This window comes from Brucella daejeonensis (genome assembly GCF_014199265.1).
Taxonomy (GTDB): Bacteria; Pseudomonadota; Alphaproteobacteria; order Rhizobiales; family Rhizobiaceae; genus Brucella; species Brucella daejeonensis.
The window spans coordinates 1-44,956 of the sequence record NZ_JACIJG010000026.1 but is presented as its reverse complement, the minus strand read 5'-3'; the positions used below and the strand labels follow the sequence as shown (position 1 = coordinate 44,956).

Below are 44,956 nucleotides of genomic sequence, written 5' to 3'. Positions count from 1 at the left end.
CATCGGCCACCTCGTCACAACCATCGAACCAGCCGAATGTTCAAACTACTTCGAAAGCGCCGGATACGCTTCCGTCAAAACCTGAAAGGCTCTAGAAGAGGTAGACTTGTGAACAAAGCCGTCGCGGTACTCGCTGTCGCTGGACTACTCGCGTTCGGCCTCTTGTGGTCAAACAGCCAACTGCGACTCGAAAGATTCGAGGCTGCGATCTTTCGCGCCCTGCAGGAACAGCACCCCTCGCTGACAAGGGTAGATGCGCGACTGCTGCGCGACGGTCCCACGTTCACCGGTGTCGCCGTGCCGAAATACTATCTCTGGGCTCGCCTCTTCTCAAAAGACACGGAGTTCGATGCGGTCGCTGTCCGCATTGCTGACGACACTGGTGGGGTTGAAGTCCTACAAGTCGTATCACGCGGTGAGATACGTCGCGACTCGGCCACGTTGCACAATATCTTCCCAGCGGTTTTAGTTCCAATAATCGTCGAGCTCGCGAACGACACAGATCGTTTACCGTAGTTCAGAGAAAGTCGGAGCTTACGGGTGAGAAATACGCCAGTGTCAGGATCGACCCCCATAACATTGCTGAAAGCTGCGACACGGCTGTTCCGAAACCCGAAGTCAGCGAGGGACCAAGGAACGGCACCGCAACAAGCATAGCCACTGTGGCGCACAAGCCGAACCATCGTCCCCATTTTCTGAAGAAGAACAGGGCCACAGGCGGGACAACGATTGCCAAAAGCGCTATCGCGGAAAGTGTCACGAAAACGGCGGGACTGAACACCAAAGGCTGCACAACCTCCCTGGCATATGCCGCAGACAGTTCTTCCGAAACCTGTGCAGGAAAATACTGTGCGTCAACCGCTACGGCGGCAAGCGACGCGATATAAAAGAGGATCAGAAGGCGGAAACGCGTTTTCGTCATATCATCAGTCATGTAGCGGTCAGCCATCCAAAGAATGCTCCGATGGCCAACAACACGACTATAAGCGCGATCGCGCGTTCCGGTCCGACGGTTGTCGCTATCGCCGCCTCGAACAGGCTCTGGACTGTCAAGTATGCGGAAAAAGCGCCTATCACCAATCCGAACCAACGAATTGTCACCCATACCGAGTTCCCTTGGGGCGGAATGTCCCCACCAAGGAAGAAAATCCCCAGTCCTGCTAATGCCATGGCTCCAAGAGATGCGGACGTTGTGATGGCGGATCTAGTTTCCGAAGCACGTTCCTCAGCAGATCGACGAGGGAAAATGTTAAATTTCATTGTTGTCCCTATTATTGGTTTTCCTCTGAGCCATGCTCTATTTGCGTGTTCCATCCAGATAGGGGAAATATTTGACTGCAAAGAAGATGAAATATGGAGCGAATACGCCATACGAATAAATCATCCACGACCAATAGAGCTTAGGACTTATCAGTTGGTCTGGACCCGGTCCCTTGAACGTTACGCGGTACATTCCGCCAATCTCTTCCTTAGCGATGGGAATGCCGCCGATCTGTTTTGTTAGGAAAAACATCGTGAGAAACATTGCAAAAAACAGGATGATTTCCCAGCCTCGTGGTTTGAACAGGATTCGTACCCAACCTCGGAGTTTTCCCGGATATTTAGTGTTTGTCATCCCACAAACCGCTTCCGTTATGGGCCGCTCGAGTCACCTGTGCCGAAGCATGTTCATAGCGATATCGGGGTATTCGGCGTTCGCGTGGCGCAACGATCCGATTACTAAAATGTCGCAGAGCAAATCCATGCCGTGGATCATTGGGCTTTGCTCGAGGGCGAGTCTTTGAGAGCGGCAATCAACTTGGTGATGTGACGTTCTCGAATATCTGCGCTCCTGGCTTCTTGGATCGTTCTGACGTGCTTTTGCCGAAGTCCGAAAGGCAGCCGGTCGAAAGACGCTCTGGCTTGCGGATAATTATTGAGCGCCTGCGCAAGTTCGGCGGGCTCGACGACTTCACGCGGCTCCTCGTCGATCTCGACATCGATCTCGACGATATCGCCTTCGCTGATCCTGGCGGCGGCGCGGTTGGCGGCACTTATCCCGATAAGATGCTGCCCGCGCATTGCGGCCACTCTGCTGCGCCAGGTATGGCCGTTGATCGTGATCGTCACGGGCGGCCGGCCCGCAGGCCCGAGCGCCTGCATGACGTCGTCAGGCACCTCGACGCCTGTCGCATTGCCGGAAGGAATGAGTTGGGCCCGGAATTTCATCTAACTATCCCTGCAACGTTAATCCAATCGTACCAGTACGCCTTCCAACGAGGCGAGGAAACGTGGCGTCTAGAGACTCAAGCGCATTATCGTCGGCATGATAGAACATGATTTCGCGCCGTGAGGCAATAGCGGGCATAGTCCATGTTGCAGCGGGCTCGCCGAATGTCGCCGCCCTCAATTGCACGTTCGAACGACGGTCGTAATTCAAGCCACGCCGCCATCGGCGACCAAGATCGATCGATGCGGTCCCGCAATTCAGGTGCAGCTTCTATAGCCTTTCATCGCCAAGTGCTCATGTTTCTCTGCCCCCCTTATTAGAGAGGCGCATTTCATCTTTTCAGAAGCGCTACTTCAAGATGAAATCACGAGTTAGAGACCCGATCATAAACCCGGCCGTAGCGAATTGTGCCGCACCCGGCACCGGCCCTCCTGCGATGGCCCCAACCCCGGACCAGAAGGAAACCTCTCCACCAATATGTTGAGCCGTTTCAATCACCTGGGACGCTCCACCGGAGACTGCGGTCAGTTCAGCACCGTCCAGTTCTCGAATAAATCTGTTCATCTATCATATCCTTCTGTTCATTCTCACTTTTAACCGATCGTTTTCACTGGACGATCAGTGCCAAGACAGCGGGCGAGTATGTGTTTCCCGGCCGGGACTGCGATGCGGCATTCGGAAGTTTCCCAATCACTGGAAGAAAATCTTCGCCAACGCCCTGCTCGCCGATGTTACGCCGCACGTCCTGCGCCATGGCTTCGCGCGTATGGAGAACGATCGGCATCACGGAAGAGCCTTATAATCGCCATGGATGCCCATGATCTAAGCTTTAGATTTCGGCCTACTCAGATCCTCGTCACGATCTGTCTCGTCGCCACTCCAATCAACTCAAGACAAATCCTCGCAGCTCTTATTATTGCAGATATACAAACATCGTTCCGCCGGCAGTGGGATACCAGCACACGGATAGATCGGGACCGAAATCGCAACCTGTGCCGTTGGCATTGTTAAAACCTGATCCACCTTCGGTGCTGCTCCAGCCACTGTTGACATTGCTGAAATCGGCTTTGCCACCACCAACCAGTTCAAGCTCGTTGAAAGTCAATTCGCGGGCTGTTTCGATTTTCGTGATATTCCTGTTCATCGCGTGTTCTCCAATTTTTAAAGGGTGAACTCACTCACCCCTTTGGGAAATTTATAGGAGAAGCAATCAAGCGTCATTAGTACAAGTATACTATGTCTGGTTGACGACTAGAACATCTGTACTATCGACACCGGCGCTGCATTCAATATCATTGGGGCGAATTTCGACTTCTCGCCAACGGCATGACAATTTCATGTGCTGGCAGAATTAAACAGAGCCGATTTTGACCATAGCTGTCACCCACATTCGTCAACCGATGTTGCGGTGAGATTGCGGCGAATCGGACCCGACGAGTATCATTCCAGATGCCATATGTGGCATTTCCGCTTGTCTCAGCTGCAGACCCGGCAAGATCAGGCTCATTGACTGGGTCGAGGATCGGCGTGGACAAGCAACCCCTGTTCAGAGCGGAAGCACAGCAAGCCCGGGCTATGGCATGGCTCGGTTCGCCGCGCCTTCCGTCCAGCCTATCCCTGCGCCTGATCGCCGGCATTTCGGCAATCATAGTAGTTTTGATCTGTTCCTTCCTGACATTCGGCGAATACACCCGTCGCGTTCGCGTTCAGGGCGTCATCTTGCCCACCGAAGGGTTGACCCGCATCACCGCTCCCGCAATGGGGTGGATTCGTGACATGCGCATCAAGGAAGGTTCGGCCGTCCGCCAAGGGGACATCCTTTATACGCTCAGCCTGGACAGTACGACCTCGAACGGTGGCACACAGCTTGCGGTTATAGATCTTCTGAAGGAGCGCAAGGCCGAGATGCAAGCCGACCTCGCGCGCCAGCTCGATATCGATGCAGGAAACAAGCACAGCCTGATCGAGCAGGAAAAACATCTGGCCGAAGAACTGGCCCAGGCGGACGTGCAGATCCGCACCGCCGCAGCAAACCAAGATACTTTCGGGCAATGGGTCGACAGGCAACGAGCGAATCTGGAGCGCGGCATCGGAACCCGTCAGCAATTGGAAGCGCGGCAGCAAAGTTATATGAACCAGGAGAGCCAGCTCGAAGCGCTGAGGCGCGAGCGCATCCAGATCGCCGCCAGGCTGTCCGACATACGCGACAAGCTGGCGACCTTCGATCTGCAATCAGCTTCCGACCGTGGTGCGTTGCTCCAGCAGATCATCGATGTCGAACGCCAGATTTCCGAGGGTGAAGCGAAGCGCGAGATAACGGTGACAGCGCCGCGTGCCGGTCGCGTGACAGGGATCGTTACTCAGGCTGGACAGACTGCCGTCGCAGGCACACCGCTGCTCACCATCCTGCCGGACGAAACCCCACTTGCCGCACAACTTCTGGCGCCCAGCAGCGCGATTGGTTTTGTGCGCGAGGGCGACCGGGTGCTTCTGCGCTACGAGGCGTTCCCCTATCAGCGCTTTGGCCAGTTTCCCGGCACGGTCACGCTCATCTCTCGCGCGACCTTGCGGCCTGAGGAGGTAGAGCAATTGCTGACCAGCGGTCTTGACGATCAGCAGGTGAGGTCTGTCTACCGCATCACCGTCCGCCCCGACCAGGATCATGTTATTGCCTATGGCGAGAGCGAGCCACTGCAGGTCGGCATGCAACTCGAGGCGCATATCCTTGCTGACACGCGCCCGCTTTATCAATGGGTCCTCGACCCGCTTTACAGCCTGCGCGGACGGATGGTTGCGAGCGGCAACGGGAATACGCCATGACGCGATTACAAGACCATGCCGACCTGCTACGCGGATTGGCGGACCGCTTTCGGGCCAGGACGCCGGTTCTGATCCAGACCGAGGCGGCAGAATGCGGGTTGGCCTGTCTCGGCATGATCGCCGGCCATTATGGCCATAAAGTCGATCTGGCTGCGATGCGTCGTCGGTCTGCCGTTTCCCTCAAGGGAATGACGCTGCGTGATCTCGTCAATGTCGGCAGCGACATGAACCTTGCGACACGCGCACTGCGGCTCGAACTGGACGAGCTTCGTAATCTGCGCCTGCCATGTGTCCTGCACTGGAACCACAATCATTTCGTCGTACTGACGCAGGTCGGGCACTACAGCGTAACGATCCATGACCCGGCGATCGGACGGCGCGTCCTGCCTCTCGATCAAGTGTCGCAAAGCTTCACCGGGGTCGCACTGGAAGCTTGGCCCAGCGAAGCGTTTGAGCCGCGCAACGAGCGGGAGGCAATCAGCCTCCTCGACCTCGTCCGCCGCACCGCGGGCATCGGGCGGGCCGCCATCCAGATCCTGATGATCTCCATCCTGCTGGAGATCATCACCATCGCGATGCCGATCGGCTTCCAGCTCGTCATCGACGAGGTGGTCGTCGCCGCCGATTTCGACCTTCTATCCCTGATCGCGCTGGGTTTGGGGCTGCTGCTGGTCATGCAAGTGCTGGCAACGCTCGCACGCTCCTGGGCAACGATGCTGTTCGGTGGCCACCTCGTTCTGCAATGGAAGGTCAGTCTGTTTGACCAGCTTATGAGGCTGCCACTGGAGTTTTTCGAGAAGCGCCATGTCGGCGACGTCGTTTCGCGCTTCGGTTCGCTCGATACCATCCAGCGGACGGTGACGACCAAAGCCATCACGGCACTCCTCGACGGTGTGATGTCCGTTGCCTTGCTTGCGATGATGTACATCTACGGCGGCTGGCTCGTCTTCATCGCAGCCGCAACCGTCCTGATCTACATCGCGCTTCGGCTGGCAACCTACCTGCCTTACTGGTCCATGTCGGAAGAGGCCATTCTCTTCGAGGCGCAGGAGAACTCGCATTTCATCGAGAGTGTACGCGGCATGGCGAGCCTTAAGGCGCTCAACCTCGAGCAGCGCCGGCGTAGCGTGTGGATCAACCATCTGACCGACCGTGTCGGCGCCCGGCTTCGCATCGAAAAATTCAACATTCTTTTCGGCGCCGCCGGGCAGACCCTTTTCGGCATCGACCGTATCGTGATGATCTATCTTGGCGCGCGCGCAATCCTGGAGGGTAACCTCTCTGTCGGAATGCTCATCGCCTTCTTGAGCTACAAGGATCAGTTCGCGTCGCGCGTCAACAGCTTCATCGACACGGCAATGGAATTGCGGATGCTGTCGCTGCATGGCGAGCGTATCGCCGATATCGGCTTGGCCGAGCCGGAGCATGGCGCGCTGCAAAAGCCTTCCAGTCTCACCCTCAGTGCCCGCAACGGTGCCAGTTCGATTTCGGTGCGCAGTCTTCGGTTCCGCTATGCCGACGGGGAACCGGACATCTTCAGCAATCTGGATTTCGATGTCCGGGCAGGGGAGTGCGTGGGCATCGCAGGGCCTTCGGGCGCTGGCAAGTCGACGCTGCTCAAGATCATGGCCGGTCTCGTCAGCCCCACAGAGGGTCAGGTCGCGGTAGACGGGATTCCTCTACCAGCGATGGGGCTACATGCCTTCCGTGACCGTGTCGGCTGCGTGCTTCAGGACGATCGTTTGTTTGCTGGCTCGATAGCCGAGAACATAAGCGGCTTCGAGCCGGACGCCGACCCGGCCTGGCTGCTGACCTGCGCCCGCATGGCCGCCATCGACGAAGAAATCCTTGCCATGCCCATGGGATTCGAAACCCTCGTCGGCGACATGGGAAATTCGCTTTCAGGAGGCCAGCGCCAGCGGATCGTACTGGCGCGAGCGCTGTATCGCCGTCCCGGCATCCTGCTGCTCGACGAAGCGACCAGCAGCCTTGATCCGGATAATGAAGCGCGTATCAACAAAGCAATCCGGCAGTTGCCGATGACCCGTGTGATCGTCGCTCACAGGCCCTCAAGTCTCGCTGTTGCCGGCCGGCTGATCCGCCTGGGGGCGCCGCAGCCCGTACGTCTGCGGCAGACGGGCGAAACCCAGGATGCCGGATGATGATGGCCTCTCCCATCCTACATACGGCCTATGTCGAGTGCGATAATTCAGGAATTATGCTGATGCAGCCCCTTTTGTCCCGGCAACCCGGTGAAAGCAGATGCGGTTGATGAAATAGGATCGGATCATTCTGGCAGACGATCATCCGAACTTCCGCGACAGGCTGCGCGGGCTCGCCCATCGCCTTGCCAGGAGCGACGATCGAGGAGGTCGGCTCGTTCGGCGAGCTTCTCTCGATGACGCGCTCAGGGCCCTTGTCCTCCACGATCATCGCCGACCTGATCTTCGCGGGGGAAAGCGTCGAGCCGAAGCTGGGCGCATTGCGGCAGGAATTCGAACGCACCTCCATCATCGTGGTCTCGATGGCGCGAGGGCGCCGGCACGACCGAGCAGATCATGGCGCAGGGGTTGACGAGTTTCATCAGCACGAGCGTGCCGCCCAGTGCGCTGTCGGCTATCGCATCCGTAAGGGACGGGCAAAACGTCATTCGGCTAGAAGCGCCCGACAACCCCACGACGGCGCCCGCCGTTGCCAATATTTTGCTGACGCCGCGACCCGGGCCCGGTCGGGCGTGACCAACGGGCTGCGCGTACTTCTGGTCAAAGACGACCGGGATGTCCTGAGCGCCACCGCATTGTTGCTACAGAAATGGGGGCCGGGTTCAGGCGGAACCAGTACCGCCACGAAGCGCGGCGAATGGGACGTGCTCATCACGGATTTCGACCTCGGCGAGCACCAAACCGGATCGGATTGAATTGCGGCGGTAGCCGTACGCACCCGCGCACCCGTGCTGGCCGGCTAGAACAGCTTCACCAAAATCGGGCACAAATTCCGGCGCCGGGGTCGGACGTTTGGAAACGGAAGCGCGTCGGGCCGGAATTGCCGCGACGCGCTTCAATTTGTGACGGAACTGACCGGGTCGGTCTTCCTTCGATCATACAGGTCCTGGCTTTATTTGCACGAGGACGTGTTTCTCTTCCTGAGTTCCTCCACGATCTCCTGATACTCTTGCTCGGAGACGGTGATCCCGCCAATGTTTTCGAAGGGGTCGCAACCGCCGCCCACAATGGCCAACTCGCTCGAATCGAGCTCGCGGATCGTAGCACGGTTGCCGGCATGAATTGTATTCGCCATCTGTATCTCCTTCTGGTCCAGTTGAAATGGTCGCCTGTCTGGCAAGGAATCAAGATCGACTGACATCGCGTATTGAAACCCGCCTATCTGTCTAAAACACCGGCCCAGATGGAACCAGTAGTACAGACGCACTACCCCCGTTCGGCCAATAGTGCATTTGCCCTAGTAGACCGCGCGACTTCGAAAAGTAATGATGTTGTGTGGCCGATGGGCAAAAATATTTGACGAGGTACCTGATGCGAAAAGTTGCTCCAATGGACCTGGAGAAGGTTACAGGCGGCGTTGCGCAAACGCCGGATCGCTGGACCGGTGAAGACGGCAAGGGCGGATGCCTGACCAACGAGCCCGGCAAAGCTCTAGCGGCGGGCAGCCAAGCCCGTTTTTGAGGAGGCAAGGATGAGAAAGCTTCTTTGTGAAGAACGCGATGCGGTAGCCGGCGGCATCTCACTGGGTGGTGGTTTCGGCTACGGTCCGGTGCCCGGCTTCGGCAGCGACGATGTCCCCAACGGCCTGACTTATGGGAAGTCCTTCGATTCGGGATGGAGCCTGAGTGCCGGCTTCGCCAAGGACGGCACTCGCGGCATCGAAATCCGCTACGACTGGAAGTAATCCGGGCAGCAAACGTTCAGGGGTAAAAGCCCTGTCGGAATTCTTGAACCGAAAGGAGATTGTTCATGAGGGAACTGCAATTCACCGAGCAAAAGGCCGTCGCAGGCGGTGTCACAGCGGGGCCGAATGGTGAAACCTGCACCGAGCGGCACGGTAACGAGAAGAAGAAGTAGCAGGCTAGCCGACATACCGCGGCGGGAAATAGTCGTCGGTATGCAAATTCGAGCCGATGCCCAATCGAACAGGACCAAGGTATCGCGGATTCTCGCGTGATGCCCTGGTTCGTCGTTGTTGAGCGATCGGACATGATCGGGGCCGGGCGACGATATCCGAAGGAAGACGGATACCCACCGTCCGGTGGAACGACGGTCCTGCAATCGGGCCTTCGAGAGTATCGGTTTCAAAGGAGGATCTCATGCGACTGTTGCGAGCTTCGGCTGTGGGGCTGATGGGTTTGATTCTGTCGTCCTGCGTCTCGGAAGGCAGCTACAATCAGGCGCAGGAAGCGATGCGCGGAAGTCCGGCTCTGAAACGTGACGGCATCGCCCGGTGTTACAAGGGAACCTCACGGGCCTCGGCCGCGAGTAAGGCGCACATGGCGAAAGTGATGAACGTCAGTTCACGCAGCAATGTCGCCCGCATTTATTGCACTCGGGCCTTCAACGGGATCGCCAGCGGCCGGATCACATATACCGATTTCCGGACGCGCAGCCCAAAGTTTATCCGAGTGATTCAGGGCAGGTAAGCACCATAAGTTCGGCCCTAGGGTTGCTCTCCTCACTGTAGACCTGCGCACAAATGTGACGCGTCACTACAACTCCGATTTCTCGAACTGGATCAAAGCGGCTGGTCGTCGCATTATCTTGACTCTTTTCCGATCTAAGAACAAATCACGAACGTCCTGCAAGACCGGAACCCGGAGGTCCAGGACGAACGTTCGGCTCCAACCCGCCACCGACGCTTTGTGCGCGCAGATCGAGAAGATCGAAGGCCATAACCGCCGCTTGAATCGGTGCTGCTCCTCGGTCTCGCCGCCGTCGATGTACGCTTGCCCGTCCGCGGGCTGACACGCGAGGCGTCGCGCTGGCGTTGAGTTAAGCCATCGATCACGGCTTTCTCGGCCTGCGGTTGCAAGAATCTCAACTGTGGAAGCAGTATCTGATCACCAATGGCCGCTGCGCTGGCGGCGGTGCGATCCCTTGAAGGACCTTGGCGGGATCGAAGTTTCCGAGGAAGAATATCAGCGGATCGTGGAAGAGCTGAGGAAGAGGAGCAGCACCCCAAGCGGCTAGATCCCGCCTCGACTACATCGACTTACGGAAGGTCATCTCGACCGGTATCCGTCATTGATAAATGCGGCTCGTGGCCGGGGCTGGCGCTTCTCCCATCCTGCAAGGATGAGGTGCCGCGGCCCGGCCCGTATAATTCCTCCTACTTTCCCGGCGGGGCCTGAGTATCGTCAGACTCTAATCTGGCTAGGATATCTTTCTGCCGGGCAGGGTCGTGGCCGCGCGTAGTGCAAGCGTCGTCAATACGGCCCGCATCTCTGCAGGACGTACCGGCTTCGCCAGGACAGGAATGCGCTCATCGACGAGCTCGGCTCTCACCCTGCCCTCATCGTGTCCAGTCATCACGATCGCCGGCACCTGACGCTGTGCCAATTTGCGCACGGTCGCAATGCAGTCGGCACCCGTCCGCTTGCCGCCAAGATCAAAGTCGGTAATGAGTATATCCCAATTCGCCGGCTCGCGTGGAGGGGAAGGCTCGGCCTGGACAATGCAGCCCCATTTTTCGAGAAGCAGTGTCGTCGCACTCAGAACATCCCGGTCATCCTCGACCAGTAGTACGCGTAGTCCGTCGGGTGCCATCGGCAGAGGCGCGGCTGCCATCGTAGCCGCCGCTGGCGCCGGAACGATTCTTAACCCGGAAATAATGACCCTGGTTCCCTTCCCTTTGGTCGACATCACCGCAACATCAAAATCCATCAGGCGTCCAAGGCGTCTGACGATCGCCAGCCCCAGGCCGACACCTTCCGCGTTGCGGTCGCCGCGTTCGCGAACCTGGTAGAATTCGTCGAACACGTGCGGCAAGTGTTCTGCGGTGATGCCATCCCCGCGGTCATGGATCTCGATCCTTAATTGCCCGTGCTGGCGGCGGCAACCGATCAGCACGGCGCTGCCAGGGGCGTATTTGAGGGCATTGCTGACAATGTTCTGCACCATCGTCGTGAGCAACACGGCATCTGCTTCAACGTAGCAGGAAGAGTGTACAACGTGCAAAATCGAGTTAGCCCATCCGGCAACCTGGGAATTCTGACGGGCTACGTCCGCCAGCAGTTTGCCGATTTGGACAGGCCGTAGCACCGGTTGAACTCTTCCGCTGTCGAGCGTGGAGATATCTAGCAAAGATCGAAACAGCCCCGACACGCTGTTGAGGGAACGGTCGATGTTTTCCACCATTGTACGCTGTTCATGGTCAAGGCCGGCGTCACGCAGACAGGCGGTGAACAGACTGATCGCGTGGATCGGCTGGCGAAGATCATGGCTCGCTTGCGCGAGAAAGCGGGACTTAGCGTCATTCGCTTCCATGGCTTCATCCCGGGCAATTTGTAGCCGGTTGAGGAGCATGAAAATATATGCAGGCACCAGCAGCGCCGCCAGAAGAAAACTCAGCGCCATATAGGGGTTGGCCTGCCAATAGCTGTTCGTCAGATAAGCTACCGAAAGTGTCACCAACGCGCAGCCCGTCGCCGCCGCCAGATACGGCTGTCCATAGCGTATCCCGTTGCCAGCGGTGACCCAAAGCACGAATGCCGTGATGGGCAGCATTTCGGCCCCGCCCGCGACCAGGGCAAAGGCCATCATCGTGTAATCATTCGCCATGGCGAAAGCTCGCCGAGCAAGGTTGTAGCCGGGCCGGCGAATGACATGGCGCAACAGCAAAACCGACAACGGGACAGCTATCGATGAATAGATGACGAATGAGCGAAACACCCAGGCCGGATACTGCGTCGACGATCCGAGCAGCCAAATTGCATAGATCGCGACCATCGGCACGATGATCACGCGGGTCAAGGCCTGACCGCGCTCGACGTCGTAGTCCTGACCGTCCTTGCCTAGGAGAAGTTGGCTGATGCGCGAATACAGCGATGCCACGCTGTCTGCCAAAGTCACGACCACCTTATCCACCCACATACTCCGTATGTCTGCCATCCCGCAGCCAGCCAGATAATTCTCGCTAGCTACCTGCTTGTCCGCGATCACTCCGATCTCTATGTCGGCTCTACAAGCCTAGGTATATCATCTTTCGGATGAGCCATAACTCCGTCCCCGCGCAGATCTTACGGTATGGGCGGCGTCAGCAGGCCGTCGTTGAGAGCCTTTGCTGTCGCTGCGGAGCGCGTAGTGACGTTGAGAACCTTGAGCAAGGCGGAAACATGGATACGCACTGTGAAGGGCGAAATACCAAGCTTAATTGCGATTTCTTTGTTAGTTTTGCCTTCAGACAGCAAGCGCAGAACTTCTACCTGACGGGGCGTCAGCAGGACATCGTGATGCATGAGCTGCGGCGGCAAACTATCGGGGGGTTCGAGCTGAACGATGGCTTCACCGTCTCTTACGGACGCGATTGCCAGAGCCAAAGCTCGAGGCGGTACGCTCTTGCTGATAAAACCATTCATGCCTCGCGCCATGATGCGCTCGGCCGTTTCGTTATCCTCGATCATCGATACAACAATGATGGAGGTGCGTTCGAATTCCTGTCGCAGTGCATCCAGCATCGGTTCGATGTTTTCTCCGGCGAAGATAAGATCAGCAATGATCGTCGTCGGGGCCTCCGCCGAGCGCGCCAGCGAAAGAAGCTCTTCGTAGGAACCAGCCTCTTCGATGATTGATTCTGGTGCGAAGCGCTGTATCAGCCGGCGAAGCCCATCACGGAAAATCGGATGATCGTCAGCAAGAATAATCCGGTCCTGTTTCAACCCCTCCACACCCCCTCCGGAATTCACTGGGGTGAGAAGTTTAGCATCTGCATGCGATGCAAACCATAGCATCTGGATAGAACAGATGTGCTAGCTTGTATTCTTGGCTGCTTCGTAATCAGTCACAGACTTGGCTCTAGGCGGTGTGGTCGGATTGCCGCATGTTGATCGTAGAGAATTTCGCAGATGCGCTATGTCTGATTCATGGTGAACCGACTGATTTGGAGGTCGCCGATGTCCACGAAGATGGCAGATGCGGATTGGTCGGTGACGTTAGAGGGGTTTCGTGCCTCACTGCCACACCGCGGCGACGAGTGTCGTGATGACCGGCTGCTCCTCGTAGCGATGCACTATTTCTCGCTCACTACATCTCCTGGCGCGCGCTCCCGGAGGGGTTCGGCAAGTGGAACAACGTGTAGAAACGCTTTGATCGGTTGAGCAGGTCGGAAGTGTTCGAGACGTTCTTCGATCACCTCGCCGAGCTGTCGTCGTCGGCCCACCTAGTTCAGATGTTCGACAGCACCATCGTGCGCGCCCATGTCTCGGCAGACTGCGCCAAAGGGGGCAGAGGGGCAAACACTTGGTCGCTCGCGCAGCGGCTTTTTGACATGCATTCGGGACCGCTTACTGTCAAGCTTGACGCCTTGGGACTTCGCCCAAGACGCCCCCCGCGCATTAGTCGGATTTATGAGCGAGCAGACATCGGGCGACTTTCAGCTTCATATTGGCGAAAAATTCGAAAGCAGGCTTGAATAATCACCTGTGCGGGGATACGGCTGTCTGGCCACCATGTCCGGCGTATCCTGAGTGTTGGGGTAGGCATAGCCGTCGAGGGCAAAACTCATCTTGGTGTGGGTAAATTTATCTCGAAAGAAGCAACCTCAAGCTCCATACCTCGATGCGGGGGCTTTGGCTCGTAATCGAGTTAGATGTACTTATGTTACGGAACTTCGTGGTTGACATCATGGTGTGACATTTACGAAAGAGAACGTTGTTTTCCACAAGAAAAAATAAGCGTTTATTAAATTGTGGCAAAAACATGTTGCACAAACGCAGCTCTCAATCCCATTGCTGTAAGTAATAATAAAAGTTGGGCAAGGGAAGTTTTATGCGTATACGGCGGGGCAAGTTTGTATTGTTCTTTGCGGCTCTTATTTGTGCATCGGGTAATTTGCTGCCACCTGCATGGGGTGGGGATGGCGCCTTTGTCGGGCTTGCTCATGCTGCTGATAGCAGCATATCAGGCGGTTTAGGGTCTGGTGGCAATGCGCTTGGGGCCGGAAGCGGTAATTCGGGAGATGTAAGTGCCGACAACGTGATCGGAGAAACGTCACAGCCCAATCCGAGCGAACGGACCGTCGATTTGGCGTTGCCCATTCCCGCCTCGTCGGACGGAGCGACAGGAAGTGATGCCTCAGGAAGCGCGCCATCAAATCCAACAGATACGCTGCAGCCACAGGGTGAGATCGCACCGGCGCTTAGCACGATCACGACGGAGCCCATTTCCACGCCTGCTCCGACCGGTGCCCCTGAGAAGGCTTCGACTCCTGATGTTCGAGGAACGGGCAATCTTACCCATAATATTGATATTACCGTTCCAGGGTTCCGCGGGCTTGAGCCAAAAATTGTGCTTAATTATAATTCTGCGCGCAAAACCAAGGTCAGTGGCCTTTATCAAGGTTGGCTGGGTTATGGCTGGGGGCTGAATGGTCTTCATGTAATTGAACGTGGTAGTCTCGGCTATGGCGTACCAGCGTTTGATAGTAGTGATGTCTATCTACTGAACGGTGAGCAACTGGTAAATTGCAGTGCCGGTGTCGTATCCCCGTCATGTGCCACAGGCGGCACACATGCGACCGAGATTGAAAGCTATAATCGCATTGCATTCAATTCGAGCGCCAATGAATGGCGGGTGACGGAGCGAGATGGGACCGTATCGCTTTTTAAGCCGGTGCAGTCTTATTCCGGTGCGACGCCCACGGCCGGTACGCCAGCTTATGATCTGCAGCGCAATTTCCGCTGGTTGCTGGCATCGGTCATGGACACGAACGGCAACAGCGTCAAATATAACTATAATTGTGACCACGCTCCGGTCTGTTATCCCTCGACGATTGAGTATAATGGGTCAAAAATTTCATTTTATTACGAGTCTCGCCCTGATCATCTATTGATGGCAAACGGACACACGATTTCGTCCACAATTCGGCGGATTAAGAGTATTGCGACTTGGACGGGTGCAGCCTAAGAACACTGTTTTGGCCGGGCAAACACGCCGTAACTCGTATGTTCATTATGGCCCGCCTTACAAGCAAAGCGGGCCATAATCGTAATCCCCGAGATCGAGCGGATCAAATTCCCCGAGGATGACATTGATTGAACGAACTAGAAATCGACCGTCCGCGCTATATGAACATTCTCATATGCCGCGGACCGGTCTGGAGCTGGCGGATAAATCCAGACCGTATTGATCTCCTGTTTCACCTTCTTCGCTTCGGTGCCGGTGATTTCAACTTTGCCAGACCATCCACGTGTAAAAATTGCAGCGTCAGCACCGAGATCAAGGCAAACAACATATGCGGGCTGATTATACGCCAATGTTGGCTCGCCTAAGAGTTCCGCAGCTGCATTATGGCCTGCAAATGCGCCAAGTCGACGTGCATGCTGACAGGACATCAGCGAAAAATTTCCCTCATTGTCGGTTGCCGCCTTTGCGGTATCTCCAGTCGCGAAAATCTGAGCGTGACCAGGTACGCGAAGATCCGGTTCCACTATTATACGTCCGAGCTGGTCTCTTTCTGCCTCGAGCTGACTTGTGAGCGGAGAGGCGCGCATGCCTCCCGACCAGATAACTGTCGCCGTCTCGATCCGTTCTCCGTTATCAAGCGTTACTGAATTCTCGTCGAGTTTTGCAATTCCCGTGTTTAATCGGGTCTCTATACCAAGTTCTTTGAGACGCTGCTCAATATATGGACGTGGATTTTCTCCCATTGCCGGAGCGACATGCGGATTCCGGTCCACAATGATGATGCGCGGACGAGCCTTGGAACCCAGAATACCACGCAGTCGCGTTTCGAGTTCGGTAGCGACTTCCAATCCTGTGAAACCCGCTCCGCCTACCACAACTGTGTCTCGTGCGGGGCTTGCCGGATGATCAGCAAGCCTGTGCAGATGCTGGTCCAGTATTACAGCTTCTTCAAGATGGTTGGAGGCAAAGCCGTATTCCTCAAGCCCGGGAATTGGTGGCTGAAAACCGCGACTGCCAGCAGCAAGCACGAGTCTGTCATAGGATTGCAGGACGCTTCGACCTTTGCCATCTATGATCGCAACTTGGCTACCAACAGCGTCGATCTTTTCTACTGTACCAGCAATGAAATTGATATCAGTAGCGGAGAAGAGATCCCCAAGAGGAGCCGTCATCTTATCGGGCTCGGGTTCATAGAGCCTGGGGCGGATGACCAGCTCAGGTTCGGGGGACACGACGGTGATCTTCAAATCCTCAGCTGACACGCTCTTTTCGTGCCTCAGCCGAGAGGCAGCCAAAGCTGCCATAACACCGGCAAAACCGGCGCCAACAATGAGGATATGCTTGGACATGATGTTTTCTCCTGTTTACGAAATGCCGGTAATGGTGGGCATTTCGACATTCGTCTGTGTTTCGGACGTGCTGGCTAGTTTCCAGTATCGAGACGGTGAACACGATAGACAGACATGTAACCCCTCCGATTGATGCGTGATCTCGTGCCTTCATCAAGAGATCCCGATATGCCAACTTGATACTGTTTGCTGAAGCCGCAATCGCGATCTCTGCTTTCAAACTGCTTTACCAAGTTGCTTTCAAAAATATCGCGGGAGACAACATAGGGTCGATTGGCTGATGGCATGGAACGTCCTGTGCGTCATACGGGGCCACTTACGCCCAAAGTATTGGTGCAGGGTCGTCGAGAACAGCGCTAACATCCAGCTTACGGAGTGGGGCATATCCCTGTTGTCATCGTTGGTTCAAAGTTTCGGTTTCAAAGAATGCTTCGCTCGGATTTTTCTCATCACGTCGACTGACGATATGCGCGAGAGCTCGTTTCGCCCGGCAACAGCCATCTCGATATTGTTTGCCTCGCATAACGCTGCAAAAGTTACCATAACGCCGCCGACTTCCTGTTCAGGAATACCAGTGTCCCGAGTGTAAACATATTCAACGATTTGAAGTATGGTAGTCTTGTCGCATCCCAGAGACTGGGCCAGTTCTACGGCTTCTTCGAGAAACCGCCGATTTCTTTCCGCTCTGTCGTTCGCCAGATCCCTTCCGAAACACTCAATCACCCAGTTCCAGGCCCGTCTCTGGAAACCTACACCATTCAGTGCTTCAGCTTCTTGCATCCCAGTCAAGATGATCACCTGTGAAAAAATTCAACTTGCAAACGTGTCAGAGAGAAATTTGTTACGAGAACAACGTCTGACCTGCATATAAAGATTGATGAAGTTTTGCAGAGTTTAATTTGCCGAGCAATCTATACTTGTTGACAGGATTTGAATGATCCCGGTGGCAGCTGTTCGCCACCGAGGTTTCATATATCTACGGTCGTTCAAACACGATTATTCCCGCTTGAAAGCTAACGTTGCCACTCAAATTCCGGTCTGATCTGGTAATTGCTTTTCTCGCGGAGGAAGAAAGCTGCCAGCTTGAGAAAGGTCAGGCCACGGCAATACTGTTTCACCGCAAACCTTCCAGTTGCCCTCCTGCTTTCTAAGGCGTAGTTCATAAAATGCAGGGGTCGCTTTCTCACTCATCTGGCGAAAGAGAATGACAGTGGCTTCATCTCCCTGCGCTTCAATATGAAGAAATCGTTTTGTGGTAAGAAGAGGAAGTTCCCCTGCGTCTCGTCGTGACCGGAACTCCTCGAATATTCCCGCTTTCGAAAAGCGGGAGATTTCGCCATCTGGCGTCAACACCAGGAAAGCCAGATCTTCCGAATACAACTCTTCCATTTCGTCCATGCGATAATGGCTGCCCACTTCTGCCAGTTTCTCAACAAAAGCAGCAATTTCAGAATTATTCTGTGTCATAAAGCCAGATCCTTCAAACAAGCGACATTCCGCCATCGACGTGGAGATCAATGCCATTGATGAAGCTGCTCGCCTGTGAAGCCAGGAACAGAGCGGCTCGTGCCAGTTCATCAGTTGTTCCCAGTCTGCCTGCGGGAATGGTTTCGGCCATCAATTTGAGAAACGGTTCGCGTTCGACATCTGAGATTCCTAGTTTGCCCAGGATTTCAGTATCTGTGGGTCCTGGGCTGATAACATTTGCTCTGATACGCCTGTGCTTGAATTCGAGAGCCCAATTCTTCACAAATGCCACCGCAGCCGCCTTCGAACCGGCATAGACTGTATGATCAGGAAGGACCTTGGTTGCCGCCAGAGAACTGGTGACAATAATAGTGCCATCGTCATTTATGAGTGGCGATAGTGTCTGGACACCGAAGAAGACACCTTTTGTATTGATGTTGAAATGTCGATCATAAATATCTTCAGTTACTGCCTCAGACGCTTTAAGGTCAATGACACCGGCATTTGCAAAATAGATATCGAAAGCGCCGAAGCGATCGGAGATCTCATCTGCCACCCGTTTATGGTGGGAAAGATCGGAGACATCGCCGCAGATGCCAATGGCATTTCCGCCGATGTCTTTCAGTGCTGCGTTTAAAGCGTCCTGTCGGCGAGCAGTTATGACGACCTGTGCTCCGTTCTCCACGAATAGTTTAGCAGTTGCTTTACCGATGCCACTGTTGCCGCCTGTGATGACGGCCACCTTGTCTTTGAGAAGACTCATATACTTTCTCCATATTGATCTGGGGGTAAAATATGGATTTGATCTGTGTTCCATTAGCCCATGGCTGGGTATTTCACTTTTGCTTCCGGAGTTCGAATGCCAAACCTTTTGAATGAAACCGCAGGTCTTCTGGCATTTGTGCGCACTGTGGAGGCAGGTTCCTTCAGTGCAGCAGCTCGGCTGCTCAAGACATCTCCTTCAGTTGTTTCCAGAAGTGTCGGACGACTTGAAAAGCTCATCGAAGCGCGTCTCTTTCTAAGGTCGACGCGTGCTCTCGTACTGACCGCAGACGGACATTTATTATTCGAGCGCCTGTCTCCCCTGCTTCGTGAACTCGATATTGCCGATGATGAAATCAATGCACGCAAGGAGATATCAGGTCGTGTCCGCTTCTCCATGTCTAGCGAACTTGCCCCACTGTTCCTTGACACCATATTGTCCGGCTTTGCTGCGCGTTACCCGAGAATTCATCTTGAAATCGGCCTGACCGATCGTCACGTCGATATTATTCGCGAAGACTATGACGTGGCATTTCGAGTTGGAGCGGTCGAGAATGGTGATTTGATCATTCGCCGACTGGCCGATTTTGAAATGATTATGGTCGGTTCTCCGGATTTTGCGAACAATCATGGTTTGCCTGGCACGATAAAGGAAGCCGCCAGGTTGCCCTTTGCAAGGTATATGGGCAATGGATACCCGAACGACGTAAAGCTGGATGATGGTACTCACTTCGTCCCACAAGGACGTGTCGATTGCGATTCAGGCCAGGCATTGAAAGCCGCTGCCAGACATGGTCTCGGTGCAGCTGTTGTGATGCGTTGTGTGGTTAAGGACGACCTCGAAAAAGGAACTCTGGTCGAAATTTCGAAAATGCTACCACTTCCGTCTATGCCGTTTCACGCTGTGCATGCCTATAAGCGCCTGGTTCCCATGCGTGTGCGCGTTCTTTGCGATATGGTCGAAAGCCGAGCAAAATCATTGGCTTCATCGTGAGGCCATATTTAGGTTTCTTCATCAAACCAGCCTTGGATTGATGTCGCACTCTTTTTTCCGAACTCCGCCAATTGAAACGATCAATCTCCAGCAGGGTTTGTATCATGCATTCTGAATCTGCGATGGCAGTGTTTCCCAAATCCTGATCAACTCCCCTATGGAAGATGCCTCCATCTTCCGCATGACATTTCCCCGATGAAGCTTGACGGTTACCTCACTGATCCCCAGGTCAAAAGCAATTTGCTTGTTAAGTCGCCCGCGTGCCACTTCTCGCAAGACCTCTCGCTCTCTGGGGGTCAATGTCTCATGATGCTCGATATTGCGTTTGACGATGACTGCGTGGGAACGTCGCTGCGCATCCATTTCTATTGCTGACGTAACCGCATCGAGCAGCGTTTGATCGCGTACCGGTTTGGTCAGGAAATCGACTGCACCGGCTTTCATTGCCTCAACAGTCATCGGAATATCACCATGCCCGGTCAGGAAGATGATCGGTTTGGGATTGCCGCTTTGTGCCAATTGTCGCTGTAAATCCAACCCACTTGTTCCGGGCATGCGCACATCAAGGATCAAACAACCCGGTGCTTCCAGCAGGTCGGTTCCAATCAACTCGCGTGTAGAGGCAAAAGCTATGGGTCTGAGCCCTGCCGACAAGATCAACTCGAAGAGTGCCTCTCGTATGGCCTCATCGTCATCTACGATCACAACGAATGGCTGCTCCGCATCTGTTGCGCGTTTTGACGATTGCCCTGGCTTCAAATTGTGTGACTGCTGTTCAGTTCTCATGTCCACCCTCCATTCGACGCTTGTGTAATGCTTCACCAATTGCTGCAAGCAATGCCTGTCCATCGAACGGCTTCCTGAAGAAACCTGTTATTCCCTGAGCACGCTCCTGATCTGCTATTTCATGCCTTCCTGTAATGAGAAATACAGGAATGTCAGGATGAACTTCCTGAACTATTTCTCGCAATTCGAAGCCATTGATGTCCGGCATGCCGATGTCCGTTATAACAAGGTCTATGCCTCCAAGCCCTCGCGTTAACAGTGAGACGGGAGAAGAAAAGCAGCGAGCCACGTACCCTGTCGACTCCAACAGATCTTCCATTGATTCCAGTAACCGTGAATCGTCGTCAACAACTGCAATTACGAGCTTTTCCTCGATCATAGTTCCTCCCCTTTTGATCTGCGCGAATGGGTGATCGGTATTTGCAACCTCTCCGCGATGCGTACGAGATCAGGGAGCGACGCTGCCGCCATTTTTTGCATGACATTCCTTCTGTGGAGTTGCAACGTCACTTCGCTTATGCCGAGTTCTGCAGCTGCCTGCTTATTGAGGAGACCGCTCACGACTAACGGCAGCACCTCTCGTTCTCGGGATGTGAGTTCTCCATAGCGCTGTCTCAGCAATTCGATTTCCGCCCGACTATTGCGTAGCTGTTGATCTTGTTCGATTGCCGCATTGATTGCCGCCAGGAGTTTTGCGTCACTGAAGGGCTTGGTCAGAAAATCGACAGCGCCCCGCTTCATTGCGCGAACAGAACTGGGAATATCGCCATGTCCAGTGATGAAGACGATCGGCGGATGTTCTTGCACCGAAATCTGTTTCTGCAGTTCCAGACCGTTAATATCGGGAAGTTCGACATCGAGCACGAGGCAAGACGGAACATCAGGCTTGTGAGCATTGACGTAATCTCTTGCCGATCCAAATGACATAGTGCGCATGCCATACGAAGCCAAAAGCTCCTCCAGGGCTTCGCGGATGCGCTCGTCGTCGTCTACAATGAATACCAACTGGCTAACGCTCATCACTTGCCGCCTTCGCCTCCACGGGGAGAGTAAAAATTAGCGCCGTTCCGTACGGCTCGTTCTTTTCCGCCCACAGGCAACCACCATGTGCCTCGACAATCGAACGGGAAATCGCGAGTCCCATGCCCATTCCCTGTTCTTTCGTCGTAATAAACGGTTCGAATATTCTTTCCGGGGATGTAATTCCCACGCCCTGGTCGCTGATCTTTGTCTGAATGAAACCTCCGTCGCGAACCACCCTGATCTTCAAGTGGCGATCACGTGTGATGGCTTCCATCGCTTCAATGGCATTTCGAATGAGATTCAAAAGGACTTGCTGGATCTGGACCCTATCCGCCATCACATACGGTAAATCTGCCTCTATTTCGACGACGGTGCGGACACGCCAACGCAGCAGTTCCTCCGTCATGAGCCCGCGCACCTCCTCGATGACGTCGTTCAGCGTGATTTTCTTTTTTGCGTCAGCCGACTGCCTGAACAGAGCTCGAATTCGACCGACAACGTCGGCGGCAGACGTGGCATCCCGTGTGATGCGTTCAACAGTCTTAAGGGCTCGTTCGGTGTTTGGCGGTTCGGCGGTGAGCCAGCGCCGACAGGCATGGGAATTGGCTACAATAGCCGCCAAAGGCTGGTTGACCTCATGTGCGATCGACGCCGAGAGCTCTGCAAGGCTTGAGGCCTGGCTCGCTCGAGCTAATTTCTCATGTGTGAGACGAAGTTCATCCTGCGCTCGGACTTCGCGATCAATATCCAGACATATAACGTTCCACTGAACAATATTACCCTGTCCGTCGCGCATTGCTTCTGCCCGTGTCTCAACCCAGCGATATTGCCCATCGAAACGCCGTAAACGGTGTCTGCGTGCATATGGCTCCCCAGTAGCGAGTGAATGTGCATATTGTTCTTTCACTCCGGCCAAATCGTCAGGATACACACCTGCATCAAGCGTTGCATTGAGCTTGCCGTCCTCGTCGAGCCTGTCGAGACCATAGCCGAGAAATTGGCTCAATCGATCGCTCCGATAGACCGGTTCGCCGTTCGCATCAGCGCAGTCGATCATGACAGGTAAGGCTTCCACCAGACGCCAAAGTGACCGTTCCCTTTCCCGTAATGCTTCCTCCGCGCGCTTCCTCTGGGTTATATCGATGAATCCAACCAGACTTTTATCAGCCACTGCATCAGGTCGTGCAGTCGTAAAGAGGACATCGATGACGCGACCGTCCAGGCGCATTACTTTTGTTTCTTCCTGAAAAACCTCTTCTCCACGATAGCGCGCCTCTATCGAACGGCGGATCGTGTCCATGCCGGGCTGCCAGTAACGGGTAGCGGAACCGCGCATTTCATCGGCATTTTTGGCCCCAAACATTTCGAGAATATGTTGATTGACCTCTTCGACTTCCAGAGCCTCGACGGCCTGTGCGAGGAATTCTGGATGCTCATCAATATAGTCGCGCAAGTCGTTCACCCCTTGCGCCCGCAATTCATTGAACAGAAGAACAAGTTTTTTGGCGTCGACCTGGGTGAGGCCGATCGGCATGTACTGAAAAAGATCGCGATAACGGCGCTCGCTGTGTCTGAGGGCGTCCTCGGCTTTAACCTGATCGTCAATGTCGGTAGATAGACCATACCATTGGATTATGCGTCCATCATCGTCTCGCAGTGGATCTGCCTGTCCGGCAACCCAGCGATATACGCCGTCAGCCCGGCGAAGTCGGTATCTCATCGAAAAGCGTTCGCCAGTGGCAATGCTGTGGTTGAGCGCCTGGGATACCCGCCCCACGTCGTCGGGGTGTGTCGTGCTTTCCATGATGGCTGCCAGGCGCTTTGGCCCCATCTTTTCCGCGTCCTCCACATCCATACCGAAGAAATCAATCAAACGCCTGTTGAAGTAATTCGGCTCTCCTTCCGGGGTAAGGCGCCAGATAAAGCTCGGCACCATATCGACGAGCATTGAAAGCTCGCGCTCCCGATCAGACAGGGATTTTTGGGCAGTTACCAGATCGTCGATATCGACGCAGACACCATACCACTGGACGATCGCGCCGGTTTCGTCTCGCAACGGTTCGGCGCGGGTTTCGGTCCAGCGATAATTGCCGTCAGAACGCAACTGTCGGTATCTTTGAACATACGGTTCATGCGTCGTCAGGGAACGATGAATGGCATCTCTTGCCTTGTGAATATCATCTGGATGGATGACACTGAGATTGGGAGACTTGTCGACTGCGGTGATATCCTCGAGCGTCGCGCCTGTTACTTCGGTAAACCGCTTGTTGACATAAGTTGGCGTCCCCTTTTCCGAAATCGTCCAGACGAGTGCAGGGACTGTGTCTATCAGCTGTTGCAGGCTTTGTTCCCGCTCGCGTAACGCAGTTACGGTTTTCTTATATAGATCATTATCGAGTGCAATACCGTACCAGCCTGAGATTTGCCCGTTGCAGTCGCGTACGGGTCTGGCGGCGGTTCTTGCCCAGACATACACATCGTTGGCTCGTCGAAAACGGAATTCTACGTTAAAGTCATCTCCGGTCGCCAGGCAGTGACGCCATTTTTCCGCAACTTCTTCATAATCATCAGGATGTAGTACTCGTTTCCACGCAGTATGGCCTTCATCTACAGCCGCATTAAGATAGTCCAGAGTGACACCGAGAGAACTCTGTGCGAATGGATGGAGGAATATCCATCTTCCTGCTGCGTCAAACGCCCAACCATTGCCGAAAATGCTCTCTACAACCTTGGCCGAACGCATCGGCTCTGTCTCATTATTTCCAAGCAATTCGGCGGCTGTTTGTTTAGGAGGGTCTTGCTCGGTGACCAAGTCTCCAATATCCACGCTGACGCTATAGCCTGGTTCCGACCGGGTCTCGATCCTGCGATACGTCCCGTCGGACTGGCGTTGACGGTGTCGGGTGATTTGCGGAACACCGGTCCAGAATGCACGAGCGGCGGCATGAGATGCGGATATCCTGTCGTCCGGATGGGTAAGATCAAGTGTTTCTGGTTGATCGGAACGCGCTTTTCTGTCCAACGCCAAGTTCGTTACAAGGTTGAAGCGCTCGCTGTCAATCGATGGGACATCGGCATTGATTATGGTTCCATACCAGCCACGGATTTTACCCTGCTTATCCCGCAAAGCTTGTCCGGAACTGCGACACCATCGATAAGCGCCGCTCGAACTCAAAAGCCGATGTTCGAAACTATATTTTTCACCGGTACGTAACGACTTGAGCCATATTGCTGCAAAACCTTCAAGGTCATCGGGATGGATAAGTTTTGACCAGCCATATAAAGCCCGACCAATCGGTTTACTGGATTGCTCCAATGAAGACTGGACAAGGGAAAGCAGCTCCTCGGTCAGATAAATAACCTCGCCATCTTTATCGGTCGCCCAGGCGATCCCCACCACACGTTCAACAGTTCGCGCAGCTTCAATAGCCTGAGTATGATCGTCTTCATCCGATATAGAAGTAAACGTCATTTGCCGCAGCCTTTTCAGCATTCACCGATGATCATCATGCTCAGTTTAACCTGAACTCTCTCGATCTGCATGCTATGGAAATCTATAGAATGCTTGCTTTATTTTTGATGGAACTGACCCGATGAGTTAAGGGATTGGCAAGGCAATTTCCTTATCCTGATCGACCGGTTAGTGAGCTCCGATGGAGCGCTTATTCTATTCAGTAATGCTGGTCTAATTATTGCAACTTTTTGTCTTTGTTGGATTTTTTCGGGCTTTCGGACGAGCGTATTTGTTGCTGCATTCGACGTGGAGTCGTACCAAGGATGCGACGAAAAGCATAAATAAAGGCGCTTTCAGAGCCGTACCCCAGTTGCGCAGCCACAGACGCAATTGTCATATTCGGTCGCGCCAGCAGTTTGTGCGCCTGCATCATACGCCAGCGCAAAATATACTCCATCGCACTATGTCCGACGGCGGCACGGAACCGTGCCGAGAACTGGGACCGTGAAAGATGGCTGATGCCTGCGAGTTCATCCAGCCGCCAATTGTGCCCTGGGTCCCGATGGATCGCCATCAATGCACCGCCAATTCTGGGATCTGAGAGGGCGGAGAGCCAACTGCGCTCAGTCATCACGGGCAGACTACGTATCAGTTCAATAAAAATCATCTGCATGATCGGAATAGCCATCGCTGCACCACCGGGAACATCGCCGGCGAGCTCTTCTTCCAGCCTGTTGGTGAGCCAGTGAAGACGTTCCGCTACAATGCTTTCCGCTTGAATCACGACGATCGATGGTAAGATTTCTCGCAGAAGTTCGCTGTTTAAAGGCAGATCCATGCGACCACTATGGCAAAGGAACCCCGGCCCCGCGCCACCGTCCAGCTTTGCATGGTTCTTGTAGGCTTTCTGCGAAAAGACTTCAGCCGCTGGAATGGGCGAACAATTCAGATCACTCCTGATGACAAAGGGGAGATCCGGGCCGATCAGGAAACAGTCTCCTGCAGCAAGCATCAATCGCTCACCTTGCAATTCCAGAAAACAACTACCTTGCCTGATGATGTTGCATTTCAAGGCACTTACAGGAGGCACGTCGATTGCCCAACGCCCGCAAGCCTCAAGTCCGACTGACATAGTCGCGCTGGCTTCCATCAAATTCAGCAACTGGGAAAGGGGATCGTTGAACATCATAACCGGCCAATATCTACATTAAACGAGCCATTTGACTATAGATTTTCCTGTGATCGATTTCTACCTTTTCAAAGGCACAATCAGGAGAAGAACATGCAGCACGGTCAAATGCCGCTTGGCACCCCATTCGGCCCATATACTACTGCCCAAGAGGTTATTCGCGATATCGACCTCACTGGAAAGACTGCCGTTGTGACAGGCGGCGCGTCAAATCTCGGCCTTGAAACGGTGCGTATTCTGGCATGGAGAGGGGCCCGCGTGATCGTTCCGGTACGCGACATTGGCACCGCCGGCAAGATGCTATGCAATATTCCAAATGTTGAACTATTCGCGATGGATCTCCTTGATCCCGCCTCTGTTCGCAGCTTTGCGGATAAGTTTGTCATTGAGCATGGCTCCCTGGACATTCTGATCCTCAGCGCGGGAGTGATGGCCACTCCTCTATTTCGCGATGCAGAAGGCCATGAAGGCCAGTTTGCGACTAATCATCTTGGTCACTTTCGCCTGACCGCGGCCTTGTGGCCTGCTCTTTGCGCGGCCAAAAATGCGCGCGTCATCGTACTGTCCTCACGGGGACATCAGTTGGGCGGATTTGCGCTCGAAGATCTTGATTTCGTGCAACGCCCCTACGACAAATGGCTCGCCTACGGTCAAGCCAAGACAGCCAATGCGCTCTTCGCCGTTGCAGTTGATGCACGTGGTATCAATCATGGTGTAAGGGCATTTTCGGTACATCCCGGCTCGATACTCGGTCCATTAGCGCGTCACCTCAGTCGGGAGGAAATCGACTCCTTCGGCGCAATCGATAATAACGGACAACCAGTCATAGATCCGGATCGCGATATGAAGACACCACAGCAAGGCGCTGCTACGACAATCTGGTGCGCTACCGCGCCCGAGTTGGCGGGTATTGGCGGGGTTTATTGCGAAAATTGCGATATCGCACCGGTAGAAAGACAAGAGCGTTTTGGCGTTCGACCTTTTGCAATTGATCCCAATATCGCAGAGGCATTGTGGGCCGAAAGCGTGAGGCTGACCGGATACTTCTACTAAGGCAGCGCCTGGAACACCAGGCAAGATCTTCGATAACAAGGCTTGGTACCATCTCGGGGCAACATTGCCTTTTGACATAGCCCCCAAGGGGGAAAGTGCTTCTTCGTCCTCTTCAATTCGGTTTGGCAACCCGCGACCTAAACCAGAACCTGACCCATCAAAATGCAAGAGGTCAAAATACAAAGGAGCGCCTTGTCTTGGTAGTGCAAACTTGGCCTTCCGACTTGCAAGTTAAGGCGAACGGGCAGCTTGGATTAAGTCCGCGTGGGCAACCCGTTCTTTCTTGAGCCGTTTCAATGCCACCATCTTCCCTGCAGGACGAATGAAACCGGGAGCGAGCTTCCCCGGGACGGGAGGGCTGCTCGCTCTCCTGCATCTGCTGCCTGGATGAAGTCACGAAAGATTTTGCCGGGATATACATATTCTTCCTCCTCTTAAGGTCAGAGTCGCTAATCATTGGTGGTGAGGTTCGTTTCATCAGTGTCAACGATGAAGATCGCCAAAAGGCGGGCACGCTTGGTCGGACTAACGTTTTCACTAACATTGTGTCGATCACCCGGAAATTCCGAGAAACTCTGACCTGCGTGATAGGTAATAACCGGACCATCATTGACCTGGCTACGGATAGCTCCTTCCAGAACCGTCACGTAAATGAAGGCAGAAGCAGGATGGGTATGAGCAGGCGAAGTACCGCCCGGTTCATATTCCACGAGCACGCCCTTCATGCTCTTTCCCGGCACATTCGGAAGCACCTGGTCGTAAATGACCGTTACTGTGGATGTTTCACTGGCCTGTTCATGGGCTAACCCCGTCGAAATCGGAATAGTGGTTGCCAACGCAATGCGGATAAACGTCTTGATCATCGTGGGCTCCTGTCATGTCTGCAAGAAATGGAGTGACACGCAAACCGGCCCCGCTTGCCAAACGTGTCCCAGGGTCATAGTTCCTTGTAGGAGATTTATTTACGGCGGTAGTTGCCCGAGCGCCTAATGTACGGAAGCTGCTTCCTCTATCAGCGCAGCGACTTCTTCCGGATGCGAGATCATTACCACGTGGGAAGCTCCATCTACGACAACAGTTTTTACTGTGCCCGCACGTTTGGCCATGAATTCCATTGCGGCCGGCGGTATGTTTCGATCCTGCGTTCCATAGATCGAATAGGACGGCAACCTCTTCCACGAGGGGAAACCAGATTTCTCCTCCAGTGCCGCTTGTGCGACCGGACGTTGGGTGGCCGCCATCAACACGGACCGATCTTCGGATAGATCCGCTGCAAACTGATCATGGAAACGGTCCAACCGAATGAAGAGATCACGTTCACCCCGCCCCTGCTCTACTGAAAAAATCGCATCCGCTAATGTACTGCCGGGAAACTTGTTTGAAAGGCCAAGGCTGGTTTCACCTCGATCTGGTGCGAACGCAGAAACATAGACGAGCGCAGTCACGTTGGGATTACCGTTAGCGGCTTCTGTGATAACGGGACCACCATAGGAATGTCCGACGAGGACAACCGGCCCCGATATTGATCGAATAACTGCGGAGACAGTTGCCGCATCTGCCATGACGCCCCGAAGCGGATTTGCGGCAGCTATCGCCTTATAACCGTCGCGCTTGAGCCGAGAGATAACTTCGTTCCAGCTCGAGGACTCTGCAAAGGCGCCATGAACAAGAACAATGGTGGGTTTGGATTGGGCAAACGCTGGCTGTGCAATAGTTCCAGAAAAAAACATTACTGCAAAGGCCAGGATTTTTGTCAGCTTCTTCATCTCTTTCTCCAACAACTTCTTCTTACAAGTTGTTGTCGACTATGTTCCATCTTCCCAGCATCTCCTATCGAACAGTAGGATCTCTCCGATTGTACCAAGGTCTAGGTTCAGCACATCGTTGCGATGATCATCCGATTAATTGTGGCCACTCCAAGAGATCCGGTACGGCTTCGAGCCTTGATAATACCATACACCATATGGATTAATGCCGTAACGAACTGTCTCGGCTATTCAATCGCCGATTGGTTACTATGCATCATGATAGATCAACCCTTTCGATTAGATGATCGTCAAGTGATTAATAAGCTCCTACCGTCGAATTGTGCAGATCGCACAACGGAAACATTGGAGAACCACAATGAAAGCGATAATTCTAACCGCTGCAGCACTTCTTCTTTCGAGTGGAAGTGTCCTTGCCCAAAGTGACCATATCGGATCGGATTGGCAATATCCATCAACGAGAACCGATAGCCGTCCAACGTCATCTGTAAAGCAGGTGCGTGCTGGCCACGGCCCAGATGCTCCCAAGACCGTATACAAACCAATCAGCTCCACCCAGGAACCAGGTCGGTTGCTGTGGGGCCAATGATAAAACAACAAAATATGGTTAGACTGAGGATCGGCATTGCCGATCCTAATTTTTATCAATAAGGCTAAGCAACTAGCGCCGCCATTTCTTGAAGAACGATCGGACCTACTGCAACTGATGCGCTGTTAGAAATAGCATCTTTACTGGTAGATCCAAACCAGTTTCGTTTGACACATTCACGTCCCTTCCAGCTTCGACAACAAGTAATGCCGAGCGCCACCGGAGTTGTCCCTGGAAATGAAAATGACCAGATTTCTGATTGAAGCTGTAGAACCGGACGAGGTGAGCCGCAAAATCATTCAGTCGCGGTTATCCCTGTTTGATGATCGCATCAGGAAAGCTGGGTGGTCGAGAACCCTATATTTATTAACTTCCTAGTCTCGATCATATGCACGGTGCGATTATGCCGTACTGCATTTTGGGAACAGTTTCAATTAATACGCTAAATCCGTTAAAACGCAGTCGTTTCTACTTAACAAGATCAGTATTCATATCTGGCTTTTAGAAAGGTTACACCCACCGTCCGTACACATGGGATTGCACCAAAGTATTGTTGTTCCCGTTACCCAGCACAATGGAACTGAATGCCAGTTTTGAACATAGTAGGCCATCTTCAACCAGAAAGGGAGGCAAATACGATGTCGCCTATTCCCTCATACACTACCAGGCCAGAAGCGATTAAAGGTCTGCTGGTGGTTGAAAGAATGATCAATGTGAGTGTGTGGCAGCATCCGTTGAGCGGATTGGTGCGGTTGCGGGTCTCACAGATGAGTGGCTGCGCATCCTGCGTGAAAACAAGTGTGGTGGAAGCCCGCGCGAATGGTGAAGCAGAGATGCGTTTATTCATGGTCAGCGCTTGGCGAAAATCAATTCTCTATAGTGTCAAGGAGCGAGCAGCCCTCGCATTGACCGAAGCACTCATCAATGGTGAAAAACGTGAAGAACTACGAGGCGATCAAGAACTGATCAAAACGCAATTGAAGGATTACGAAATTGTCAATCTGACGGTGATGGTTGGTGCTATCAATCTGTGGAACCGCCTGCAAATCGCCGCTCGCGCGGTTCAGGTCACCCAGCCGTCAGACTGAGCGACTACCTGACACTATCTGTCGGGCCTGGAACGTGTATCCTCCCACGTTTGTCGCTCAATTGGCGGATCGCTGCGTCCCTCCCGCGCAGCGATCCGCATTCCGTTGTATCACGGCTGAGAGCCCATCAGCGTCGGCATTCAAGATGTACAGATAATCCATCCGGTAAGCGCTGGTGTTCTGTCTGATTAATTTATCTCTCAATGCCTCCGGCAGGCATTGTCCCCTTACCCAGCAGACCGACAATCAACGTACTCTTCAGGTCATAAAAGTCGTTTTGCCGTTTGAAGAGATAGGCAGACAGCATATCAGGCACAGATCAACTCCGGATCCTCCCCGGGAGCTGAGGAGCAGAGACTTCGTCGAAAGCTTGGCGGTCGTCATCTATATTGGAATGAATGGAAACCATCCGTTCTTTGACAAACAGGCTCTTGAACGACTGAGCACAGAGCAACCCCTATCCATACATTGGATAGGTCGCTGGTTGTGTCCAGGAAGATTTTCTTTCACGAGATGTGCTGATATCCGACACGATAAAAAAATACCAGGCACACTGGCGAGAGTGTGCCCGGAAAATCCTGATCATGAAAGCAATCAGTAATCCCAGAAAACGGGGACCCAACGATAAGCGTCACCGTCGACCGCAACGCGTCCCACGGATGGAAACGGTAGATGGGTCGCCACCAGTTGTTCACCGGTTTCGGCGAGCTCGGTTAAAAGACGTACACGAACGCGGGCTGCTTCCTCGGGGTCATGTTCAAAACCGTTATACCAGTCTGGGTGGTCAAATCCGACAGCAAAGATGGCATCGCCAGCAAAGGTCAGTCGATCTTCACCCGATGCAAGACGAACCACACAGTGACCTGGGGTATGTCCACCAGTGCGATAGGCCATCACACCCGCTGCCACTTCGCATTGCTCATCAAACAGGCACAGTTGATCCCGATACTGCTCGACAAATCGTTTGGCCGTTGCCCTGAGCGCATCCGGAAAGCCATCGGGCATGTGAGCGTATGTAAAATCCGGTGCTTCCCAGAACTCAACTTCTGCGGCCGCCACATGAATCCGCAGATCAGGACGCAATCTTTCCTTTACGCCCTCGACAAGAAGACCACCGATATGATCCATATGCATATGGGTGAGGACCACGTCAGTGACCGAAGCAAGATCAATACCGGCACCGGCCAGTCGCTTGACCAACTGTCCCGCGCGCGGCAAGTTGAGGTCGGGATCGAGACCCAATCCAGCGTCGACGAGGATCGTCTGATCACCGCTACGCACCACGACCACGTTCAGCGACCAATCAAACGAATCCGGTGGCAGATACATATCGTCAAACCATTCTGCTCGTACGTCCGGGTCAATGTTGTGCCCCAACATTTCGGTTGGAAGAGGCAACACACCATCGCTGATGACCAGAACGTCAATCTCACCGATGCGCAATGCATAGCGGGAGGGCACCAGTTCGTCGGGTTCTGATTTGCTCAAGTTGGTTTCGTGTTTCATAAGGTGTCTCCGTTTTTCACCCATTTGACGGGTGTTGTTGGAAAAGGTGCACTCATATTTGCCATTGCATGTTGGAACAGTTTCATGATCTCGCCCGTTCAAGGATCACTTGCAATGGCAATTTGCCGTAGGACCGCCGAATGCAATTCTGCATCAACATGCACGCGATCTTCCACCGAAAGCGATCGAGTGCTTATCGCTTGCATGGCCATGATGTACGAGAACGGCGACGAATGGCTATTGATCGGAAGTGTCTCGATTACACACTTTATGTCTAATACTCGCCACACCTAAGTATAGGAGTTATGTTCCAGCCGGTTGCCTGGAGAATATTACAACGAACGAATAGAATAGCGCGACACGAGCTATTCAAGAAATTCGACTATCAAGCCGCGCATCGGTTACCGGTATCGAATCCGCTTGGCGATCCAGCCCGATGCAACGACTTGGCGCTCCAAGCGCAAGATTGCTTTGGCAATAGAGCAAAGGTAATTTCAGTAATTTACTGCGCCGACCATGCGTCAGCGATAATACTGACAATTACTCCTGAGACGTAACAACGGTTAACAGCCGGGGCTATGAATAGTGGCGGTCGTGCTTGCTCATTGAGCGCTTAAACTGCCCTCGCACTAGTTGTCAACGCTTGTGGCTGCTCTTGTAACCTTGGACAGGGTTAGCGGTGGATATGTCCTTGTCTTGATAATCCACACAAGTTGAATGCGAGCCCTTTTTGGCGCTCGCCATTCGCGTCAAGATAATCTTGGTAACGATCAGTGTCGGCGCAGCAAAAACGAAAAGCAGTGCAATTGTGAGAAACGCTGCATCGAAAGCGATTACCGTAGACTGGTACGCGACAGCCTTGCTCAATAACGCCTTGGACGCCTGATTTGCAGCAGCCGTAGTCATCCCGCGGGCCTCGAGAACTGCCACACTTGTTCCTAACCGATCGCCTACAGCAGAATATCCAGCTGTGATATAGCTGGCGAGCACAGATACATTGCCTGCGATATTCCGCGTCATAAGAGACTGAAGACAAGCTATTCCCAGAAGACCGCCAAACTGGCGGCCAGTATTGAAGATGCCGATTGCGGCAGGGAGACTACGTGCACTCATCCTACTGAATGCGATCAAGGTAATAGACAGAAATAGAAAGCCAAGGCTCAAGCCACGCAGGAGAACGGCGTTCATCATGTCTTCCATTCCGCTGTCGCCTGCGGAGCCTGACAGGAGCCACATAGCGATCATGATCATCACGATCCCGAAGGGTACGGTGGCTATTGGAGAGACGCCCAGGCCTTGGAATACGAAGGCAGACAAGAAAAGCGAAAATACAAAAAGAATGCTACTGGCGAGCAAAAGCATACCGGTATCCGTTGGCGTGAAAGCCAGGACCGATATTGCAAAACTCGGAATCAAATAAGTGCTTCCAAACAATGCCGCACCAGCTACAAAACTTACTATGAATGCGAACGTAAAATCGACGGACCTGAAAACACTGAGCTCGAGCAGTCCTTCATCCTCAGGCCGGCTCGCTTGTTGACTGACAAACAGGCAAAGCGTCACTACACCTATTCCGGTCAGCCACCGGATGCGACCTTCATCGAACCAGTTCCAGCGGTCGCCCTGGTTGAGCACATAGACGAGACAGAAAAGCGTGATTGATGCCAGTAGAAGGCCACTCCAGTCAAAGCGCCTATAGGGCATATAGGTGTCGATGGTTTCTTCTGATAGGAGAACAAGCCCGGCTGCCAGCAATCCGATAGGAACTACTGAGAGAAAAATCCACGTCCAGGAATAGCTGTCCAATAGCCATCCTTGCAGTGCCGGTACGAGGGTCGCCGGTGCAACCACAGCCCCTGTTGCAAACAAGGCTTGTAGAACAGGTTGGCGAGAAGGCGAAAAGTCTCGAAAGATAACGGTTTGCCCGATTACCAGTAGGAGACCTCCCGAAAACCCCTGAAATGCGCGCAGAACAATCAGCAAATCCAGTCGGGTCGTCAAGGCAGTGACCGCACTTGCCAATGTTATCATCACTGTCGCCGCAACAACGATAATCCGCAAATTAACGGTCGTCGCAATCCAGGATGCCATAAGGAACGCGATCATCTTCAGTGTCGTATATCCGATGTCGAGCCAGGCGAATTCGTCGGGAGTAGCGTATACGTCACCGATTATATCACCTTTGCCAAGCGTCAAAGCGGTACCCGCAATCGCCTCAGTCAAAGTGGCAATCACAATGCCCGCGAGGAGGAAGCATCCTGTATTCCGCCTGGTTTGGCTTGAGACGCTTGGGGGAGAGAGCATCAATTCTCACTCCCCAAATCGATCTTGACCCGGGCGGAAAGTCCAGGAACCAGACGGCCGGGAATTGGGTTCTGAACAAGTTTGATCTTGACTGGAACACGTTGCACGACACGGACGAAATTGCCGGTAGCGTTATCAGCGGGAAGAAGACTGAAGGCCGATCCGCTACCCGGCGCAAAACTGTCAACTTTTCCCTCGATAATTGTTCCTGGATAGGCGTCGACCGTTACCTGGGCCGACTGACCGGGTTCTATATTCTCAATCTGTGTTTCCTTGAAATTTGCGACAATCCAAACGTCCTTGGTCGGCACCAGATCGATCAAGGAAGCTCCAGGGGATACCAGGCGTCCGACGCGAACCTGACGGTTACCAATAACACCGTCAAAGGGAGCACGGACGACTGTATTGTCGAGATCAATTCGGGCCAGGTCACGCGCAGCCTTGGCTTGAAGCACAGCAGCCAGGGCTGCTTCCTTTTGTGTGGCGAGAACCTTGATACGTGTTTCTTGTGCCTCCAGCGCGGCCTCTGCGCCTAATAAGCCAGCCTCTGCTTTTGACCTCGCAGCGTCACTTTCATCGACCTGAGCTCTGCTGACCGAATTTGTGCGAACAAGTTCACGCTGTCGCTGAGACGCTTTGACCGCGAGAGCAAGATCTGCCTCTGCTGCCCGTTTCTGTGCCGTCGCCTGCTTGACCAGAATATGCTGAAGCTGGATCTCCGCCTCAACATTTTCGATATGTGCCTGTGCCGCCTGCACATTTGCTTCAGCCTGCGCCAGACGTGCGCGGAAATCCCTGTCATCGATTCTGAACAGAACATCATTTGCTCGTACAGTCTGGTTGTCGGCTACATCAACCACGGTGACATATCCGGTCACCTTCGATGCGATTGCAGTCGTATTACCGCGAACATAGGCATTGTCCGTTGTCGTCTGCTCGCTCGAGCGCGCCCACGCCCAACCTCCCGCAGCGGTTGCAATCGCGCTGAGACAAAACACCAGACCAACGATTTTCTTCTTCTTCCAGGTCATCATCTTGTGCACCAATTGGTAATTGTCGTTACCGTTGACGGTTATGGTAATGTAGGTTACCGGTCAAGCGGAAGTTATTGAAGAAGGCCGATAAAGTGACCGATACGAAAAGCGAACGGACAAAACTTCGACGGAAAACTATTCTTCGTGCTGCAGCGGAGCTTTTCTTCGAGCAGGGCTACGCAACCACCAGCATCGATGCGATCATAGAGCGTACCGGTGGCTCGAAGCGAACGATCTATAGTGAGTTTGGCAGCAAGGAGGGATTGTTCCTGGCTCTGGTTGCCGATAATGCGGATCGCGCGATCTCTGCACTCTCTCTGGACTACACTACCCAAAGTGACTTACCCGATACGCTGACGACTTTTGGTAACCATCTACTGGAGGTTTACATGAGCCCTTCAGTCCTGGGCATTTATCGCATCATCATTACGGAAGCCGGGCGATTTCCCGATCTTGCGCGCGTGTTCTATGAGAAGGGCCCGGGTCGTACCACGGCTCATCTCGCCAAAGTTCTCCAGGCTGCAGCCGATCGCAAAGAAATTCAGATAGGCGATCCTTTGCTTGTTGCCGGTCATTTCGTCGGAATGATCCGGGATAATCTTCATTTACAGGTTGTGCTAGGATTGCGCACTCCACCTACCGAAAGCGAGGCACGGGCCACGGTGGCCTCCGCCGTAACTTTGTTTCTCAATGGCGTGCGATCGCGGTAATAACGTTACAGCAGGACCACACGCAACGCACAGCGCATCCAACAAAATCTCCCAATCCGGTCATGTTGGAACTGAATCAAGCTCCTGGCTGCCTTCCGGTTTCCTTTCTTCAAAAGGGTTCGTTTTGTGGCTGCTCCGAGGTCTTTGTTCCTGGCTCGCAAATCAATTGAATAGCAGCATTCGCGGCGATGCAGATACCGAGCGCTATATGAACCAAAGTAGCCGAGGGGAGTGCCTCGAAACCGAGTGCATAAGGTGAAATCACTGTCCAGCAGCCAAGTACAAGATTGACCCATTCGGTCCAGCTACGATAATGGCAGATTGCCATAATCGAACAACAAATAATGATCGTACCCACAAAGCCTGCATTCCACGCAACCAACGGTCGATCAATATACGGAAACATACAATAAGCCAGGGCCAGACCCAGTGTCAGACTCGCCCATTCGAGTCCTCTGTTTGGTACATGATTTGTCATGTTCTTTCCTTCCGGGTTATTCTTCACCGTCCTTTGTTGAGGCCGTCAGAAGAACATGAACTGCATTGTCCCATGACGCTATTCACCCCAGGCTTTGATTGTTTCATGCGATGGTAGATACATTTCTATTCCCTGAGCTATGTTCGTAATCGGTAAGCATGTACCATGCTGCACCTGCGATGAAGCCTCGCTCCCGGCGGGTTCGATGATTGCAGCAATTTGATCACTAGATCGAAGGCCGGTGAAATCTTCGTCCTTCAGCTTTCGCCGTCTGCTTGGGCACAACTTCATATCGGAGACCTCCGCTCGTCGCCAGGGCGGAAGCGGTTTTGCGCATTCAACAATGCGACAGATACATTGCTCCCAAAGATGGAGCGGAACTGAGCCCGGGGATAGGTCATTTCGTCTGCCAACTTTGTTAGCGTTCCCATGTGAGCCGATCAGCTCATGAAATTCAGAAAATGCAGTCTCGACTGCTCATAGGAGTATAATATGGAACAGCTATCAATCACGGCCACCCGCCGTGCAGTCATGTCCGGTACCCTTGGTCTTGCAGCTGCCGGCGCCACATTTGGTCCAGCTCCCGCAAATTCAGCTGAGAAATCTTCCGGAACGGAATTCAGTGACCGACATGGATATGTCGTCACAAAAGACGGCGTGGCGATTTTTTACAAGGACTGGGGTCCAAAGGACGCCCAACCGATTGTCTTCCATCACGGATGGCCATTGAGCGGAGATGATTGGGACAACCAGATGCTCTTCTTCCTGGCGAAGGGATATCGCGTAATAGCGCATGATCGCAGAGGTCATGGTCGCTCGAGCCAAGTCAGTGATGGGCATGACATGGACCACTATGCGGCCGACGTCGCAGCGGTCATCACGCATCTTGATCTTCAAAATGCTATCCATGTAGGACACTCTACCGGCGGTGGAGAAGCAACCCGCTATACAGCCAAATATGGCGACGGACGCGTTTCCAAACTAGTACTGATCGGTGCCGTCCCACCGATTATGGTAAAAACATCATCGAATCCGGATGGATTACCCATTGAAGTGTTTGACGGATTCCGAACCGCCTTGGCGGCTAATCGATCACAGTTTTATAAGGATGTCGCGAGCGGACCATTCTATGGCTTCAATCGACAGAACGCCGTGCCCTCGGAAGCCTTGATCCAGAACTGGTGGCGGCAAGGTATGACGGGGGCGGCAAATGCGCATTACCTAGGCATCAAAGCGTTTTCGGAAACAGATTTTACCGAGGATCTGAAGGCTATAACCGTTCCCACGCTGGTGCTACATGGTGATGACGACCAAGTGGTTCCGTATGCCAATTCGGCATTGCTCTCCGCGAAGCTGCTTAGGAATGCTGAACTTAAAATCTACAAAGGCTTTCCGCATGGCATGGCAACCACCCACGCCGATACTATAAATGAAGATTTACTGAGATTTATCAGTCGATAAACGACGATTCGACAAGTTACTATCTACGATAATTTGCCCATCACGAGGCATAGTATTCGTGATGGGCCTTTGTTATTCCTAGACGTTTGCGCTGCGCTTGATGAGGACAAGGCAGATTTATTTCAAATATGGTATGATAGCCAAAGGGAGTTTTCTGCATCTAACAGATTGGCAGGAGATTGGCGATGGCAGATCGGACCTCTTTAGAAAATGACGCCGTGGATAACGGGGCACTTTGGTCGCGTGAGGAAGAACTTTCATTATTAGTAGATATGGTTCCAAGTCATTTGTGGCGTTTAACGGATGAAGGCGAACCTAGTTTTTTTAATAAGCGTATGGTCGATTTCATTGGTTTCAGCGCTGATGACCTAGAAAGCCCTGGCCGCTCAAAGTTGGACGTGCTCATTGACTGTATACACGAAGATGACGCCAAGGAATTCGGTTCGACGCTTCGCCGGTGTATCGCTACTGGCGAGGTATTCGCGATGCGTTATCGCATACGCCGGGCGGACGGGGCTTTTCATTGGATGTCTAGTCGGGCCGAGCCCATGCGTGATCGGGACGGACGTATAATCCAATGGTACGGTTTATGTCATGACATACATGATCAAGTGATAATGGAAGAAGCGCTAAGACGCAGCGAAAGTCAGCTTCGTCGGCTGGTCGATTCCAACATTATCGGAATTGTCACTTGGGATCTAAATGGACAACTTTTGGATGCGAACGACGCCTTTCTTAACATGGTCCAGTATAGTCGTGACGAATTTGAAAAAGGATTCAGCTGGCTAGATTTAACTCCTCCGGAGTGGCAGGAGGCGCACGCACTTCAAGAAGCTCAGGAACTTGCCAATACAGGTCTAATGCAACCAAGGGAGAAAGAGTTTTTCAGGAAGGACGGGGGTCGAGTACCCGTACTGATTGGTGCTGCTTGTTTCGAAGGTCAGCGTAGACAAGGTGTAGCCTATATCCTCGATTTAACTGAACGTAAGCATGCAGAGTTGGAACTGCGCAAACGTGAGAGGGAACTTGAACAACTAGTAGATACGGTACCTGTCCAACTCTGGTCTGTTTCGGCAGAAGGCCACGCCGCATATATCAATAAGACGATGAAGGACTATATGGGGCTTCACCCGAGAAAAAACGGTGACGAGCCAGGACTCGCTGAGACGTTGAAAAGCAGCGTACACCCGAATGACAGACTGCTTTACTTGGACAAGATAACCAATTCGGTCGAAACCGGCGAAAAATTTGAACACAAGTTTCGAAATCGCCGCTGGGATGGTGAATATCGATGGACGCAGGGTTATGCTAACCCGCTTCGCGATGAGGAGGGCAATATAATCCGTTGGTATGGCGCCAACATTGACATTCATGACCAAGAAGTTTCTCAAAATGAATTGCGAGAAAAAGAACGTTTCCTTTCGCGCTTGGTTGAGACGTTACCGGCAATGGTTGACTGTGCTGCGCCGAATGGTGAGCCAGTTTACCGGAGTCAACAGCTTCGGGAATTTCTTGGATATGAGCTCGAGGAGTTGGATAGTTCAGGAAAATCACGGCTTGCGGCCACGCTTGATACAAGTGTTCATCCTGATGACTTAGCAGTAGTTAAGAAGAGATATTCGCAATGCCTTTCGTCAGGCGAACCCTACGCGCATAAGCACCGTTTGCAGCGCTTCGACGGCGAATACCGTTGGGTCGAAACTCGCGCAGTGCCAATGCATAATACTGCTAGTGAAATAGTACAATGGAACGTTATATGCATTGACATCGATAGCGAAGTGCGAGCTCAGGAAGCCCTGCGCTTGGCTCAGGAAAGGCTTTTTCGCGCTAGCCAAACAGCAAGTCTCGCCGAGCTATCGGCGTCAATTGCGCATGAGGTTAATCAGCCACTCGCTGCTGTCGTAGCAAATTCATATGCATGTCATCGTTGGTTGTCAGCAACACCGGTGAATCTAGAGCGGGCAAAACAAACGGCTGAACGCCTCATACGAGATGCTAACACCGCCAGTGATATAGTTAATCGAATCAAAGCATTATTTAAACACTCAGCAGATGAGCGCATTCTCACCGATATTGGAAACATAATATCTGAAGCGCGAGCCCTGCTGGCTGGAGATGCATTACGACACCGAGTTGAAATACTCGTCGAAGGAGAGTTTGGCTTGCCACAGTTGATGGTAGATCGAACACAAATACTCCAAGTGCTAATGAATTTAATGCGTAACGCGATAGAAGCCATGGAAGGCTCTCAATATGGGAGGGTCCTCAGAATAAACGCGGTACCGACAAACGCAGGAGTTCGCATCGAAATCAGCGATCTTGGTATTGGTCTCACCGAGTTTGAAAACATCTTTGAACCATTTGTATCCGCGAAGATTAACGGAATGGGCATGGGACTTGCCATTTGCCGTTCCATAGTCGAAGGGCATGGTGGACGATTAACGGCAGAACCCAACCAGCCGAAAGGAGCGAAGTTCATTATAAATTTGCCAACTGGCTTGTGATAATTATCTAGATTGGTTTCGAGTTTGCGCCCGGTTTGATGGCGAAGTAATGCTCGAATGTCAACGTAAATTGTGATGTACAATAGTTAAGGAACTTCACACCCATGGTGGACGCAACATGTACTCATTGATCAGTGGGCTCCAACTGAGCCGTCGCAACATGAAAAACATAAGTACCCGGTCCAGCATATTTCGCGGCAGATTGATCGTCTATTTGACTGTGAAACTTCGAATAGAGTGACACCATCGCGGTGAACCGAGAATGCCGAAAACTGTCAGAAGCGCTGAGTTCCGAAATATCGATAACCCGCGCCCCATATTGCATAGCGGCCGTCTTGACCCATGGATTATAAACGTCGTCCGCCCCTACTCGTTGACCACCGGTAATAATCCGGGACACCGCCAGCGCTTCATCGTCACCAGATACCAGCAGATTCAGTGGGTGCGCAAGTCGCCCGATCGCATTTAGTTGATGGATCATATCATTAGTATCGATATCTGGGGCGGCTAATACTATATTGTCCAAACGCCTAGCCACCTGACGTCGAGAGGTTCGGCTCAATCCGGATAGGGTTTCCATCGCAAGCCACGCTCCCATGCTATGTGCAAGGAGGCCGACCTTGATCTTTCCTCCCTGGACAAGGATCTCAATTGTCTCGGCAAGACCGGCGGTTGAAGCTAGCGCAGCGCGCCTGTCCGTGCTGTAGCTTAGCGCGTTACCCTGGGACGGCCAGGCAAATAACACTGCGGTCTGGCCATCGTGGGAATCTGCTGCAAGTTGCGCGAGCCGATAGACCGATTCCTGATAAGTGTTATTGTATCCATGTACAAATAGTCGGACAGAAGGGATACGATTGGCAGAAAATATAGCCGAATAAAACTCGTCTGCAGTGAGGCTCCGGGATGTCAGTGTAACAAATTCCTTGGCCGGATTTGGTGGCGTACTGGGCCACTCAACCAAGTTAGCTTTGTGAGTAGGTGGGATTGATATTACATGCTTTACAAATCTCAGGTGTGGTGAGTAGCCACTCGTAAACGTTGTCCCGGAATCATCTGCTGGGGCCCTGACAGTAGAAACATAAACTGTCACGCGTTTGCAGTCAGTTCGAGAAAACGACAAACTCGCAGCGCTTCCCTCTAGCTTGGAGCTACACGCAGCAAGCCCGAATAACAGGAAGGCCATTACCAATGCCAATATTGGTATGCTACTTCGTTTGTTATGGCGAGCCGCGAGCGGCTGCGACAAGACCACGTTTCAGTCCTCCTATCGATTTTGTTTTGAGAAACAAAATAGAGAGATAATTTTCGCACTATTGGCTATGGGGAACTATCTTCTAAACGGAGAAAACATCCTATGCTAAGTGATAGGGGCGCTAAACAGTTTCAGAGCCATTCATTGAAAGAAGGTTCGATGAGGAAGAAATTCGACGTGTTGGGAAACCGATGTTGGCAAACACTCATCAAAGTGACGAAAACGGCGCGTAAGTCTATCTATCATGCATCGCTAATCTGATTGCCAGTCAAGATTCTTCGCTGCTGTTTTCGGCTAAGTGCGATATGGGCAACTGGCACCTAATGTGAGAGGTGCAGAAAATGCATCAGCAACCGTGGAAACCCACAATTTATTAGTAGAATTTCCTCGTTAGGTTGGTTTATCTTGGCTCCATCAACTTCGTGGGGGCGTCGTTTGCAGAAATCCAATCAATATGATGCGTCAGGATCGCTAGCCGGCTATCTTTTTCAATGTCGGCTCGCTCTACTGCTTGCGATCCGTGAGATGAGGATTAAACCTAATTGCCATATCTCGATCGAAAAGTTCGACGATATAGCTTTCCATGAAGAAGATCTCGCGCATTGCGTCGTCCAAGCCAAGCATCATATCGGTCCGAAGGACGTCACGGATAACAGTGTCGATGTCTGGAAAACCCTTCGCATCTGGATTTCACAACTAAAGGCAGGCTCCTTTTCGAATGCCGATACGCGGCGGTTTCTCATTACGACCGCGACAGCGCCTGATGATGGGGGCCTCGCCATGCTACGCGCCGGCTGCGGACCTGCGGAACGTCAGATGGCAAGAGAGCGACTGGCAACGGCCGCGCGCACATCAACCAACAAAACATCGGAGGCGGGCCGTAACGACTTTCTAGCCTTAACCGATGAGGAAGCCGATGTGTTGCTCGCCACAATTACCGTGGTGGATGGCGCGCCAGATCTGCACAATGTTCTCGACGAAGTCGAAGGCGAGCTTCGCATCCTGTCGGCCAGTTCCGCCGACAAGGTCGCGCAATCGCTCGAAGGCTGGTGGCTTGGCGCAGTTGCGAAACGCCTCGTTGGCTCCGAGACATCCGATATTCCGGTCCAGCACATAGCAATCAAGGCACAGGAGTTCGCCTCATTTTACGGACCGGTTGGCCTTCCTGTGAGCGATCCCAGCGAGTTCGGCGAGCGGCCCTATTCGATTGAGGATGAAGACGAGACCTACGTCAAGCAGATGCGTCTAATCCAGCTGTCGGAGACAGCGATAAAGCGCGGAATTCAGGACTTCTATCGGTCGAACACGCAGCGATCAAAATGGGCGAGAGAAAACCTGCTCCTTGACGGCGACGTCGCACGATATGAGGCAAAGCTCCAGGATTCCTGGGAGCGCAAATTCGAGGAAGAGTGTGGCGAGGCCCACTCGGCCGATGATGCTTCGAAGAACGCAATGGGGCGAAAAGTATTTCACTGGGCAAGCCAGCAGCAGATCGAATTCCGCAATGTGATCGAGACGTGGATCACGGCGGGATCATTCCATGGATTAGCTGACCGGGTGAAGGTCGGATGGCATCCGAATTACATAGATCATCTTTCGGTCGGAGTTGATGATGCCTCGGCTTGATACCTGGGCTCAACGCCCTCCTGAGGAAGCAAACCTCTTTGGCCCCTCGTTTCTCTGTGCGCTTTCGCACGAATTTTTGCGCGACTTCACCAAGGATGGCCGTGATGGAGTGTCGCTTTTCCTGCTGATTATCGCGCTATCGACCGCCTTGCATCGAAGCAGCCGGGAGCGACTGCCTTATTCGACGGTCACATCACTATATGCGTGGATTCAGGATAACGAGGATCTGCTCATCGGATTCGCGTCGAGAGCGCAGAACCTGACGCCCTATTTGAAAGAGAGCGTGCTCTTCGGGTTCGCGACAAAGACGATTACTGTCGACGATGAGGGAAACCTTCGGCCCGGCGAACGCCGTGCAACTTTTCCAAAGTCGTTCTTGGACGACACTACTGCAGAAACTAAAGAAATCATAGATAGATCAAAGTTCATGGGTAGATGGCTTGCAAAATCCGGATCTGAAACCTCCATCGCAGCGGCGTTGGGAGTACGTCCATGAGTTTCATTATCAAGGCAATTGTCATCTATAGCCACGTCGGCGAACAGCAGATCGTTCCGTTTCGTGAAACCGGTCTGAATATTATCACAGGCAAATCCAAGACCGGCAAATCGGCAATCATTGATATCGTCGACTACTGCCTTGGTCGCGGTAGCTACAATGTCGCCGAAGGAACAATCCGCAAGAAGGTGTCATGGTTCGGTCTGCACATTGCCAAGGGCGAGGACGAGGTATTCATCGTCCGTGACAACCCAGGTCCGGGCTCAGGCACGGGTTCCAAGGTGTTTATCTGCCGCGGTCGAAACCTCGCCTATCCCTCCCTCGATGAGATAACGAAAAACACCACCGAGGAGAGCCTCAAGGAGTTCGTGACGCGATTTGCGGGGATTCAGGAGAATGAGCACCGACCAACTTCAGGCACCCGACCGCCATTGGAAGCAGATATCGGACACGCGCTTTTCCTTTGCTTCCAGAAGCAGAACACCATCGCCAGCCAGGACCAGCTCTTCCATAGGATGAATGAGCAGTTCCTGCCTCAAGCGATGAAAGACACCCTCCCGTATTTTCTCGGTGCCGTCGATGAAGATCATTTCCGGCTTTTCGCGGAGTTGGACGAACTCCAAAAGAAGTTGCGGCTTCTAGAGGCTCAGCAGGCCAAGCACGTGCAGGCAGTTGATGTCAGCCGGTCGCGATTGACGAGGATTCTGAACGAAGGAAAGAAGGTCGGACTGATCCGACAGGACTATCAGGCTGTGGACGATAGTGTTTTCGCTTTCCTGGCAAGGATCGGGGAGAGCGCTATCGATCAACCCTGGCCTGCCCCTATGATGTGGTCCGGTTTCAATCTTAATGCATGATCGGCTTCTGAGCCATCATCTGGGCAGATGATGGCGCTGACCCGCGTGA

At 53.1% G+C, this 44,956-nt stretch carries 42 protein-coding genes and 2 pseudogenes; 20 read left to right on the top strand and 24 right to left on the bottom strand.

Features of this window, described 5'->3' with window-relative positions:
• Positions 1-108: 108 nt before the first annotated feature.
• Complete coding sequence (locus FHS76_RS20480) at positions 109-516, top strand: hypothetical protein (RefSeq protein WP_183657447.1); 408 nt, start codon at positions 109-111, stop codon at positions 514-516.
• Between the two features lies 1 nt (position 517).
• Here the strand turns inward: FHS76_RS20480 and FHS76_RS20475 are convergent, their stop codons facing one another.
• Positions 518-922, bottom strand: a complete 405-nt coding sequence (locus FHS76_RS20475; RefSeq protein ID WP_183657444.1) for a hypothetical protein — start codon at positions 920-922, stop codon at positions 518-520.
• Positions 923-964: 42 nt separating this feature from the next.
• Here FHS76_RS20475 and FHS76_RS20470 point away from each other — a divergent pair, with 42 nt between their 5' ends.
• Positions 965-1,504, top strand: coding sequence for a hypothetical protein (locus FHS76_RS20470; RefSeq protein WP_183657441.1), 540 nt, complete (start codon positions 965-967; stop codon positions 1,502-1,504).
• A gap of 248 nt (positions 1,505-1,752) precedes the next feature.
• Here FHS76_RS20470 and FHS76_RS20465 read toward each other — a convergent pair whose 3' ends face one another.
• The 4 genes from FHS76_RS20465 to FHS76_RS20450 form a co-directional block, all read right to left on the bottom strand.
• Entirely contained in the window at positions 1,753-2,208 is a 456-nt protein-coding gene (locus tag FHS76_RS20465; protein ID WP_183657438.1) for a YdeI/OmpD-associated family protein, read from the bottom strand.
• A gap of 349 nt (positions 2,209-2,557) precedes the next feature.
• Positions 2,558-2,773: a hypothetical protein gene (locus FHS76_RS20460; RefSeq protein ID WP_183657434.1), complete on the bottom strand. Its 216-nt coding sequence runs from the start codon at positions 2,771-2,773 to the stop codon at positions 2,558-2,560.
• A gap of 43 nt (positions 2,774-2,816) precedes the next feature.
• A complete protein-coding gene (locus tag FHS76_RS22815) occupies positions 2,817-2,993 on the bottom strand; it encodes a hypothetical protein (RefSeq protein ID WP_183657431.1) in 177 nt (58 codons plus the stop codon).
• A 129-nt stretch (positions 2,994-3,122) separates the two neighbouring features.
• Positions 3,123-3,353 carry a hypothetical protein gene (locus tag FHS76_RS20450; protein WP_183657428.1) on the bottom strand — a complete coding sequence of 77 codons (231 nt, stop codon included), beginning with the start codon at positions 3,351-3,353 and terminating at the stop codon, positions 3,123-3,125.
• Between the two features lie 383 nt (positions 3,354-3,736).
• On the opposite strand from FHS76_RS20450, the gene FHS76_RS20445 reads away from it, so the two are divergent.
• The 3 genes from FHS76_RS20445 (at position 3,737) to FHS76_RS20435 (ending at position 7,946) form a co-directional block, all read left to right on the top strand.
• On the top strand, positions 3,737-5,029 hold the full coding sequence (locus tag FHS76_RS20445) for an HlyD family secretion protein (protein WP_183657425.1): 1,293 nt from the start codon (positions 3,737-3,739) through the stop codon (positions 5,027-5,029).
• On the top strand, positions 5,026-7,191 hold the full coding sequence (locus FHS76_RS20440; RefSeq protein WP_183657421.1) for a peptidase domain-containing ABC transporter: 2,166 nt from the start codon (positions 5,026-5,028) through the stop codon (positions 7,189-7,191). The genes FHS76_RS20445 and FHS76_RS20440 overlap by 4 nt, the downstream gene beginning before the upstream one ends.
• A 236-nt stretch (positions 7,192-7,427) precedes the next feature.
• Complete coding sequence (locus FHS76_RS20435) at positions 7,428-7,946, top strand: hypothetical protein (RefSeq protein ID WP_183657418.1); 519 nt, start codon at positions 7,428-7,430, stop codon at positions 7,944-7,946.
• Between the two features lie 197 nt (positions 7,947-8,143).
• Here the strand turns inward: FHS76_RS20435 and FHS76_RS20430 are convergent, their stop codons facing one another.
• The gene (locus FHS76_RS20430; protein WP_183657415.1) at positions 8,144-8,326 is read right to left on the bottom strand and encodes a hypothetical protein; all 183 of its coding nucleotides are present in this window, start codon (positions 8,324-8,326) and stop codon (positions 8,144-8,146) included.
• A 236-nt stretch (positions 8,327-8,562) separates the two neighbouring features.
• On the opposite strand from FHS76_RS20430, the gene FHS76_RS20425 reads away from it, so the two are divergent.
• The 3 genes from FHS76_RS20425 (at position 8,563) to FHS76_RS20415 (ending at position 9,680) form a co-directional block, all read left to right on the top strand.
• Positions 8,563-8,712, top strand: a complete 150-nt coding sequence (locus FHS76_RS20425; protein WP_183657413.1) for a hypothetical protein — start codon at positions 8,563-8,565, stop codon at positions 8,710-8,712.
• A 10-nt stretch (positions 8,713-8,722) separates the two neighbouring features.
• Positions 8,723-8,935 (top strand): hypothetical protein, encoded by a 213-nt coding sequence (locus FHS76_RS20420; protein WP_183657409.1) that lies wholly within the window; start codon positions 8,723-8,725, stop codon positions 8,933-8,935.
• 415 nt (positions 8,936-9,350) lie between these two features.
• Positions 9,351-9,680, top strand: a complete 330-nt coding sequence (locus tag FHS76_RS20415; RefSeq protein WP_183657406.1) for a hypothetical protein — start codon at positions 9,351-9,353, stop codon at positions 9,678-9,680.
• A 730-nt stretch (positions 9,681-10,410) separates the two neighbouring features.
• Here the strand turns inward: FHS76_RS20415 and FHS76_RS20410 are convergent.
• Positions 10,411-12,123 carry a hybrid sensor histidine kinase/response regulator gene (locus tag FHS76_RS20410; protein WP_328700549.1) on the bottom strand — a complete coding sequence of 571 codons (1,713 nt, stop codon included), beginning with the start codon at positions 12,121-12,123 and terminating at the stop codon, positions 10,411-10,413.
• Positions 12,124-12,275: 152 nt separating this feature from the next.
• On the bottom strand, positions 12,276-12,923 hold the full coding sequence (locus FHS76_RS20405) for a response regulator transcription factor (RefSeq protein WP_328700548.1): 648 nt from the start codon (positions 12,921-12,923) through the stop codon (positions 12,276-12,278).
• 1,099 nt (positions 12,924-14,022) lie between these two features.
• Here FHS76_RS20405 and FHS76_RS20400 point away from each other — a divergent pair.
• Positions 14,023-15,159 carry a SpvB/TcaC N-terminal domain-containing protein gene (locus tag FHS76_RS20400; protein WP_183657401.1) on the top strand — a complete coding sequence of 379 codons (1,137 nt, stop codon included), beginning with the start codon at positions 14,023-14,025 and terminating at the stop codon, positions 15,157-15,159.
• 137 nt (positions 15,160-15,296) lie between these two features.
• Here FHS76_RS20400 and FHS76_RS20395 read toward each other — a convergent pair whose 3' ends face one another.
• From FHS76_RS20395 to FHS76_RS20380, 4 genes are all read right to left on the bottom strand, one after another.
• A complete protein-coding gene (locus tag FHS76_RS20395; protein WP_183657398.1) occupies positions 15,297-16,508 on the bottom strand; it encodes an NAD(P)/FAD-dependent oxidoreductase in 1,212 nt (403 codons plus the stop codon).
• Positions 16,509-16,913: 405 nt separating this feature from the next.
• On the bottom strand, positions 16,914-17,288 hold the full coding sequence (locus tag FHS76_RS20390; RefSeq protein ID WP_183657458.1) for a hypothetical protein: 375 nt from the start codon (positions 17,286-17,288) through the stop codon (positions 16,914-16,916).
• 246 nt (positions 17,289-17,534) lie between these two features.
• Positions 17,535-17,975 (bottom strand): nuclear transport factor 2 family protein, encoded by a 441-nt coding sequence (locus FHS76_RS20385; protein ID WP_183657395.1) that lies wholly within the window; start codon positions 17,973-17,975, stop codon positions 17,535-17,537.
• A gap of 13 nt (positions 17,976-17,988) precedes the next feature.
• A complete protein-coding gene (locus tag FHS76_RS20380; RefSeq protein ID WP_183657392.1) occupies positions 17,989-18,738 on the bottom strand; it encodes an SDR family oxidoreductase in 750 nt (249 codons plus the stop codon).
• Between the two features lie 96 nt (positions 18,739-18,834).
• On the opposite strand from FHS76_RS20380, the gene FHS76_RS20375 reads away from it, so the two are divergent.
• Positions 18,835-19,731, top strand: a complete 897-nt coding sequence (locus FHS76_RS20375) for a LysR family transcriptional regulator (protein WP_183657389.1) — start codon at positions 18,835-18,837, stop codon at positions 19,729-19,731.
• A 102-nt stretch (positions 19,732-19,833) separates the two neighbouring features.
• On the opposite strand, the gene FHS76_RS20370 is transcribed toward FHS76_RS20375, so the two are convergent.
• The 5 genes from FHS76_RS20370 to FHS76_RS20350 all read right to left on the bottom strand — a co-directional run bounded on the left by FHS76_RS20370 (position 19,834) and on the right by FHS76_RS20350 (position 26,183).
• Positions 19,834-20,517 carry a response regulator transcription factor gene (locus tag FHS76_RS20370; protein ID WP_036588380.1) on the bottom strand — a complete coding sequence of 228 codons (684 nt, stop codon included), beginning with the start codon at positions 20,515-20,517 and terminating at the stop codon, positions 19,834-19,836.
• The gene (locus tag FHS76_RS20365) at positions 20,507-20,896 is read right to left on the bottom strand and encodes a response regulator (RefSeq protein ID WP_121986416.1); all 390 of its coding nucleotides are present in this window, start codon (positions 20,894-20,896) and stop codon (positions 20,507-20,509) included. The genes FHS76_RS20370 and FHS76_RS20365 overlap by 11 nt, the downstream gene beginning before the upstream one ends.
• Positions 20,893-21,537, bottom strand: coding sequence for a response regulator transcription factor (locus FHS76_RS20360; protein WP_183657386.1), 645 nt, complete (start codon positions 21,535-21,537; stop codon positions 20,893-20,895). Before FHS76_RS20360 ends, FHS76_RS20365 begins: the two co-directional genes overlap by 4 nt.
• Entirely contained in the window at positions 21,527-25,012 is a 3,486-nt protein-coding gene (locus FHS76_RS20355; protein ID WP_183657383.1) for a PAS domain-containing protein, read from the bottom strand. The genes FHS76_RS20360 and FHS76_RS20355 overlap by 11 nt, the downstream gene beginning before the upstream one ends.
• Positions 25,013-25,229: 217 nt before the next feature.
• Entirely contained in the window at positions 25,230-26,183 is a 954-nt protein-coding gene (locus FHS76_RS20350; RefSeq protein ID WP_183657372.1) for an AraC family transcriptional regulator, read from the bottom strand.
• Between the two features lie 93 nt (positions 26,184-26,276).
• Between FHS76_RS20350 and FHS76_RS20345 the strand changes: the two genes are divergently transcribed.
• Positions 26,277-27,236: an SDR family NAD(P)-dependent oxidoreductase gene (locus tag FHS76_RS20345; RefSeq protein WP_183657370.1), complete on the top strand. Its 960-nt coding sequence runs from the start codon at positions 26,277-26,279 to the stop codon at positions 27,234-27,236.
• 449 nt (positions 27,237-27,685) lie between these two features.
• On the opposite strand, the gene FHS76_RS20340 is transcribed toward FHS76_RS20345, so the two are convergent.
• Together FHS76_RS20340 and FHS76_RS20335 are read right to left on the bottom strand one after the other, a co-directional pair.
• The gene (locus tag FHS76_RS20340) at positions 27,686-28,099 is read right to left on the bottom strand and encodes a cupin domain-containing protein (RefSeq protein ID WP_183657368.1); all 414 of its coding nucleotides are present in this window, start codon (positions 28,097-28,099) and stop codon (positions 27,686-27,688) included.
• A gap of 123 nt (positions 28,100-28,222) precedes the next feature.
• A complete protein-coding gene (locus tag FHS76_RS20335) occupies positions 28,223-29,002 on the bottom strand; it encodes an alpha/beta fold hydrolase (protein WP_183657366.1) in 780 nt (259 codons plus the stop codon).
• A 1,227-nt stretch (positions 29,003-30,229) separates the two neighbouring features.
• Between FHS76_RS20335 and FHS76_RS20330 the strand changes: the two genes are divergently transcribed.
• Positions 30,230-30,679, top strand: coding sequence for a carboxymuconolactone decarboxylase family protein (locus FHS76_RS20330; protein WP_183657363.1), 450 nt, complete (start codon positions 30,230-30,232; stop codon positions 30,677-30,679).
• Positions 30,680-31,273: 594 nt separating this feature from the next.
• Here FHS76_RS20330 and FHS76_RS20325 read toward each other — a convergent pair.
• The 3 genes from FHS76_RS20325 to FHS76_RS20315 all read right to left on the bottom strand — a co-directional run bounded on the left by FHS76_RS20325 (position 31,274) and on the right by FHS76_RS20315 (position 35,520).
• Entirely contained in the window at positions 31,274-32,185 is a 912-nt protein-coding gene (locus FHS76_RS20325) for an MBL fold metallo-hydrolase (protein WP_036588360.1), read from the bottom strand.
• A gap of 636 nt (positions 32,186-32,821) precedes the next feature.
• Positions 32,822-34,489: a DHA2 family efflux MFS transporter permease subunit gene (locus tag FHS76_RS20320; RefSeq protein WP_183657455.1), complete on the bottom strand. Its 1,668-nt coding sequence runs from the start codon at positions 34,487-34,489 to the stop codon at positions 32,822-32,824.
• Positions 34,489-35,520: an HlyD family secretion protein gene (locus FHS76_RS20315; protein WP_183657452.1), complete on the bottom strand. Its 1,032-nt coding sequence runs from the start codon at positions 35,518-35,520 to the stop codon at positions 34,489-34,491. Before FHS76_RS20315 ends, FHS76_RS20320 begins: the two co-directional genes overlap by 1 nt.
• 95 nt (positions 35,521-35,615) lie before the next feature.
• Here FHS76_RS20315 and FHS76_RS20310 point away from each other — a divergent pair, with 95 nt between their 5' ends.
• Positions 35,616-36,233: a TetR/AcrR family transcriptional regulator gene (locus FHS76_RS20310; RefSeq protein ID WP_162929733.1), complete on the top strand. Its 618-nt coding sequence runs from the start codon at positions 35,616-35,618 to the stop codon at positions 36,231-36,233.
• Positions 36,234-36,342: 109 nt separating this feature from the next.
• Here FHS76_RS20310 and FHS76_RS20305 read toward each other — a convergent pair whose 3' ends face one another.
• Positions 36,343-36,711, bottom strand: coding sequence for an SPW repeat protein (locus FHS76_RS20305; RefSeq protein WP_128006194.1), 369 nt, complete (start codon positions 36,709-36,711; stop codon positions 36,343-36,345).
• A gap of 492 nt (positions 36,712-37,203) precedes the next feature.
• On the opposite strand from FHS76_RS20305, the gene FHS76_RS20300 reads away from it, so the two are divergent.
• The 4 genes and pseudogenes from FHS76_RS20300 to FHS76_RS22935 all read left to right on the top strand — a co-directional run bounded on the left by FHS76_RS20300 (position 37,204) and on the right by FHS76_RS22935 (position 40,676).
• Positions 37,204-38,172, top strand: a complete 969-nt coding sequence (locus FHS76_RS20300) for an alpha/beta fold hydrolase (protein ID WP_183657361.1) — start codon at positions 37,204-37,206, stop codon at positions 38,170-38,172.
• 185 nt (positions 38,173-38,357) lie between these two features.
• A pseudogene (locus tag FHS76_RS22945) lies at positions 38,358-39,119 on the top strand (PAS domain-containing protein); the annotation flags it as partial.
• 51 nt (positions 39,120-39,170) lie between these two features.
• A pseudogene (locus tag FHS76_RS22940) lies at positions 39,171-39,581 on the top strand (PAS domain-containing protein); the annotation flags it as partial.
• On the top strand, positions 39,570-40,676 hold the full coding sequence (locus FHS76_RS22935) for an ATP-binding protein (RefSeq protein WP_407924994.1): 1,107 nt from the start codon (positions 39,570-39,572) through the stop codon (positions 40,674-40,676). The pseudogene FHS76_RS22940 and the gene FHS76_RS22935, both read left to right, overlap by 12 nt.
• A 124-nt stretch (positions 40,677-40,800) precedes the next feature.
• On the opposite strand, the gene FHS76_RS20290 is transcribed toward FHS76_RS22935, so the two are convergent.
• Positions 40,801-41,859 carry an alpha/beta hydrolase gene (locus FHS76_RS20290; protein ID WP_235992809.1) on the bottom strand — a complete coding sequence of 353 codons (1,059 nt, stop codon included), beginning with the start codon at positions 41,857-41,859 and terminating at the stop codon, positions 40,801-40,803.
• A gap of 594 nt (positions 41,860-42,453) precedes the next feature.
• On the opposite strand from FHS76_RS20290, the gene FHS76_RS20285 reads away from it, so the two are divergent.
• Genes FHS76_RS20285 through FHS76_RS20275 form a run of 3 tightly spaced genes read left to right on the top strand, consistent with a single transcriptional unit; the run spans position 42,454 to position 44,907 of the window.
• Positions 42,454-43,554, top strand: coding sequence for an ABC-three component system protein (locus tag FHS76_RS20285; protein ID WP_183657347.1), 1,101 nt, complete (start codon positions 42,454-42,456; stop codon positions 43,552-43,554).
• Positions 43,541-44,050, top strand: a complete 510-nt coding sequence (locus FHS76_RS20280) for a three component ABC system middle component (protein ID WP_183657344.1) — start codon at positions 43,541-43,543, stop codon at positions 44,048-44,050. Before FHS76_RS20285 ends, FHS76_RS20280 begins: the two co-directional genes overlap by 14 nt.
• Positions 44,047-44,907: an AAA family ATPase gene (locus tag FHS76_RS20275; protein ID WP_183657341.1), complete on the top strand. Its 861-nt coding sequence runs from the start codon at positions 44,047-44,049 to the stop codon at positions 44,905-44,907. Before FHS76_RS20280 ends, FHS76_RS20275 begins: the two co-directional genes overlap by 4 nt.
• The last annotated feature ends 49 nt before the right edge of the window (positions 44,908-44,956 follow it).

Bases quoted from the DNA above. Each gene is read 5' to 3' on its own strand.
- FHS76_RS20475 (WP_183657444.1), bottom strand. From the start codon at position 922: ATGACGAAAACGCGTTTCCGCCTTCTGATCCTCTTTTATATCGCGTCG.
- FHS76_RS20470 (WP_183657441.1), top strand. From the start codon at position 965: ATGGCCAACAACACGACTATAAGCGCGATCGCGCGTTCCGGTCCGACG.
- FHS76_RS20465 (WP_183657438.1), bottom strand. From the start codon at position 2,208: ATGAAATTCCGGGCCCAACTCATTCCTTCCGGCAATGCGACAGGCGTC.
- FHS76_RS20460 (WP_183657434.1), bottom strand. From the start codon at position 2,773: ATGAACAGATTTATTCGAGAACTGGACGGTGCTGAACTGACCGCAGTC.
- FHS76_RS22815 (WP_183657431.1), bottom strand. From the start codon at position 2,993: ATGCCGATCGTTCTCCATACGCGCGAAGCCATGGCGCAGGACGTGCGG.
- FHS76_RS20450 (WP_183657428.1), bottom strand. From the start codon at position 3,353: ATGAACAGGAATATCACGAAAATCGAAACAGCCCGCGAATTGACTTTC.
- FHS76_RS20440 (WP_183657421.1), top strand. From the start codon at position 5,026: ATGACGCGATTACAAGACCATGCCGACCTGCTACGCGGATTGGCGGAC.
- FHS76_RS20435 (WP_183657418.1), top strand. From the start codon at position 7,428: ATGACGCGCTCAGGGCCCTTGTCCTCCACGATCATCGCCGACCTGATC.
- FHS76_RS20430 (WP_183657415.1), bottom strand. From the start codon at position 8,326: ATGGCGAATACAATTCATGCCGGCAACCGTGCTACGATCCGCGAGCTC.
- FHS76_RS20425 (WP_183657413.1), top strand. From the start codon at position 8,563: ATGCGAAAAGTTGCTCCAATGGACCTGGAGAAGGTTACAGGCGGCGTT.
- FHS76_RS20420 (WP_183657409.1), top strand. From the start codon at position 8,723: ATGAGAAAGCTTCTTTGTGAAGAACGCGATGCGGTAGCCGGCGGCATC.
- FHS76_RS20415 (WP_183657406.1), top strand. From the start codon at position 9,351: ATGCGACTGTTGCGAGCTTCGGCTGTGGGGCTGATGGGTTTGATTCTG.
- FHS76_RS20400 (WP_183657401.1), top strand. From the start codon at position 14,023: ATGCGTATACGGCGGGGCAAGTTTGTATTGTTCTTTGCGGCTCTTATT.
- FHS76_RS20395 (WP_183657398.1), bottom strand. From the start codon at position 16,508: ATGTCCAAGCATATCCTCATTGTTGGCGCCGGTTTTGCCGGTGTTATG.
- FHS76_RS20390 (WP_183657458.1), bottom strand. From the start codon at position 17,288: ATGCAAGAAGCTGAAGCACTGAATGGTGTAGGTTTCCAGAGACGGGCC.
- FHS76_RS20385 (WP_183657395.1), bottom strand. From the start codon at position 17,975: ATGACACAGAATAATTCTGAAATTGCTGCTTTTGTTGAGAAACTGGCA.
- FHS76_RS20380 (WP_183657392.1), bottom strand. From the start codon at position 18,738: ATGAGTCTTCTCAAAGACAAGGTGGCCGTCATCACAGGCGGCAACAGT.
- FHS76_RS20375 (WP_183657389.1), top strand. From the start codon at position 18,835: ATGCCAAACCTTTTGAATGAAACCGCAGGTCTTCTGGCATTTGTGCGC.
- FHS76_RS20370 (WP_036588380.1), bottom strand. From the start codon at position 20,517: ATGAGAACTGAACAGCAGTCACACAATTTGAAGCCAGGGCAATCGTCA.
- FHS76_RS20365 (WP_121986416.1), bottom strand. From the start codon at position 20,896: ATGATCGAGGAAAAGCTCGTAATTGCAGTTGTTGACGACGATTCACGG.
- FHS76_RS20360 (WP_183657386.1), bottom strand. From the start codon at position 21,537: ATGAGCGTTAGCCAGTTGGTATTCATTGTAGACGACGACGAGCGCATC.
- FHS76_RS20355 (WP_183657383.1), bottom strand. From the start codon at position 25,012: ATGACGTTTACTTCTATATCGGATGAAGACGATCATACTCAGGCTATT.
- FHS76_RS20350 (WP_183657372.1), bottom strand. From the start codon at position 26,183: ATGATGTTCAACGATCCCCTTTCCCAGTTGCTGAATTTGATGGAAGCC.
- FHS76_RS20345 (WP_183657370.1), top strand. From the start codon at position 26,277: ATGCAGCACGGTCAAATGCCGCTTGGCACCCCATTCGGCCCATATACT.
- FHS76_RS20340 (WP_183657368.1), bottom strand. From the start codon at position 28,099: ATGATCAAGACGTTTATCCGCATTGCGTTGGCAACCACTATTCCGATT.
- FHS76_RS20335 (WP_183657366.1), bottom strand. From the start codon at position 29,002: ATGAAGAAGCTGACAAAAATCCTGGCCTTTGCAGTAATGTTTTTTTCT.
- FHS76_RS20330 (WP_183657363.1), top strand. From the start codon at position 30,230: ATGTCGCCTATTCCCTCATACACTACCAGGCCAGAAGCGATTAAAGGT.
- FHS76_RS20325 (WP_036588360.1), bottom strand. From the start codon at position 32,185: ATGAAACACGAAACCAACTTGAGCAAATCAGAACCCGACGAACTGGTG.
- FHS76_RS20320 (WP_183657455.1), bottom strand. From the start codon at position 34,489: ATGCTCTCTCCCCCAAGCGTCTCAAGCCAAACCAGGCGGAATACAGGA.
- FHS76_RS20315 (WP_183657452.1), bottom strand. From the start codon at position 35,520: ATGACCTGGAAGAAGAAGAAAATCGTTGGTCTGGTGTTTTGTCTCAGC.
- FHS76_RS20305 (WP_128006194.1), bottom strand. From the start codon at position 36,711: ATGACAAATCATGTACCAAACAGAGGACTCGAATGGGCGAGTCTGACA.
- FHS76_RS20300 (WP_183657361.1), top strand. From the start codon at position 37,204: ATGGAACAGCTATCAATCACGGCCACCCGCCGTGCAGTCATGTCCGGT.
- FHS76_RS20290 (WP_235992809.1), bottom strand. From the start codon at position 41,859: ATGGCCTTCCTGTTATTCGGGCTTGCTGCGTGTAGCTCCAAGCTAGAG.
- FHS76_RS20285 (WP_183657347.1), top strand. From the start codon at position 42,454: ATGAGGATTAAACCTAATTGCCATATCTCGATCGAAAAGTTCGACGAT.
- FHS76_RS20280 (WP_183657344.1), top strand. From the start codon at position 43,541: ATGCCTCGGCTTGATACCTGGGCTCAACGCCCTCCTGAGGAAGCAAAC.
- FHS76_RS20275 (WP_183657341.1), top strand. From the start codon at position 44,047: ATGAGTTTCATTATCAAGGCAATTGTCATCTATAGCCACGTCGGCGAA.